Here is a 56,064-nt window from a genome sequence, read left to right on the forward strand (position 1 = left end):
CTTTATTTCTCCCCATAGCCACAATTTCTGCGCTGCCTGTAATCGTGTTCGGGTGACGGCTGAAGGGCGACTACTCCTTTGCTTGGGCAATGAGCACTCGGTAGATTTACGCGCCGTAATGCGACGTTATCCGGGTGATACCCAGCGGCTTAAATCGAGCATTGTGGCGGCAATGAAGAAAAAACCTGAGCGTCATCACTTCACGACGGATGGTGAAGTTCAAATAGTGAGGTTTATGAATGCAACAGGCGGGTAATACGATTCGGTCAGCGTTCAAAGCTAACAGGGGCTAGTGGTGAATAGCGCTTTCCGTTAAGCTCCTCGACAATTTTTTATTTTTGGTTGCGTTGAGGTGATTGTATGTGGAGCCTGCTAAGGCTGTCTGCAATATCACTATCAGTACTCATGATAGCTGGTTGCTCAGATCCCAAAATTGATACTAGCTCCATGCCTGCGTCGGTTGTCTCGGTTGAGAAAGTGCGTAACTCCTTGCCCACCTACAAACGCGATGAGTTTGATCAAGGCTTGATCATTATCGCCACGTCGACGTCGTTTAGTGGTATCGATATTCTCAACCCCCACCGCATGAATGCCGCCGAGATTGCCGAAACTGCCAATGTGCAAATGCATGGGTTAACGGGGGATCAGGTGATTCAGCGTGCCGATCAAATTCTGCGCGAGCGTCGGGCACGCGAACGCGAACAGGCTATTCGCACCTTAAAGCGGCTGGAAGAGAAGCGTGCAAAAGCCACCAGTGATCAGCAGCAGTTAGCGCGGTTTACCATTGACAGTGCTCGCTATTACATTGGCTCAAGCCCTTATGGCGCTCCGGAACCTGTGATTGATCTTACAGTGACCAATGACACGGATCAGGCCATTTCTGAGCTTCTGTTGAGGGGCGTGGTGACGAGCTCTGATCACTCAGCAGCTTGGGTAGACGAAACGTTTTACTACGTTGTTCCTGGTGGCATTGAGCCTGGTGAAACACTTGAGTGGAGCCTTGCGCCTAACCGCTTTGGCCCATGGGGGAATGCTCAAATACCCAGCGATGCAGAGCTGACGGTCACCTTGCAAGGGTTGAAAGGGCTTGATGAGCAGCCATTATGGGACTCCCCTGAGCTAACGGAACACGAACTGGCCAGACTTGAGCAACTGCAGAAGGAGTATGGTGGCATTGCTTTCTCCCGTTTGGAGTGAGTCTCGTGTGGACTAAGCTCTTTGTGAGGTAAGCGATGCAAAAACCACAGCGCCCTAGCGGTTATCCGATAGGGCGCAAACATTTCTACCAATTATCTTTTCGCCAAACGGGGTTACTTACTCTTTGGCTTCATGGTCGGCGAGGGCGGCAACAATTGCCTCTTCCCACTGCCCTTCGGTTAAACCCCAATGTTCCATCTCTGACTGATCGGGGCTGCCTTCCGACGCCTCGCGCAGTTTATCGACGCTGCTGCTTTCATAGCAGTGCTTGGCGAAATCTTTGGTTTTTACATCTTTTAGCTGGTTAATCATCGACATATTGAGTTCCTTTCAAGGTCAATTGAGGTAATGCTCCCTCAGTGTAGCTATTCTGGCCACTTTTACCTGACTTGGTTCCCCAGTTCCGTTTAGCTGACGTGAAAAAAGAGCAGGGTGCGCTTTTCGTAAAGCTAGCCAGCCATCAGCGTATCGATAAAAATCTTACCGGCGATACTTGCCAGCAGCAGCATAACCAAATTATCAAACCAGCGGTGGGGCAGCCGTTTGCCCAGTCGGGCGCCTAGCGGCATGGCGGCGAGTATCACCACAAGGGCAAGGATACTAAACAGAAAGCGTTCCAGAGTTAAAATGCCCGCGTTTAAAAGCGCCGGTATTTGAACACTGGTAATAGCGACGAAGAAGACCGAGATGGAGCCAATAAATACGCTTCGTTTCAACTGCATCGCATTGAGAAACGTAACCGAGGCTGGCGCCGACATGCCTGCAGCGCCTTGAAGCACGCCAGCGAGTAGGCCAATAGGGATCACTAGTCGCGCAGCGATATTAAAAGGCAGGGCGATGCGTCGTTTCATCACTTTGATGATCAGGTAAAGCACGATCACACCCGCCACACCCAGTGACAGTATTTCGGGAGATAAAACGACTAATCCCCAAGTGCCCAGAACGATGCCTAGCCCGCCAGCAATGGAGAAAGCTGCCAAGAAGCGCAAGGGTAGTAGGTGGCGTCGATATTGCCATACCTGTAAAGCATTACTAAATAGGTTAGGCGCGACTAATAGAGCGATAGCGAGTTGAACGTCGTACAGCATGGTGAGAATGGGTACGACAATAACCGGGACACCTGAACCGATGGCGCCTTTGACGATACCTGCAACGAGTAGCGCTATAAACGCAATTAACAGCATAAGGTTACCGGCCCTTTTTAGCGCACAGCCGCCACGCAACCGGCAGCTGTGCGTATTGATTTCCTTCAGGATTAGGTTTAGTCTGAAAAGTCGGCGAGCGAAGGCCAGACAAGGCAAAAATCGGCGAAAAGACGGAGTTTACGTTGTGTAAATGAGTACTTTGAGCCGATTTTTAACGCCGTATGGTCGAGCGCAGCCAGTTTTCAGGCAGAGCCTAAACGCTGTTATTTCAGCACATAGCAGGGCACATAGTGCTGGCCGTCGAGTTTCATGCGCCCTTGGGCTACAAACGAGGTGAGTAGCTCGTCAAGGCGTTGCATTAGTTCGGGCTCTGCGGTCAGTACAAAGGGGCCATGAGCTTCAATGGCTCGAATGCCAGCCTCTTTGACGTTGCCTGCGACGATCCCCGAGAAAGCGCGGCGCAGATTAGCAGCAAGCTCATGGGTAGGCTGCTGGCGGTGCAGCGCTAAGCCACGCATGGCGTCGTGTGTCGGTTCAAAGGTTGCCTGGAAGTCGCGCGCAATGGTCAATCGCCAGTTGTAGTAGAAAGCATCCTGATGGGTGCGCCGGAATTCAGCGATCTCATCGATGCCGTGGCGCATGGTGCGTGCAACCGAGACCGGATCGCCGGTAATGATGGTGTAGTAACGGCGGATATCCTCACCGAGGGTATAGACCAGAAATTCATCAATTTTCTGAAAGTAGGCCGCAGAATCAGCAGGGCCAGTGAAAATTAACGGAAAAGGAATATCCTGGTTGCTGGGGTGCAGCAGAATGCCCAGCAGATAGAGAATCTCTTCTGCGGTGCCCACCCCGCCAGGAAACACAATAATGCCATGGCCCAGGCGCACAAAGGCTTCCAAGCGTTTTTCAATGTCTGGCATGACAACCAGTTCATTGACGATGGGGTTAGGCGCTTCGGCAGCGATAATGCCGGGCTCTGAAACACCCAAATAGCGGCCTTCTTTACGCCGCTGCTTGGCATGGGCAACGTTCGCGCCTTTCATGGGGCCTTTCATTGCGCCAGGGCCACAGCCGGTACAAATATCTAAATCGCGCAGACCCAAGTGATAGCCCACATCTTTGGTATATTCGTACTCTTCCCGGGAGATAGAGTGACCGCCCCAGCACACCACCAGGCTAGGGTCGCGGCCGGGTTTGAGCGTGCCCGCTTTGCGCAGAATATGGAAGACCGCATTGGTGGTGCCTTCTCCCGTACTCAGGTCAAAACGATTGTGGTGCTGAATCTCATTGTAGACGTAAACGATGTCGCGAATGATCGAGGATAGATGCTCGCGGATACCGCGAATCATGCGGCCATCTACAAAGGCTTCGGCGGGGGCGTTAGTGAGCTTTAGGCGAATGCCGCGGTCTTGCTGCAGCACTTCAATATCGAAATCTTTATAGGCTTCTAAAATCGCCAGGCTATCGTCGCTGGGATTACCGCAATTGAGTACTGCCAACGCACAGCGCCGAAGAAGGTCGTGCAGACCGCTTTGAGAAGTTTTATGCAGTCGATTAACTTCATGCTGAGAGAGTACTTCGAGGCTCCCCTCGGGGGAAATGATGCTGGAAAGAGTGGCGCGAGGTTGAACGTTTTCGGTCATTAGCGGGGCTGTCCCTAATCGTTTGATGTCTCTTGGCATATTACCACGCCCAAGCGGTGGGTACAGCGCAGCGGCTGGCTCGCCGGGGTGTGCTATTATGAGGTCTATTTTATAGGGCGGCGGCAATAGCGTTTTTTGTTAGTTACTAAACTGTTGCCTAAAGCGGGTTCTCAAAGAGAGCTGCTAAAGACCGTTATCAAAGACCATGGCGCTTCACTATGTTCAATGCCCACTATTTTCGTACCTTTATTACGCTTGTTGAAACAGGCAGTTTTACCCGTACGGCGCAACGTTTAGAAATGACCCAGCCGGGCGTAAGCCAGCATGTACGCAAGTTAGAAGACTATTTAAATAAAGAGCTGCTAGAGCGCAAGGGGCGTAGCTTTACATTAACCGAATCGGGGCGGCGTGCTTACGATTACGCTTTAAAGTTATTTGCTGAGCATGAACAGTTCCGTCACGGGCTAGACGATGACTCTTTGGATAGCGGTGACTGCCGCATTGCCTCGCCGGGTAGCGTTGGCCTGATGTTCTATCCGTATATATTGGGGCAGCAGCAAATGCACCCCAATTTAACGGTCAACTATAGCTTTGCGTTCAACCACGAAATCGTCAATGACCTGCTTGAAGGGCGTTATGACATCGGGATAGTCACCGAGGCAATGCGGCACCCTGAGCTTAGCTGCAGCATTTGGCATGAAGAACCGCTCTGCTTGGTGGTGCCTGCAGATTTTGCGGGCAGCACGTTATCAGATTTAATGGGCATCGGCTTTCTCAATTATTACGACGGCATTAACCATGCCAATGCACTGCTGCGAGCCAATTACCCCGACGAGTTTCGCTCAATGACCCATTTCCGCCATCAAGGTTTTACCAATGAAGTCAGCATGGTGCTGGATGCAGTGGCCAGGGGATTGGGCTTTAGCGTGGTATCGCGATTGGTATTGGAAACTTCGCCTTGGCAGCGCCAGGTAAAAGCGTTGAACCTGCCCAATGCGGTCAATGAAGTGCTCTATTTGCTGCGCCGCCGCGACTCGGTGCTGCCTAAGCGCTACGCGAAGCTGTTAGACGGTTTTCACGCTCAGCGTCTGCAAGAAAAAACGCCCTTGATGCCGTCTAATTGATTAGGCACCAAGGGCGTTTTCGTTACTTAGAGCGCTATCGCTTCACATCTTGCCAGCTTTGCCGCTAGTTGCGATATTCGTCGATGCTAGGGCAGGAGCAGATTAACTGACGGTCACCGAAAACGTTATCGACGCGGTTAACGGCGGGCCAGTATTTAGCGGCTTGAACAGCCGCGGTCGGGAAGGCGGCCAACTGGCGGTCATAAGGCCGCTGCCAGTCGCTATCCATTAGATCCGCCTGGGTATGTGGCGCATTGACCAGCGGATTATTATCCAACGGCCATTCGCCGCTCTCCACTCGGGCGATCTCGTCACGAATGGCAATCATCGCATCGCAGAAACGGTCGATTTCATACAGCGACTCAGACTCAGTCGGCTCGATCATCAGCGTGCCCGGCACTGGGAACGACATGGTTGGTGCGTGAAAACCGTAATCCATCAAACGCTTGGCGATATCCTCCTCGCTAATCCCAGAGGCCGCTTTGAGCGGACGAATATCGATTATGCATTCGTGGGCAACGGTACCGTTCTGACCGCGGTATAGAATCGGGAATGCCGCTTCCAATCGTTTGGCAATGTAATTGGCGTTTAGGATGGCAAGCTCGGTAGCTTCCCGCAGCCCGCGGGCACCCATCATCTTAATGTAGGCCCAGGAAATGGGCAGAATGGAAGCACTGCCGAAGGCAGCCGCGGAGACTGCACCGCTATCAGTGTTGACGCCGTTGATAGGTGTTACCACATGGTTTGAAACGTAGGGCACCAAGTGGGCTTTCACGCCGATAGGGCCCATGCCCGGGCCGCCGCCACCGTGGGGAATACAGAACGTTTTGTGCAGGTTAAGGTGAGACACATCGCCGCCAAAATCGCCAGGACGGGTTAACCCTACCTGGGCGTTCATATTGGCGCCATCGATATACACCTGACCACCGTTGTCGTGAACGATCTTGCACGCTTCGCGTACGCTGGTTTCAAACACCCCGTGTGTGGATGGGTAGGTCAGCATAATGGCGGAGAGCTTATCGCTATGCTGTTCAGCTTTAGCGCGTAAATCCGCTATGTCGATATTGCCGTTTTGATCGCACTCGACCACCACCACCTTCATTTGCACCATGGCTGCCGAGGCAGGGTTGGTGCCGTGGGCAGAGCTTGGAATCAAGCAGACATCGCGATGACCTTCGCCTTGGGCCGCTTGGTAACGACGAATTGCCACAAGGCCAGCATATTCACCCTGAGCGCCGGAGTTAGGCTGCATCGAGAGGTGATCGTAACCGGTGACTTCGACCAGGAAGGCCGAGAGCTCGTCGATCATTTGATGATAGCCAGCCACCTGGTCGCGAGGTGCAAAGGGGTGAAGGTGCGCAAACGAGGGCCAGGAGACGGGGATCATTTCGCTGGTGGCGTTGAGCTTCATGGTGCAGGAGCCGAGCGGGATCATTGCATGGGCAAGCGACAGATCCTTGTTCTCAAGACGCTTCAAGTAGCGCAGCATTTCGGTCTCGCTGCGGTAGCGGTTAAATGTGGGATGGCTCAAGAAGTCGCTTTCGCGCTGGCATGCCGTGGGAATGCCGGAAGCGCCGCTAGCTACCACTTGCTCGTCCAATACTGCAACGGCAAGGCCGTGCTCATCGCCCAGCAGCACATCAAACAATGTGGCTACATCGTGGGCGGTGGTGGTTTCATCCAGGCTAATACCGACATCGCCATTGCCGAAGTAGTGCAGATTAATATCATGGGTCATGGCTCGGCCATGGATCTTACCTGCATCAACACCTGTCAGACGTAGCGTATCAAACCAGCTGTCATGAGCGAGCGATACGCCTGCCTGCTTAAGGCCTTCGGCAAGCAGGGTGGCTAGGCGATGAACGCGGCCGGCAATTTTGCGCAACCCTTCTGCACCGTGATAGGTGGCATAAAAGCCTGCGATGTTGGCCAGAAGCGCCTGGGCGGTACAGATATTGGACGTCGCTTTCTCGCGGCGGATATGCTGCTCGCGGGTCTGCATTGCCATGCGCAGGGCGGTGTTACCACGGCTATCTTTTGATACGCCGATGATACGCCCAGGAATCGAGCGCTTGAGCTTGTCGGATGTAGCAAAGAACGCCGCGTGAGGGCCACCAAAGCCCATGGGTACGCCAAAGCGTTGGGAGTTGCCCACCACAATATCCGCGCCCAGCTGGCCGGGTTCTTTAAGCAGCACCAGACTCAAAAGATCGCTGGCCACGCAGGTCATTATATTGCGCTCAGCCGCGGCGCTTAATAGCGGTGCCAGATCGCGCACTTCACCACTGGCAGAGGGGTACTGAACCAGGGCTCCAAATACATCGTGGCTGGCCAATTCTTCTGCAGGGCCGGTGATCAGCTCAAAGCCAAAGAACTCGGCACGGGTTTTAACGACATCCAGCGTTTGCGGGAAAACATCGTCGGCGACGAAAAAAGCGTTGGATTTGCTTTTCTTATTACCACGCTTACACAGCGCCATGGCTTCGGCGGCAGCGGTGGCTTCGTCGAGCAGCGACGCATTAGCCAGCTCCATGCCGGTTAAATCCATGACCACCTGCTGGAAGTTAAGCAAGCCTTCCAGGCGTCCTTGAGAAATCTCCGGCTGGTAGGGGGTGTAGGCCGTGTACCAGCCTGGGTTTTCCAATACGTTGCGCTGAATCACCGCGGGCATATGGGTGCCGTAATAGCCCTGGCCAATATAGCTCTTAGCCACGCGGTTCTGCCGCGCGAGCTGCGCTAGGTACTCTAGCGCCTCTGATTCGCTGCGCGGTTCATCAAGCGCTAGCTCACGGCCAAGACGGATATCGCTCGGCACGGTCTGTTCAATCAGATCTTCCATGTGCTGCATGTTGAGCGCTTTTAACATGGTGGCCACGTCATCTTGACTTGGACCATTATGACGTTTGATAAAAGCATCGTGATCGGCCAGCTCGGCCAGACGGCGTGTTTCAAGAGACATGAAGAAGATTCCGGACGTTAAGAGAGAACCGTGCAGGGCGTTAAGCGAAGAGCCTGCCATAAAGGATAAAGGCAGGCCCTAATATATGATTCAGCTACCGCCTTTAGTCGTCGGCGCTTAGCGTTGCTTGATAGGCATCTGCGTCGAGCAGGCCATCAAGTGAGTCGCTGTCTAAACGCACTTTCATAATCCAGCCGCCTTCGTAAGGCGCTTCATTGACTGTTTCTGGGGCGTCTTCAAGAGCGTCATTGACCTCAATGACTTCGCCAACAACCGGTGAGTAGAGATCAGAAGCAGCTTTTACCGATTCGATAACGCCAAACTCTTGCCCTTTGTTCAGCGCTGTTCCCACTTCAGGCAGTTCAACAAACACGACATCGCCGAGCGCCTGCTGGGCGTGATCAGTTATACCCACGGTCACGGTGCCGTCCTTATTATCCAGCACCCACTCGTGGCTTTCTGCGTAACGAAGATTGGTAGGAAGATTGCTCATGGTGTTTTCCTATATGAAACAGTTTTCTGGGCCCGAGCATACTAGCGGTTGTCGTTCGCCTTGGCGACTAGTGACTGGGGTAGATCGAGCGAATAAGCAAGCATGTTAACGTGTTTCCAATCGGAAACAAATTTCTTCGTTGCTTCAAAGCTTGCTTGGTAGCGTTATCGGTTCAGCTACTTTTCGCCGGGTTTGTGCAGAAGATCGGGTTATGAAAAAAGCGGTATCCTCTATGCACAAGCGACATCACCCTAGATGCTAGCTAAGTTTATGGTGTAAAACATTCAAATCGTGCGCTAACCAACAATAGCGTCGTTAGGACTAGCCCGTAATCGCAACAAGCCAATAATACACACCAATATTGCATACCAACAAAGCGAGGAGATGAACATGGAAGCATTAACTAGCCTCTTAGGGGCGATCAACGGCGTGGTCTGGGGGCCCGTCATGTTGATTCTGCTACTCGGTGTGGGGATCTACCTGCAGCTTGGCTTGAAACTAATGCCGATTAGAAAGCTCGGCATGGGCTTCAAGCTAATGTGGGCGGGGCGTGATGCGAAACCTGGGGTGGGTAAAGCGGCAGCTGCCAAAGAGGGAGACGAAGGGGAAATATCTCCTTTTAATGCCTTGATGACCGCACTCTCTGCGACCATCGGTACCGGTAATATTGCCGGTGTCGCCACAGCCATTGCGTTAGGTGGCCCTGGCGCTGTGTTTTGGATGTGGATTACCGCACTGGTGGGTATGGCCACTAAATTTGCTGAAGCGGTGCTGGCCGTGCGCTATCGTGAAACCGATAGCACTGGCTACCACGTGGGCGGGCCGATGTTTTACATCAAGAATGGCCTGGGTAAAAAGTGGCTATGGTTGGGCGGCCTGTTCTCATTTTTTGGCGCTGTCGCAGCCTTCGGGATTGGCAATACCGTTCAGTCCAACTCCGTTGCTGACGCCATGGACGCCACCTTCGGCGTGCCGCACTGGCTCACGGGGGTGGTCATTATGGTGCTGGCTGGCGCGGTGATTCTGGGCGGTATCAAGCGTATTGCTAAAGTGGCGGGCAAGTTGGTGCCGATTATGGGCATTGCCTACGTAGTGGCTGGCTTGTTGGTATTGATCGTCAATGCCGGGCAGATCGGTGAAGCTTTTGGTTTGATCTTCTACTATGCCTTCAACCCCATGGCGGCCGCAGGTGGTTTCGCGGGCGCCGCCGTCATGGCGGCGATTCGTTTTGGTGTGGCACGCGGGATCTTTTCCAACGAAGCGGGTTTGGGTAGTGCGCCGATCGCGCACGCGGCGGCCAAAACCAAAAATCCAGTGCGCCAAGGCTTAATCGCGATGTTGGGCACTTTTATCGATACCATTCTTGTGTGCACGATTACCGCGTTGGTGATTTTGACCTCAACGGTTTGGCAAGAGGGTGAAGCGGGGGCGTCGCTGACCGCGCTTTCGTTTGACGCTGCACTGCCTGGCTTTGGCAATCAGATTGTCGCCATTGCGTTGGCGATTTTTGCCTTTACCACCATCCTAGGCTGGTCATTTTACGGTGAGAAGTGCTGCCAGTTCCTGTTTGGCACTCGCTCTATTATGATCTATCGGGTGCTGTTCGTACTGGCCATCCCGCTGGGCGCCATCGCTCAACTGGGCTTTATCTGGCTCATGGCGGATACCTTCAACGCCATGATGGCGATCCCGAACCTGATTGCCTTGGCACTGCTTTCGCCGGTAGTCTTTAAGCTAACCAAGGACTATTTCGACGGCAAAGACGTATTGCCGGGTGAAGCACTGGATCACGACCAATAATACCCGCAGCGCGTTCATCGGCGCTGTAGGTGAACGTGAATAACAGGAGAGTCGGGAAGGCACTTAATCAGTGGCTTCCCGTTCTCTTTTTTGAGCGAACACTTTTAAGTGAGGAAAGCCCCTATGTCTGAATTAAAGCAAACGCCACTGCATGCGCTGCACCTCAAGCTAGGCGCCAAGATGGTACCTTTTGCTGGCTACGATATGCCGGTGCAGTATCCGCTGGGGGTCAAAAAAGAACATGAACACACCCGTCAAAAGTGCGGGCTGTTCGATGTCTCCCATATGGGGCAAATCAGCGTTTCCGGTGACGGCGTGGCCGAAGCCCTGGAAACCTTGATTCCTGCCGATTTGATGAGCCTTGAGAAAGGTGCCCAACGTTACGGGCTGTTCACCAACACAGAAGGCGGCATTATTGACGACCTGATGGTGGTCAATGCGGGTGATCACTTCTATCTGGTAGTGAATGCCGCCTGTAAAGATCAGGACTTGACTCACCTGCGCCTCAATTTGGCGTCAACCCATACAATTGAACCTTTGGATCGTGGCTTACTAGCGCTCCAAGGGCCTCAGGCGCGGGATGTCATGCAGCGGCTTTGCCCTGAAGCCTGTGAGCTTGTGTTTATGCAGCATGGCCGCTTCACTATTGCTGGGCAGGAGGTTTGGGTGAGCCGCAGCGGCTATACCGGTGAAGATGGTTTTGAAATTTCCGTCGCCGCCGATGCTTGCGAAGCCTTCGCTGAGCAACTGCTAGCTGAGCCTGAAGTCGAAGCGATTGGCCTGGGAGCGCGGGACTCGCTGCGTTTGGAAGCGGGTTTATGCCTGTATGGCCACGATATGGATGAGCAAACCACCCCGATAGAAGCAGGTCTAATTTGGGCGATTGGCAAGCCCCGTCGTCGTGGCGGTGATCGGCCGGGAGGTTTTCCAGGCGCCGATGTGATTCTTCATCAGGTCGATGCCAAAGATCACACCCGCAAGCGTGTTGGGCTGTTAGCTGAAGGTCGCGCGCCGGTGCGTGAGGGTGCGCCGCTTGTGGATGAGGCAGGCAATGAGATTGGAATCGTTACCTCCGGCAGCTTTGGTCCCAGCGTCGGTAAGCCTGTGGCGATGGGTTATGTCACTCGCGAGCAGGAAGCACCGCAAAGCACTGTATTCGCGGTGGTACGCGGTAAACAGTTACCTATGGTGGTAACTCCCACGCCGTTTGTAAAGCCGGGCTACTATCGCGGCTAGAAGCGTGTCCATCTACCCGCGGCCCCTGCTTAAGCTAGGGGCCGTTGCTTTATAAAGGACAGTATTACGAGGGATGGTTTCAAGCGAGTGTTTTAGCGCAGAACCTGCTTGGGATCGATGGGTTTGCCGCCTTGGCGCAGATCAAAGAGTAGATCATAGCGTTGGGTGGCACTGCTTTGACCTACCTCACAAAGTGGGTCTCCCGCGCTAACCTGTTTGCCTACCTCGACCAAAATGCGCTCGCAAAGGGCGTATACGGTTTGGAGGTTATTGGCATGGTGCACAATCACCACTTCACCCAACTGACGCATACCGTCGGCAAAGCGTACTTCGCCAGGGGCGACGGCTTTAGCCTGAGCGCCAGCTTGAGTAGCCAGCAGCATGGGCTGCAGGGTGCCTCGGCTGTCTGGCCCGAAGCGGCGAACCACTCGATAATCCTCCAGCGGCCAGGGCCAGCGCCTGGCTGATGAGGGTAGCGCCTGACTGGGAGCGCTGCTGGTAGGTGCAGCGGCAGGCTTGTTAGCGCTTGAAGAGCTGCTACTGTTTGCTGAGCTTCTAGATGAACTTCGCGCCGCTGAACCGCTAAGGGGGAGGCTGACTATTTGGCCAATTCTCAAATTAGTGGGAGAGGCACTAGGGTTGGCACTCTGAATGCGGCCACTGGTAGTGCCAAAATGTCGGGCGATGCTCGAGAACGTATCACCAGGACGGATTTGATAGCGGTAGGGGCCACCTGAAGGTGCCCGCTCCTGCTGGGTAGGAATTAATAGACGTTGCCCAATTTCCAGGCGCCGCGTATCGGCACCTGGGTTAAAGCGCTCCAAGCGTTCCAGTGGCACGTTAGCCCGGGCCGCCAGCTTACCCAGCGTGTCGCCACGCTGTACTTGCACCCAGTTGCCACTGATCTGGCTGGCGCTAGGAGCGGCTGCTCGCTGGGATGACGATGGAGGAGCGCTGGAACAGCCGGTCAGTAGTCCCGCTAACAGCCAAACAGTGAGCCAGCCGGCTAGGCGTGATCGGTTCGGCTGTCCAGCATGCCATCTTTTTCCAACCAGAGTGCATTGATCCATGTGTGGAAGCGTTCCTTATGCTGCTTTTCTTCGTGGTTTTCTGATGCGTACATCCACTCAGGAATGCTGAGTTGCCGTGCCTGTAATGTTATGGGCGCTTCCCTGCCGCATAAAAAGCCCCAAAACGTCGGCGAGGGGTTAGCGTAGCTGATCGTCACATCCAGGATACCATCCAATTGGTTGCCTAGCAGACTAAGTACTTGGGCAATGCCGCCCGCTTTAGGGCGTAATAAGTGGCGGTAGGGGCTCTGCTGGGCATCGCGTTTGGTAACCGAAAAGCGGGTGCCCTCGACAAAATTAAAAATCGCAATGGGCGAGTGCCTTGCCTGCTGACACATCCGTTCGGTAGCTGCTCGATCAATGGTGGCCAGTTTAGGGTTTTTAGCGACTTGTTCGCGGCTAAAGCGGCGCATAAAAGGAAATTCTAGTGCCCAAAAAGCCAACCCTACGATGGGGATCCAGATTAATTGACGTTTTAAGAAAAAACGTGGCATGGGGATACGCCGATGCAACGCCATCAACAGCATAAAGATATCCGTCCAACTGCGGTGGTTGGATATCACCAGCCACCACTGCTGTGGGCTCAAATTATCAGGTACGCTGGCGTGTAGCACGGGTTTGAGCCAGTGCCGCATCCACCAAAGATTAACGCCTATCCAGTTAAGCGCAACGCCATTCAGCCCCTGCAACACTAACTGTTTAAGCCGCTGCCCTGGGGCAATGACTTTAAGTAGCGTCAGCAGAATGAGAGGTACGCCCCAGAACAGCGTGTTGAGCGTTAGCAGCAGAGCGCTAATCAGCCCCTTTAAAATAGGCATACCACGTTTCCTTACCGTCAGACCAATAACGTAATACTGAATGCTAAATGATCCTAGCCACGCTGCCCAGCAGAAACCTACAGCAATTCATTAGCTTGATGATGTTTTAGGCGAGCGGCAGTGAAGGGGCTTGGACGGTGTTCAAGAGAACGGTGCGCAGTGCATGGGTGGCTACGGAGAGCTCTTGGTGAGTCAAAATGCCGACCCGGCAGGAGATAGCGGGCGCTGTCAGCGGTATGCAGCGAGCGCCCAGTTCATGCATTTGACGAATGCACATGGAAGGCACAGCGCTGACGCCCAGACCGTCGGCAACCATCCGCCCCACGGTGGAGAGCTGGTGGCTTTCAAAGGCCACAGTGAGCTCCATATCCTGTTTGCTCAGCTCCTGTTCCAATAAACGACGTACCATGGAGGGGCGCTGAAGAGTAATGAAATCGTAGCTTAGCAGCGTCGACCAGGCGAGCTGGGTGTTCTGGGTTAACGGAGAGCCAGTCGGCACGACCGCCACAAAATGGTCTTCAAACAGCGGCGTAAAGAGCAGGCTGCCGGTACCCTCCGGAGAAAAAGCGATCCCCATCTCTACCTGTCGGGAGCGCACCATGGCGGTAACCTCCTCGTTGATGACATCGTGCACGGTTATGTTGATTTTGGGGTACTGTTGGCGAAATTTAACCAGCGCCGCAGGGAGTAAGTTACCGGCAAAGGCGGGCATCGCCGCCACGCTAAGGCGCCCCAGCTGGAGGGTGAAGCGCTGGCGCAAACGCTCCTCGGTATTGTCCCACTGGGCCAGCAGATGTTTGGCTAGCGGTAGTAGCGACTCGCCTTCTGGGGTTAATCTGACGCTGCGGGTGCTACGAATCAGCAGTTTGCCACCCAGGGACTCTTCCAGGCCTTTAATTGCCAGGCTTAGCGCTGGTTGGGATAAATGCAGGCGCTCGCAGGCTTGAGTAAAGCTGAGGGTTTGGGCGACCGCCAGAAAGGCGCGCAGCTGTTTGACGGTCATAAAGCACCTTTTATAAGTTTAAAAAATAAATTGATAAGAAAAACAAACTTAACAAATATATCATCTCGCACAACACTGGCACTATCGTAAGCTTCAGTTCGCGAATTTTTGACAGCACTCATCTACGATAACACTGATCATCAACAACAATGTGAGGCACAACAATGGCAGGATTCGATAAGCGTGTAGCTTCCTACGAAGAGGCTATGGAAGGCATCGAAAGCGGTATGACCGTCATCGCCGGTGGCTTCGGGCTCTGCGGTATTCCCGAAAACCTGATTGCCGAGATCAAGCGACGCGGCGTCACTGACCTTACCGTGGTATCCAATAATTGCGGTGTCGATGGTTTTGGCTTGGGAATACTGCTTGAAGACCGCCAAATCAGTAAGATTCTGGCCTCTTACGTAGGTGAGAATGCCCTGTTTGAGAAGCAAATGCTCAACGATGAGATTGAAGTGGTGTTAACGCCTCAAGGCACATTGGCGGAAAAAATGCGCGCAGGCGGCGCTGGTATTCCCGCCTTTTACACCGCTACCGGTTACGGCACGCCGATTGGTGAGGGGAAAGAGGTTCGCGAGTTTAATGGCCGACACTGTATTTTAGAAGAAGCCATTGTAGGTGATTTTGCCATAGTGAAAGGCTGGAAGGCGGATCGCTATGGCAATGTAATGTATCGCCATACGGCGCAGAATTTTAACCCCATGGCCGCCACGGCGGGGAAAATTACCGTGGTGGAAGTTGAAGAGATCGTTGAACCGGGTGAGCTTGAGCCTAGCCAGATCCATACCCCAGGAATTTATGTGGATCGGATTATTCAAGGCACGTTTGAAAAGCGGATAGAGAAACGCACGGTGCGCAGCTAATACGCCGCGCCTTCAAACGCAACACTAGCTTCTCATTTAACGATTCAACAAGAGGAAGTCACCATGGCTTTAACACGAGAACAGATGGCTCAGCGTGTCGCCCGCGAACTTCAAGATGGTTTTTACGTCAACCTGGGCATTGGTATTCCCACCCTGGTTGCCAACTATATTCCGGATGGCATCGATGTCATGCTGCAATCCGAGAACGGTCTGCTGGGGATGGGCCGCTACCCCACCGAAGACGAACTTGATCCAGATATGATTAATGCGGGTAAAGAGACGGTGACGGCGCGCCCAGGCGCAGCGATTTTTTCTTCCGCAGAATCATTTGCGATGATTCGTGGTGGCCACGTGGATCTCACCGTGCTGGGGGCTTTCGAGGTGGATCAGCAGGGCAATATCGCGTCCTGGATGATTCCAGGGAAGTTGATCAAAGGCATGGGCGGTGCCATGGATCTCGTTGCCGGTGCCGACAATATCATTTGCACTATGACCCATGCCTCTAAGCACGGCGAATCCAAGCTATTGGAAAAATGCGAACTACCGCTGACCGGCGCAGGCTGCATTAACCGCGTGTTGACAGATTTAGCTTATCTTGAAATCAAAGACGGTGCCTTTATTCTCAAGGAGCGCGCTCCGGGCGTAAGCGTTGAGGAAATCGTCGAGAAGACGGCGGGCAAACTGATTGTGCCTGACCATGTTCCCGAAATGACGTTTGATGCCGAGTAAGTACGCTCCCATTAGCCCGAATGATAAACAGCCGAAGGTTAGAGGGTTAAATAAACTGCACAGTGAGACGCTAGCGCCATTACTGCTAGCGTCTCAGGCCATTTCACAGCGCGTATGGTGGGGTAGCAGTAAATCGGCAATATGCTCGTGATTATCTTCAACGTGCTTTTGGGCTAACGCCAGGCCGCCTAGGCAGAGGCGATGTTCATCGCCATTGGCGAAGACTGTTTTCTGTGGTGTGGTGGGGTAGAAGCGGTGATCAAGCAGTGATGATACCGTGAAGACACCGTTTTGCTGGCCCTCAAGGCTTGGCATGCCCACTTCACTTAGGCGTTGATCCAGCGTTTTCAAGGGCTCCCCCAACTGCCCACAATCAAAGCCAGCGTGATGCAATCGAGGGCCCATCACCGCTATCCAGGCAGCCAAGGGGTGAGCTTGCTGTAGCTGTTGATAAAGCGCCCAGCTAGGCATCGGCCAGGGGCGACCGCGGCAGAGCAAATTATGCCCCTTGCAATCCTGAGGGTGAGATTGTTGCACCAGCCCTTCAATGGCTTCCCGGGGCGCCTTGGACAATGTGCCTATTTGCAGTTCTGCCAGCACCAGCCAACTACTGCCGTCGCTTGGCGCGAGTAGTTGCACTAATAGGCCTTTATCGGCCATGGCGTAATGGCCCATGACGCGATAGCCCATATGAGCTAAATTGCCGGTAAGCGCGGCAGCGGCAAAGGGCCCGTAATTGAGCGTTACCAGCGTTAAATATTCAGCCGCCGTTGATAGTGGCCAAAGTCTAAGGGCGCCGATGTCGGGATGGGTATGTACATAGTCAAGCCACAGCTGCTGAACGAACTCCTGACGCTGCATGGTGAACTCCTTGCCTAAAGTGGCACACCTAGCGTGAGCCATTAAATAACTGCTCAGTATAGGCAAGCGGGGTAAGCAAGGGTTCAACGGCTATTAACGAGCGGTTAAACGGCAAGTAGCTGTTGATCGCGGACAAACTGATCAAATTCAGTAAAGCCGCCTACATGGGTTTGATCGACAAATACCTGCGGGACAGTGTGAATGGGTTTACCCGCTGTTTTGGCGATATCTTCTTTAGTGACGCCTTCAGAGGGCATATCCACATAGCGATAGCCTTCAATTTTTCCGACTTTTTCCAAATGCTCGGCCAGCTGTTTTGCGCGTACGCAGAAAGGACATGACATCCGACCAAAAATAACCACGAACATAGGTGGTGCTCCTTTACGATAAACTGAGTAAGTTATCAGGTAGACAGTAACTGAAGGGTAAATAGCCGTTTGGCTAAGCGATAAATTCGCGCCCATTGTGGCTGAGCAGAGCTCGTTTCGCCAATAGTAGCTCGCTACACGAACCATTAATGTCCGTTATCACCTGGGAAAACCAACAAGCCTATGCAAACGCTCACCGCTGACGAATACACCTTTCTTACTGATCTGTCGAAAGCGTACCGAGATAGGCACTTGCCATCCATTAAACGAAAAAGTGACTGGAACCCGCGTTTAGGGGTTGATGCGCTATGCTTCCAGCATCATGGCGCTAAGCACATGGTGGGGGCGTTGATTACGCCCTGCGAGCTGTGGCTGGTTGCAGTGCCTGACCACTCCCTGCTGACCGAGACTCTGGCGGATACGCTTACGCTTTCTCTGCCTTCAGGCACATACCCACTATCTCTTGAGCGCTTGCCAGGCGGCTACGGACTCTATAAGCGCGCCATTTTGCGAGATTTAAGCGAGCTGGAGAGTATGCAGGAGGCCGCGAGGCTGGCGCAGCAAATGATGGCGCGTTTAATGCAACCCGATGAAGGGCTCAACGCCTAAGTGCAGCCAGCTATACTGTCAGGATTTCTACAAACAGTATCTTCCATCCACGCAGTGAAAAAGGAAATTACCCATGACTTCCCAAGCCGTTACAACACCGCGAGTTGCGCTGGTAACCGGTACTAGCAGCGGGATCGGTGCCGCTGTGGTTAAGCACTTTTGCGAATTAGGTCATCAAGTGCTTGCCGTCGATTTTAATCCGGCTGGTAAGGCGGTCGCTGAAAAATCCGGCGCGGCGTTCTTTGAGGCGGATCTAACCGATCCCGACGCCTGCCGTGCGGCGGTGGCGGATGCGGTCAAGCGCTTTGGCGGTGTTGATATATTGGTCAATAACGCTGGGATTCAGCACGTTGCCCCGATTGAGACCTTCCCCGAGGAAAAGTGGCGTCAGATTATGGACTTGATGCTAACGGCGCCTTTCTTACTAACACAGGCGGCTTGGCCGCATATGCGTGAAAAGGGTTGGGGACGCATCGTTAACGTGGCCTCGATACACGCTCAGGTGGCTTCACCAGGGAAGGCGGCGTACATCAGTGCCAAACACGGCATGATTGGTTTGACCAAAACGGCGGCGCTAGAGGGCGGTGAACAAGGCATCACCGCGAATGCGGTATGTCCTGCCTATGTGAAAACCCCGTTAGTGGACAACCAAATCGCCGACCAGGCTAAATTGCACGGTATGGATGAGCAGGAGGTCATCGAGAAAGTCATGCTCAAACAGGCGGCCATCAAGCGCTTGATCGAACCTGAAGAGGTGGCGCAATTAGTCGCTTATCTGGCATCCGACGCAGCCGGTGCTGTGACTGGCTCAAGCTTTAATATCGATTTAGGCTGGACGGCGCATTAATTAATCAGTTTGGCCCCGCCAGTGACCTTGATGTGGTTGGCGGGGTGTTTTGTTGCAGGCTTTAACGACGTACGGGGCGTTTTTGTAGTTTGCGCTGCAGGGTGCGGCGGTGCATGCCCAGCGCTCGTGCGGTGGCGGATATATTGCCGTCGTGCTCCTGCAGCACTTTCTGAATATGCTCCCAGGTGATGCGGTTAATTGATGGCGGATTGTCTGCAAGCTCAATATCCGGGTCACCGCTTTGGCGCTCGAATGCGGTTAATACATCGTCGGCATCCACCGGCTTACACAGGTAGTTAACCGCGCCGAGCTTAATCGCCTCCACTGCGGTGGCAATGCTGGAGTAGCCGGTCAGCACCACAATGCGACACTGGGGCACGGTGGCAAGCAGCTCCGGAAGCAGTTTTAAACCTGAGCTGTTTTCCAGTTTTAAATCAAGGGTCGCCATGGTGGGTGAATGCTGCGCGGCCATGGTCAGGGCCTGCTCGGCATCGTGGGCAACTATAACGTCGTAACCGCGGCGCGTAAGGGCACGGTTCAGCACATGACAAAACATTTCATCGTCATCTATGATTATCAGGCGTTGCTCTCGCGTTTGCATGTTGTCCTCAATCCATAACTGGCGGTGCTTGGGGCGGGCGCGATTAAGTTGGCGCTGCGCAGCGGGGCAGCGTGACTTCCGTTAGCGTACCCCCTTCCGGGTGATTATACAGGCTTACACCACCACCAAAGCGATTGATGGTGGCATGGGTTAAAAACAAGCCGATGCCCATGCCTTTGCTTTTAGTCGAAATAAACGTCTCACCCAACTGGTCGGCGATCGACATGGCGACACCTGGGCCATGGTCACGAATATCGATCACCACGCTCTCACTCTGCCAGTCTAAGCGTATGGCAATGTGCTCAGGATTGGCGTCAGCGGCGTTATTGAGCAAATTGGTCAATGCTTGGTCGAGCGTGGCATCGACGGCCAGCCAAGGTCTTCCGCGTTTCTCTGCCACATCGAACTGATGGCTCACATCAGGACGGAGCACCAACCAGCGCTGAACAACCCCCGCTAACCACACTTCTGCATCGAGCACTTCGGGTTCTGCCATACGCCGCCGGTCAGCATTGGAGACCAAATTTTGTAGACGTGATTTGCATACGTCGACCTGCTGGCGCAATAAGTTAATGTCCTGATCAAGCGTCGAATCGGCGGGGGCATCGGCCTGCATCTCTTTGAGGAGGACTGCCATGGTAGAGAGTGGTGTGCCCAGTTCGTGGGCAGTGCCCGCGGCCTGGGTTGCGACCGCCAACACCTGCTCATTGCGCAGGGCCGCTTCCCGAGTGCGGGAGAGCGCCTGATCACGGCTACGCAGCGCGTGAGCCATTTTGTAGATAAAAAAGGTTACCAGCCCCGCAGAGAGGCCAAAGTTAAGCCACATGCCTAGTATATGCAGGCTCAAGGGGCTATCACTGTTGATATGGCCCAGTTGCGGGATGGGGTGGTAGGAGAACATTAAAAAGGTATAGCCCGCCATGGAGCATGCCGCGATGATCCAGGCATGGCGCCAGGGCAGTGTGGCGGCGGCGATGGTAACCGGCACCAGGTAGTAGGTAATAAAAGGGTTGGTGGAACCGCCCGAGAAATAGAACAGTAGTGTTAAGCCGGTGATATCGGCAAGTAAATGCAGCAAATACTCAAGGTGCGTCACCGCGCGGGGACGGCCCAGGCGCCACCAGGTGGCAATATTGAGTACGCCCATTGAAATGACCACGCTCACCACGGCGGTCACCGGTAAATCGAAGGCGAGCAGTTCAACGCCCACCACAATCGCCAGTAAAAAACCCGTCCAGGTGATGCCGCGCACAATAGTCAGTCGCACCAAGTTACGGTTGGGTGTAGAAAGCGGGAGGGGTAGGGCAGTCGGCATGATGGGCTTACTTGGTTTTGGCTTTAAAGCCATGAATGACAGATTTAATCAACAGGGTCATCACGTAGGTTGTCCAGCCAGCCGACGCCAATATATTGAACAGCAGCATTTTAGGCGGCAACCAGGCGCTACCCAATAACGCTTCAAGCATGATGTGGAGGAACATCGCCAGCAGCAACGGCAGAGCCAGGGTATGGATCCACATATCGGTGCGTCGCTTGCGAATATGGTAGCGGCGCAACAGGTAACGCAGTGGCCGATGAGCCCAGCAGAAAACCACTAGAGCACCAATCACCAATAAGCTAGCAAGAGTGGGTTCTGTGCTGCCGATATGAACGGAGAGCGAAATCGACCAAGCGAGGCTTAGCCACATCAATCCTTCCAGGCTGGCAATAATATCCGCATAGCGGCGCACGTTCTGCATAAACAACCGAATCCTTAGCGTCAAAAACTAACTTTTATAAACGACTGCAAAAACTAACCGTTAGATCTGGATCTTGAAAGAGCTGTGTCTCTAAAACAGCGCCGCCATAATACGATACTTGGGCTGGGGTGTGGGCACTTGAGGAGCGGATTTATCCCATCGCGCAATTGCGTATACTGTACATGGCGTATTTTACCCGACTTAACACCACTACAGGACATGCCGTGGACACTGTAACACTGACCCGCCCCGATGACTGGCACCTTCACTTGCGCGACGATGAGGCGCTCAACGCGGTGGTAGGCCATACCGCAGCGCAGATGGGGCGGGCGATCATTATGCCCAATCTCACCCCGCCGGTTACCACTACGGCCCAGGCGCTTGAGTATCGTCAGCGTATTCTTGCTGCCTTGCCAGCGGGCAGTACCTTCGAGCCCTTAATGGTGCTCTATCTCACCGATACAACTCCACCGGAAGAGATCGAGCGCGCGGCACAAAGTGGCATTGTCAAAGCGGTGAAGCTTTACCCGGCGGGTGCCACGACTAACTCCGATTCAGGGGTGACCGATTTGGCCCACTGTGACGCCACTATCGAAATGATGGCTAAGGTTGGCATGCCACTTTTGGTGCACGGTGAAGTCACCCATGCTGAGATCGATATTTTTGATCGCGAAGCGGTGTTTATTGAAACAGTGCTAAAACCGCTGCTGGAACGCCATCCGGCGCTGAGAGTAGTGTGTGAGCATATCACCACCCAGCAAGCCGCAGAGTTTGTTGCCCAGGCACCGGATAATGTGGCCGCCACCATTACTGCGCATCACCTGCTGTTTAACCGCAATAAGATGCTGGTGGGTGGGATTCGTCCTCACTACTACTGCCTGCCCATTCTAAAGCGTGAGCAGCATCGCCAGGCGCTGCTTAAAGCAGCCACCAGCGGTAGCCATAAGTTCTTTTTGGGCACCGATAGCGCGCCCCACTCCCAGGGGGCTAAAGAGTCAAGCTGCGGCTGTGCCGGTGCCTATACTGCCCCCGTGGCCATTGAGCTTTACGCCACCGCCTTCGATGAAATGGGTGCCCTGGATAAGTTGGAAGCCTTCGCCAGCCTGAATGGGCCGCGTTTTTATGGGTTATCGGCTAACGCAGACACCATTACGCTAGAGCGACGGGGTTGGACACTGCCGGAGAGTTATCCTTACGCTCAGGGAGAGAACATTATTCCATTGCTGGCGGGGGAGACGCTTAACTGGGCGGTTAGGTCTTAACAAGCCAGGTCTTAACAAGAACCGTCGACGCTTTAACAGTCGACGGCTCCAAGCGCTTAGTAAGCCCTGTTAGACGTTGCCAAGTTGCTTAAGCATTTGGTCAACCATGCGCGATGAGTGGTCGGCGGCCACTTCCAGAAATTCATCGAAGGAGAGGTGGTTGTCGCCACTGCCAGGAATGTCAGAGAGCGCGCGGATCACCACGAAGGGGCACTGGTAGAGGTGGCACGTTTGAGCAATGGCTGCGCCCTCCATCTCTACCGCAAGCATGCTAGGGAACTGGGCACGGGTAGCGTCTACCCTTGCAGGGTCAGCCATAAAGGCGTCACCGGTAGCGATCAAGCCTTCGCGTACCTGGACTTCACCTAACGAGACGATGGCATTACGCGCCACTTCTCGCAGCGATTTGTCGGCCAAGTAGGCGGCGGGCATCCCTGGCACTTGGCCTATCTCGTAGCCAAATACCACGGCGTCGACGTCGTGATGGCGTACTTCGTCTGAAATGATTACATCGCCAATGGCTAAATCGGCGGCAAAGCCACCGGCGGAACCGGTATTGATAATGGCATCGGGCTGATGGCGCTCTAATAAAATAGCCGTGCCTACTGCGGCATTGACCTTACCAATCCCTGACTGCAGCACAATGACCTCAAGGCCGTAACGCGTGCCGGTATGGAAGACAAAACCCGCGTGCTCGTAGCGTTGGGGATTGTCCAACTGACTCACCAAGGTGCTCACTTCCTGCGCCATTGCGCCAATAATACCAATACGCTTCACTGCGCCATGCTCCTACATTAAAAGTGGTGTTGTTTAACTCAGGCGTGCTCTAGGGGAGCTAAATCGTGCTTCTCGGCGGCTTCAAGGGTATTTTCCAGCAGAGTAGCTACGGTCATCGGCCCCACGCCGCCAGGTACGGGGGTGATAAAGCTGGCGCGTTCGGCGGCGGTGGCAAAATCAAGATCGCCTTTTAACGTGCCATCCTCCTGACGATTGATGCCTACGTCGATCACGATAGCGCCCGGCTTAATCCATTCGCCTTTCACGATACCCGGCTTGCCGACGGCCACGACCAGGATGTCGGCTCGGCTTACGTGATCTTCAAGGTTGCGGGTAAAACGGTGACATACGGTGGTGGTACAGCCTGCCAGCATCAGCTCCAGCGCCATAGGGCGGCCTACAATGTTAGAGGCGCCCACAACGGTGGCATCTAAGCCGCGTAGCGCAATATCGCTCTGTGCCAGTAGGGTCATGATTCCTTTCGGCGTGCAGGGGCGTAGGGCGGGCATACGCTGCGCTAAGCGGCCAATGTTGTAGGGGTGAAACCCATCGACGTCTTTGCCAGGCAGAATACGCTCTAAAATGGGCTCGGCATCGAGATGCTTGGGCAGTGGCAGTTGAACCAAGATGCCATCAACGGTCGGGTCGCTGTTGAGCTGATCAACCAGGGCTTCCAGTTCATGCTGTGAGGTTGTAGCGGGTAGGGCATGCTGAAAGGAGAGAATGCCAGCTTGTTCGCAGGCGCGGTGCTTATTGCTGACATACACATGAGAGGCGGGATCGTCCCCGACCACAACCACGGCTAGTCCCGGTGCCCGTCCGCCGGTTTGACGGCGTGCAGCGATCTTTTCGGCAACCTGTTGGCGGACAGTAGCAGCGATGGCTTTGCCATCGATTAGTTGGGCGGTCATGTAATGGAGTCCCTGTGAATGTTAAAAATAGCCTAGGCATTAAAGCGCTCAAGCCACAGCGCTTTAAAGGCGGTAATTTTCGCACGCTGGAGCATCCAGGCAAAGCGCCTTCACGAACAATCACTTTAATGGTTGACTTTAAAATTAAAAATAGTAATATATGCCTCGCTTGAGACGGGCAGCACGGTAGCGTCTAAGGTGATAAAAATCGGGATGTAGCGCAGTCTGGTAGCGCGCCTGCTTTGGGAGCAGGATGTCGGGGGTTCGAATCCCTCCATCCCGACCAATCACTTAGCATGAAAGGTAGTAGTTTGCTTTTCCAAGCTGCAGTTGTGGTCTAGTGCTCATCGGTATTCGTATTATATGAATACTATATGTGCGCCCATAGCTCAACCGGATAGAGCAACGGCCTTCTAAGCCGTAGGTTGCGGGTTCGATTCCTGCTGGGCGTGCCACCTAATTCAGTGGTAACAACCTGTCAGAATCATATCTTCAAGCGCATGCTATTTGTTCTACGTAAGATTGTCTTTGGTGGGTGTAGCTCAGGGGTAGAGCCCCGGATTGTGACTCCGGTGGTCGTGGGTTCAAATCCCATCATCCACCCCAGTGACAATATTTGCGTTTCCAGTTTTAGGTTGTGGTGGGTGTAGCTCAGTGGTAGAGCCCCGGATTGTGACTCCGGTGGTCGTGGGTTCAAGTCCCATCATCCACCCCATTACCCCAGCATATATCGCTTCTGCTATTTTTAATTTCCTTTTAGTTTACCCCTTCTTTTAGAGAGTATGCCCTTAACTGGGGTTTTTGTGTTTCTGGCTTTTAGACTCCCCCTTTATTGTAGCTAGCGGGGCATCACCTTAATGCGGTTACCCGCCATATGGGTGAGCGGCTCAGGCCTGCCCAGCAAATACCCCTGCGCGTAGTTGATTCCCATGTGGTGCAAAATATCCAGCGTTGCCTGGGTTTCCACAAATTCAGCAATGGTTTCAATTCCTAACGCCTTGCCGACGGCATGAATCGCCTCAACCATCGCCCGATCAATCGGATCCTGATGCACATTGCGGATAAAATTACCGTCAATTTTCAAATAATCGACGGGCAACTGCTTCAAATAACTAAAAGAGGAGAGGCCGGTACCAAAGTCATCCAGTGCAAAGCGACAGCCGTACTCTTTAAGGGTGACAATTATTTCACTCACGCTTGAGAGTTGGGCAATGGCGGTGCTTTCGGTAATTTCAAAGCAGAGCGTGCCGTGGGGCAGGCCTGCCATGGCGACCTGAGTAATAAGGTCGTGACAAAAATCCGCATCGGAAAGCGACGCACCTGAAAGATTGATCCCCCATAAGCTGTGAGGTGGCAGCGTCGCATGGCGGTTTTGATCCCCTAGCCAGGCTAGGGTGTTACGAATCACCCAGCGGTCAATGCGCTCCATAAAGTGATAACGCTCGGCAGCGGGTAGAAAGCTACCTGGCGCGATGATCTCTCCATGCTCTTCAAGTCGCAGCAGAATTTCCCGGTAGCCAGGGCCAGTGGCGCAAATGGCTGCAATGGGTTGGGCGAAAAGACGGAAGGTGTCGTTATCCAAGCCATTTTGCAAGCGTTGTACCCACTGCAGTTCGCCGTGTTTCTCCAGTAAAGCATGATCGTCAGGCTGATAGCAGTGGATGCGATTGCGGCCTGCCTCTTTCGCGGCGTAGCACGCAGCGTCAGAGGCGTGGAGAGCCTGGCTCAACTGCATGGGCTGAGCGGCGTTGAGTTCAACCAAGCCAATGCTTACGCCGATACCAAAGGTATGGCCCTGCCAAGAAAAACGATACTGCTCGATATCACAGCGTAACGCTTCCGTAATCGTCAATGCTCGCTCTATACCGCAATCAGGTAGCAACAAAGCGAATTCATCGCCACCCAGACGGGCGGCGATATCGCTGCTGCGCACATGGTCTTTAAATTTTAACGCCAATTGACGCAGCAACTCATCTCCAGCGAGATGGCCGCAGGTGTCATTGACGATTTTGAACTGATCGAGATCCAGGTAACACAGCACATGGTGGCCATCGTCGCGATTAAGTAGTGCAGTCAGTGCTGATTCGAAGGCGCGGCGGTTGAGCAGGTCGGTTAGGTTGTCATGGCTGACCTGATAGCTCAGCTGTTCGGTCAGCTGGCGAGTGAGGCTAACATCTTGAAAAACGACCACTGCACCTAAGGTAATGCCGCTGCGCGAACGTATTGGTGAAGCGCTGTGTTGGATGGGGGTATGCGAGTGATCACGATTGACCAGTAGGCAGTGCTCGGTGGAGTGAACCGGAGTTAGTTGGGTGAGAACTTGCCGGGCTGGGTTGTTTAGCGGTTGGCCACTGGCTTCATCGAGTAATTGATACACCACGTAAATGGGTTTATCCATGGCCTCTTCGAGTGTCCATCCGGTCAAGCGCTTAGCTTCCGCATTGATAAACGTTACGTTGCCACTAGCGTCACAGGTAATGACGCCATCACCGATCGATGCCAGGGTAGTGCGGGCAAGGTCGCGTTCGCGGTTTAACTGCTCCTGCAGCTGTTTGCGCTCGGTAATATCGCGCACCATCCCTGAGCGCTCTGACGCGGAACCGCTGGCTCCTTCGCTGACTTGTATTTCAAGGTAGCGTACCTGCATATCTGCGCAGCGGCGTTTAATTTCATGGCGTGCTCCGGGGCTAAGGGAGCGGGTTGGCAATAGCTGCGAGACAGGTTGGCCAATAATCTGTTTGGCGTCGACCTCGAAGAGTTGCTCCGCCCCAGGGTTAAGGCTGGTCAGGGTGCCGTCTGCCTGCCAGGTAATCACGCCATCGCGGAGATTGCGAAGCATCACGCGGGTATGTCCAACGGCGCTTTCAAGGGCAGCAGTTACGCGATTATAGCTCGCCGCTATTTCGCCCACTTCGGTAAACGGGTCGGCGTCAATTCGCTGGCGCATATCACCTTGTTGTTCATGTTGGCGCATATGCTCAATCAACTGGTTCAACTCATTTTTGGCGCCATGCTCGGCGAGATTGAGGCCCATCTTTTCTGCTTCAGGTGAGACGCGTATGGGCAGGAAGCGCCGGGTAATGCGGAACAGTAGCCATGCGCTGCCAAAGCTCCAAACGCCGCACACCACAACGCCGATCAACTGAACGCCAAACTGAGCGGATCGAGACAAGCCACTATCCATCAGTGTTAAGTCAGCGACCCAGGGCAGTGCTAGCGTACCCCATACGCCCGCGACGAGGTGCGAGGGTATGGCGCTGACTGCATCATCAATATGTTTGCTTATCAGCCATTCGCTGGTCAGTACCATCAGTACGCCACTAACCGCACCCAGCCCAAATGCCGCCGATAAGGAGATCACATGAGCGCTGGCGGTGACGGCGACCAAGCCCGCAATGGCGCCATTAATCGCATACATAACGTCGGCGTAGCGCCGAGTGCGTAGCCCCATCAGCATGCCCGAAAGGATGCCGCCGACGGCGCCCAAAACAGTATTGGCTATTATGCTGGGTATTTGCTCGGTAACGGCCAGGGTGCTACCGCCGTTAAAGCCAAACCAGCCTAAGATCATAAACAGTGCGCCTAACATGGCGAGGGGTAAGTTGCCTGAAGGGAAGGCAGTAGGTGGTTTACCGTGGCTGAAGCGTCCGCTGCGTGGCCCAATACACAGTACCGCTGCCAGGGCGACCCAACCGCCTACGCTATGTACGACCGTGGAGCCCGCAAAGTCGACAAACCCTAGCGCCCCTAACCAGCCTTCCGCGCCATCCAAAAGCCCGCCCCATGCCCAATGCCCAAAAACCGGATAGATAACCAAGGCTATCCAGAGGGCCGTCCAGGTATAGGCTAAAAAGGGCATACGTTCTGCCACTGCGCCCGACACAATGGTAGCGGCGGTGGCGCAGAACATTGCTTGGAAAATAAAAACGGTAATCACCCAGTGGCTGGAGGCTTCTAATTGCCAACCAAACAGCGTTGTGCCGATTAAGCCGTGGTGAGAGTCGCCAAACATGAGACCAAAACCGACTAACCAAAAAATACTGACGGCAATGGCAAAGTCCGCTACGTTTTTCATAGCGACGTTGATAGCATTCTTGGTGCGCGTAGTGCCCGCTTCCAGGCAGAGAAAGCCAGCTTGCATCACAAATACCAGAGCAGCGGCCCAGAGCACCCAGAGCATATCGAGCAACGAGCTGTCCAAATTTAGCGTGGTAGGCATGGTGTTTTCCTTAGTATCTTTTGGTGCAAGTGCGCTTCTTTTTGGTGCTTTGTTTGTTTTAAGCGGAAGGAGGGGGAACCGTTGCACCGGTGCTAGCTGACTGCTATTCAGGTTTCCTAATAGAAACTAAGCAATTGTTATGCCGCTAATAGTGAAGTCATCCTTTTTAACGCTAATGGCAGCATTAATTACTGATTTTTAGAAATAAAATAGCGTTTTCTACTGTGTTAATGCGCATTGATTGGTGATATTTTTCAATTAGTTATAGATCTTCAATTGTGGTTCATAAACGCTGAAAAGGGAGTGCATCAAGATGGCGCGTCAAACGGTAGTTTTGGGAGCAGGCATGGTCGGTGTCAGCATTGCCTGGCATCTGCGCCAGCGTGGGCATGAGGTGACCCTAGTAGATCGCCTTCAGCCTGGCCGCGAAACCTCGTTTGGCAATGCGGGTATCATTCAGCGGGAAGCGGTAAGGCCTTACCCTTTTCCCCGCGACGTTAAAACGCTCCTCAGCGTTTTACCTAACCGTCGGGTAGATATTCGTTACCGCCCCACGGGTATGGTCAACGCCGCCTCCCCGCTATTGCGCTACTGGATGAACTCAGCGCCGAAGACTTACCAGAAAATCGTGCCGGAATACGCCTCACTGATTCAGCTTTCGCTAAAAACCCACGGCCCGATGATTGAAGCCGCAGGCGCTGAGCACTTGGTGCGCAGGCAGGGATGGCTTGAGCTATATCGCACGCCTGAAAAACTTGCTGCGCGGATAACCGAGGCCGAAGAAGCACGGCGCCTTTATGGCGTGCAGTTTGAGCAACTGGATAAGGCGGCTCTTGCGCAGAAAGAGCCCTCTTTGAGTGACACCATTATCGGCGCAATTCACTGGCTTGATCCCTGGACGGTTGCTGATCCAGGTGGGTTAGTCGCGGCTTACGCCCAAGCGTTTAGTAATGATGGCGGGCGTATTTTGCAGTCGGATATCAAGTCGGTTCAGCAAATGGGTGATCGCTGGCAGGTCAATACCGCTGCTGAAGCGTTAGAAGTAGATGACGTCGTCGTGGCGCTAGGGCCCTGGGCGGGAAGCTGGCTAAAAGAATTGGGCTACCACTTTCCTACCTTTGTAAAACGTGGCTACCACATGCACTACGCGCCTCAAGCGCCAGCCAAGCTAAATTTCTGGGTTATGGATGCCGAGGTGGGCTACCTGCTGGCGCCGATGAACGCAGGGGTTCGCTTGACTACCGGCGCTGAGCTGGATCGCTTGGATGCGCCTGCTGATGTCAATCAACTGGGCGCCGCCGAGAAAGTGGCACGCAGCGTGTTCCCCTTGGGCGAGCGACGCGATGACGCCCCTTGGAAAGGCGCGCGCCCCTGTTTGCCCGATATGAAGCCAGTGATTGGGCCTGCGCCAAGGCATCCAGGGTTGTGGCTTGCCTTTGGCCATGGCCATCAGGGGTTCACTCTGGGGCCCGCCACTGGTCATCTAATGGCGGATATGATGGAGGGGCAGCCCACGGCCATCGATATGGCACCATTTCGTGCTGATAGGTTCTAACTAGCGCTTTATTTATTAATGATCAGGCGAGTTAGGCCGATAGTAATAGACGCTAGCACCAGTAATAGAGACGGTATCTTTGCGCGTGATCTAATGCTTTGCTAGTTTATAAGTACATTTGCACACCATGAGGTGGATATATGGATGTAGGCATCAGCAGTTCAGTCAGTGCATCGCTGTATATGAATCAGGCGCAAACCGCCGAACAGGCTCAAATGCAGGTTTTCAAAGAAGCTTTGGATACGCAAGCTGATCAAGTAACTGAAATAATGGCCTCTGCCGATACTGGCGCGCAGCCAGATTTAGCTAAAGAGGGCACCCTAGGTACGCAGGTAAATACCTTCGCCTAGCCCCCGGCTTTGGTGGTGGTTAACATCGGCCTTGTGCCACTTTGTAAGATTAAAACGCTGACTTGTTCAGCGTTTTTTTTTGGCCTTTTTCAAGAGCGTCACATTTGACGCCACCCGCGACAAAAGCCGCCTCCAAGCGTTACAATTGTCGCAATGGACATGGCTCAACGCGCGGTGGCCAGTTAGCGAAAGCTGCTGAGTGAGTGCTGCGAATGAGACCCTATATTTGAAGAGGCACAATGAAAGAGACTCAATTAGCCCGTGAAGCCGAGCTTCGCAGGACATTCGCTATTATTTCGCACCCCGACGCCGGTAAAACCACCATTACCGAAAAAATGCTGCTATTTGGGAATGCCATCCAGTTAGCCGGCTCGGTGAAGAGCAAGCGTAACGATCGCCATGCAACGTCAGACTGGATGAAGATGGAGCAGGAGCGGGGGATCTCGGTAACGACCTCGGTGATGCAGTTCCCCTACGGCGGCCGCATCGTCAATCTGCTGGATACACCGGGTCACGAAGACTTCTCTGAAGATACCTACCGTACGCTTACGGCGGTTGACTCTGCCTTGATGGTGATCGACGGCGCCAAAGGTGTTGAGGATCGCACCATTAAATTGATGGAAGTGTGTCGTCTGCGCACCACGCCGATCCTCACTTTCATCAACAAAATGGATCGCGATATCCGTGATCCCATTGAGGTGATGGATGAAGTTGAAACGGTACTGAATATCCAGTGTGCGCCGATGACCTGGCCGATTGGCATGGGTCGCCACTTTAAGGGCGTTTATCACCTTTATAACGACGTGATTCATCTTTATACCCAGGGGCAGGGTAGCCGCATTCCCGAGGATAAGCGCATTGAGGGTTTGGATAATCCCGAAGTGGATGCTGTGCTTGGAGAAGAGCAGGCCGAAGAGCTGCGCATGGAAGTCGAGCTGGTGCGCGGTGCCTCCCATGAGTTTGATCTGGATGCTTACCGGAGGGGGGAGCTTTCACCGGTCTATTTCGGTACCGCCATGGGTAACTTTGGTGTGCGTGAAATGCTTGACGGTTTTGTCGAGTACGCGCCGCCGCCCCAGGCCCACGAAACCGATACGCGGGTAGTCACATCTGATGATGAGCGCTTCACCGGCTTCGTGTTTAAAATCCAGGCCAATATGGATCCCAATCACCGCGACCGCATCGCTTTTTTGCGCGTCTGCTCGGGTAAGTACGAAAAGAACATGAAGATGCGCCATGTGCGTATCGGCAAGGACGTTAAGATTGCCGACGCCTTGACCTTTATGGCCTCCGACCGCTCCCAGGTAGAAGAGGCTTGGCCCGGCGATATTATTGGCCTGCATAATCACGGCACGATTCAGATCGGCGATACCTTTACCGTGGGCGAAGATATGCGCTTTACCGGCATACCCCACTTTGCGCCTGAACTCTTTAAGCGTGTGCGGCTGAAAGACCCGCTGAAAATGAAGGCGCTACAAAAAGGCTTGCAGCAGCTCTCCGAAGAGGGCGCTACCCAGGTCTTTATGCCCATGGACAACAACGACCTGATTCTCGGCGCCGTAGGTACCCTGCAGTTCGATGTGGTCGCCCACCGTCTCAAGGAGGAGTACAAGGTCGACTGCCTCTATGAAGGTGTCAATGTCCAGACAGCTCGCTGGGTCTACTGTGAAGATGCCAAAAAGCTGGAAGAGTTCAAGCGCAAGGCCAGTGCCAACCTGGCGATCGATGGTGGTGGTTATCTCACCTACATTGCGCCTACCCGGGTGAACCTGCAGATGACTCAGGAGCGTTGGCCGGATATTCGCTTCCAGCCGACCCGTGAGCACTAACATGTATAGGTAGTCCCATGCTGGTTGATGCCCACTGTCATCTCGATTTTACCCAGTTTGATAAGGATCGAGCGGAGGTGTTTGAGAGTGCCAAGGCAGTGGGTGTGGCGCACTTTGTGGTGCCGGGCACTACCCGTACCCGCTGGCAGCAGGTGCTGGCGCTTGGCGCACGATCGGATACCGCGGTATGCCTGGGGTTACACCCTTACTTTGTCGATGAGCATCAAACCGAGGATATTAACGCGCTTGATTCTCTGCTTGGCGAGCATCCTGAAGTGGTTGCCGTGGGTGAGTGCGGTATTGATGGTCGTTTTACCGATACCCTTGAAGCTCAGTGGTACTACTTTGATGTCCAGCTAAGATTGGCCAAACAGCATGCACTCCCAGTGGTGATTCACTGCGTCCACGCCAATGACAAGGTCGCGAAGCGCCTTCGCCAGCTTGCGCTTCCCAAAGCGGGGTTGATTCACGCCTTCTCAGGTTCCATTGAGCAAGCTAACAAGTTTCTCGACTTGGGTTTCAAGCTGGGATTGGGTGGCGTAGTCACCTACGAGCGCGCCAAGCGCTTACGTCGAACCGTTGCGGCGCTACCTGATGGTGCCTTTGTGCTGGAAACCGACAGCCCCGATATGCCGCTTAGCGGCTATCAGGGCATGCGTAATGAGCCATGTCGAGTGGCTGAGGTATGCAGCGTTGTTGCCGCACTGCGCGGGCAAACAGAGGAGCAGGTCGCAGCTCAGAGCAGTAATACCGCCGCGACGCTGTTTGGCTTGCCTTCAACCTAAATAACCTAGCAAGAAACGCCTAGCCCTAGAGAAAGCCTAGCCGTTAAGGCTAACCGCTAGCTGTTCCGGGTCAACGCGCTCAATTGCATAGGGCAATGGGAGAAGGGTAGCTGGCACCCCATCTAAATAAAGTTGCATAGTTTCTTCGGCGACTTTGGTGCTCATGACTGCCAGTAATTCGACGCCGCCTTGATGATTAAACGCACTGACCACCACTTCACCTACCGCTTTATCGTCACTATTAACCACGCTAGCACCTGCTGCGGGCAGTGAGTCGGCTTCTAAGCTAATACGCATCAAGCGCTTTTTCACCTGACCACGGAAGTGTGCTCGGGCGACGACTTCCTGGCCGGTGTAACAGCCTTTTTTAAAGCTAATGCCGCCCAGCGCTTCCCAGTTCAGCATTTGGGGCAGGAAGTGATCCTGTTGGGTATCGGTTAGCCACGCCAAACCGCTACGAATATCCTCAAGCTGCCAAGCGTTACGGCCCGCTTGGTCATCCTGAGCCGACGCTAAATCGACCTTGCTGTCGTTTGCGAAACACAATAGCCAGCGCGGTGTCTCACCAGGGTAGCGGATTGCGCAGGCCTGATCGTTGCTGGTATGGGTGCCTACTTGATCAGCTAGCGTCAGGCCCAGCTGATTCGCAAGCGATTGGGCCTCATCGCTGGCACCAATGAATACTAGGTCGCGTTGGCTGGTTAGTTCAGCACGGTAAAAAGCGGCGAATTTTTTAAGATGACTCTCTAGGCTATCCAATAGGGTATTACTGAGCAGTAGCCGATAATGCTCTTCGCCCAAGCGCATTAGCTGGGCGTTGGCCAGCATGCGGCCCTTAGGCGTGCAGAAACAGGTGAGCGGCGCAAAGTGCCCGTCGGCCAAGCTGACTTGGGCGCTGGTCTGGCCCTGTAGGAACTTTTCTGCATCCGCCCCCTTCACATCCAGCGCGGCTAAGTGGTTAAGGCGGACGCTGCCAAGGGCGGGGGTGCTAGCGGTAACGGTCGCCATAAAAACTCCTGCAAAAGTGGGAAAGCGTTCGATAGTGATGCATTCAGTACGTAAAAGTAAAAGTGCCTTGAATGCTATTAGGTGTGGGCAGTCGTCACTGATTGCAAGGCACCATTAGCGTGCTAGACTCTTTCTCTTGTATCAGTTTTGCACAGGGCAACAGGTAGGGAAACGCTATGGCACAGCAGTCGTTGACATTCCAGGGTGTTAAATCGGTCGATCAGGTGAACAAAATCACCACGGCGCTCATGATGCTTGATGGCGTTGATAGTGCCGAAGTGGGGCGCCATGGTGCCGATGTGGACGGTCGGGCAAAACGCGAGACGCTGATTAATGCCATTGAAAAACTCAAGCTAGGCGTAAAGGTATCCTAATGCACCCTCCCATTACCGTGATCAGTGAACGCAACCATGTCTTTAGGCAGCGAGTTGAAGTCAATGGCTTGGAAGATCTATATGCCGATGTGCCACCGATAGTAGGTGGCGAGGGCAGTGCCCCTGATCCCCACGACTATTTCGATATTGCTCTGGGTACCTGCAAGGCGGTTACCGTGCAGATGTACGCCAAGCGTAAAGAGTGGCCGCTTGAGGGTATTACCGTCACCGTGCAGCGGGACGATAGTCAGGAAAAAAAGGGCATCTACAAGCTAGACGTGGCATTAACACTGCACGGTATTGAAGACCCCGAACAGCGCGCCCGGCTGGAAGATATTAGCCACCGCTGCCCGATTCAACGCCTGATGACCCAGTCTACGGTCGAGATCGCCACCCGGTTAGTTTAAATTATATCTTTTATAGGAGCACCGATGAGCAAAGCCTTTCGATTGCAGTCAAAATTTCAGCCCGCTGGCGACCAGCCTGCTGCTATTAAAGGGCTGATTAGTGGCCTGGAATCTGGGCTTGCTCACCAAACGCTGCTTGGCGTGACCGGGTCGGGCAAAACCTTCACCATGGCCAATGTGGTGGAACAACAGCAGCGCCCGACCATCGTGATGGCGCCGAACAAGACCCTGGCTGCCCAGTTGTATGGCGAATTCAAGGCGTTTTTCCCGGATAACGCCGTAGAGTATTTCGTCTCCTACTACGACTACTACCAGCCGGAAGCCTATGTGCCTTCCTCGGATACCTTTATCGAGAAAGATGCCTCGATAAACGACCATATCGAGCAGATGCGGCTTTCGGCCACCAAGGCACTGCTAGAAAGGCGCGATGCGCTGATTGTGGTATCAGTGTCAGCGATTTACGGCTTGGGTGACCCCGACCAATACTTAAAGATGCGTCTGCACTTCACTCGCGGCGAGTTGATTGACCAGCGCGCTTTCCTGCGGCGCTTGGCAGAGCTTCAGTACACTCGTAATGATATGGATTTCCGCCGCGGTACTTACCGGGTGCGCGGCGATGTGATCGATATCTTTCCTGCCGACTCTGACGAGGAGGCGGTGCGGGTAGAGCTGTTTGACAGCGAAATCGACACTATCCGACTGTTTGATCCGCTCACTGGCGCTGTCCGCGGAGAGGTGCCAAGGATGACTATCTATCCAAAATCGCACTACGTCACCCCCCGGGAAACGATTCTGGGCGCCATTGATGCCATTAAAGAGGAGCTCAAAGAGCGACTGGAGTGGATGCGTAAGCATGAACGGCTGGTAGAAGCACAGCGTCTTGAGCAGCGCACACTTTACGATATTGAGATGATGCTGGAGCTGGGTTACTGCAACGGTATCGAAAACTACTCCCGCTACCTCTCTGGGCGTGCCCCCGGCGAGCCACCGCCTACTTTCTTTGATTACCTGCCCGATGACGCACTGCTATTTATCGACGAGTCCCACGTCAGCGTGCCCCAGGTAGGTGGTATGTACAAAGGCGACCGTTCGCGTAAAGAGACCCTAGTCGAGTATGGTTTCCGATTGCCTTCGGCGTTGGATAACCGGCCCATGAAGTTTGAAGAGTGGGAGGCCATTTCACCACAAACCATCTTTGTTTCCGCCACTCCAGGCCGCTATGAGGGCGAACACGCTAGCCAGACCGTTGAGCAGGTGGTGCGTCCCACCGGGCTGCTGGATCCTGAAATTGAAGTGCGTCCGGCCAGTACCCAAGTAGACGATCTGCTATCGGAAATTGGACTGCGCACTGCAGTAGGTGAGCGGGTGCTGGTGACCACGCTAACCAAGCGTATGGCGGAAGACCTGACCGAGTATTTTGACGAGCACGGCATTCGAGTGCGCTATTTACATTCGGATATCGACACCGTCGAGCGGGTTGAGATTATTCGTGACTTACGCCTGGGCAAGTTTGATGTGTTAGTGGGCATCAACCTGCTACGTGAAGGCCTGGATATTCCCGAAGTATCGTTGGTGGCAATTCTCGACGCCGATAAAGAGGGCTTTCTGCGTGCCGAGCGCTCGCTGATACAGACCATTGGCCGTGCTGCCCGTAACGCCCACGGCAAGGCGATTCTTTACGGTGATCGGATTACTGACTCGATGCGCAAGGCGATTGATGAAACCGAGCGTCGTCGCGCCAAGCAGACTGCTCATAATGAAGAACACGGTATTACGCCAACAACGGTTACCCGCTCAGTGGCCGATATCCTTGAAGCCGCCCAGGCACCAGGCAAAAAGAGCAGTCGCCGCCGTGGCAATGAGCGCAAGGTGGCGGAAAGCGCCGCCGAGTATGATGTCACCACGATGAGCAAGCAAGATCTGCTGGGCGCTATCAGTAAGCTCGAAGACGCCATGTTTGAGGCAGCACAAAATCTGGAGTTCGAAGAGGCGGCCCGGCTTCGCGACCAGCTCCATCAAATGAAAGACAAACAGCTGGCGCTGGGCTAGCGGTATGCCAGAAGGCCCAGAAATTCGCCGCGCGGCGGATCGTATTGAGCAGCAGATAGGTGGACGGGTGATCGACGATGCCTGGTTCGCTTTTCCAGAACTTGCCGAGCAGGCAGCCTCATTTATTGGTGTTCGGGTTGCCCGAGTAGATACCTGGGGTAAAGCAATGCTGGTCCGGTTTGCCGATCAGCGCGTGCTTTATTCCCACAACCAACTTTATGGTGTTTGGAAGCTGCATAGCGAGGATAAGCCGCCTAATACCAAGCGAGCGCTGCGGGTTCGATTGAGCGCAGAAGGGCACTGCGCCAGCCTCTATAGCGCCTCCGATATTTCCCTCTGGCACGCAGAAACTCTCACCGAGCATCCTTTCTTAGCCCGCCTGGGCCCTGATTTGTTGAGTCAAGACGTGGCTCCCTCCGATGTGCAGCAGCGGCTGAATTTAAAGCAGTTTCATAAACGCAGCCTGGGGGCACTGCTGCTTGATCAGGGGTTGGTCGCCGGGCTGGGCAACTATTTGCGCTCTGAAATCCTTTTTTTCTCCCAGCTTCCGCCAAGCGCTCGACCGGTGGATTTAACCCCAGAACAGCAGCAAACTCTGGCTGACTGCATCATTGATGTTACCCGGCAAGCCTACCAAGCCGCAGGTGTTACTAATCGTGAGGCCTGGATTGCTCAGGCCAAAGCAGCGGGTGAGCCGCGCAGGCAGTGGCGTTTTGCGGTTTTCGAGCGGGCAGGGCTTGAATGCCACCGCTGTGGAACGGTGATTGAGCGTACAATGGTTGGGTCGCGAAGGCTCTATTTATGCCCATATTGTCAGTCGGCGTGAGTAGGGTTATACCGTTATCTTGCTTAAGAGATACCATCAACTAAAGCCCTAACCATAGTAGTCAGATAGGTGCCAGGGATTGCTGCTGCGTAAGTGCCAATACGGTATACTGGTAGCACGCTAAGACGGCACCTCCGCGGGCGCGGAGGGGAAGCCGCTGACTAGACGATAACCTAGGAGCTATTAGTCCATGACCGTGATTCGCCAGGACGACGTTATTCAAAGCGTTGCCGATGCTCTGCAGTACATCTCTTACTACCATCCCAAAGATTTCATCGATGCCATGGCAGCCGCCTACGAGCGCGAAGAGAACCCTGCCGCCAAAGACGCCATCGCACAGATTTTGATTAACTCACGCATGTGCGCCACCGGGCATCGCCCAATCTGTCAGGATACCGGTATCGTCACCGTATTCGTTCACGTGGGTATGAACGTTACCTGGGAAGCGGACATGAGCTTGGACGACATGATCAATGAAGGTGTTCGTCGTGCTTACCTGCTGCCAGATAATATCCTGCGCGCCTCGGTGCTTGCAGATCCTGACGGCAAGCGAGCCAACACCAAAGACAACACCCCGGCGATTATTCACCACTCGATTGTGCCCGGTGATAGTGTCGATATTCACGTGGCTGCGAAGGGCGGCGGTAGCGAAGCAAAATCCAAGTTTGCCATGCTGAATCCCTCTGACAGCGTGGTTGATTGGGTGATGGAGCAACTGCCAAAGATGGGCGCTGGCTGGTGCCCACCCGGCATGCTGGGGATTGGTATCGGCGGCACCGCCGAAAAGGCCATGATGATTGCCAAAGAGGCGCTACTCGATCCTATCGATATTCAGGATCTACAGGCCCGTGGCCCCAGCAATCGTGCCGAAGAGCTGCGTTTAGAGCTGTTTGATAAAGTCAACAAGAGCGGTATCGGTGCCCAGGGGTTAGGCGGCTTAACCACCGTGCTGGATATTAAAGTCAAAGACTATCCAACCCATGCGGCCAACAAGCCCGTCGCGATTATTCCCAATTGTGCGGCGACCCGTCATGCCCACTTTACCCTGGACGGTTCTGGCTCCGCGGTACTTGAAGCGCCGAAGCTTGAGGATTGGCCGGAAATTACTCGCGAGGCGGGAGAAAACGTCAAACGTGTCAACCTTGATACGGTGACACCTGAAGAGGTTAAAACCTGGCAGCCTGGTGATACGCTACTATTGAACGGTAAGCTGCTCACTGGCCGCGACGCTGCTCATAAGCGCATGGTCGATATGCTGGCCAAAGGCGAGCCACTGCCGGTGGATATGAAAGGTCGCTTTATCTACTACGTGGGCCCGGTTGACCCCATTGGTGACGAAGTCGTTGGCCCCGCTGGTCCAACCACTGCCACACGGATGGATAAATTCACCCGCACCATGCTGGAAGAGACTGGCCTGTTAGGTATGGTCGGCAAAGCAGAGCGTGGTCAAGCCGCCATTGATGCTATCCGTGACAATGAAGCAGTGTACTTAATGGCGGTCGGTGGGTCGGCTTATCTGGTCGCTCAAGCGATTAAAAAATCGCGGGTAGTGGGCTTCGAAGACTTAGGCATGGAAGCAATCTACGAATTTGAGGTTGAAGATATGCCGGTGACCGTCGCCGTTGATAGCCTGGGCACATCGGTACATCAAACCGGGCCTGCGAAGTGGAAAGAGATTATTGCCCAATCGGCGTAATGGAGTGGTAAGGTTGATTAGGCTTTAGACGCATAAGGGCCTCGCTGACGGCGAGGCCTTGTTCTATGTGAGGGCTTTATAAGGACGTGACTATGACCTCCTGGTTGCTAGGGACCAGCATCTTACTGATACACCTGCTTGGCATCGTTTCAGCCATTATGGCGCTGATGTCTAGTCGCACCTCTCAGGGGGCCGTGGCATGGATCATCTCGCTGCTGACGTTCCCTTATGTCGCGCTTCCAGCGTACTGGTTTTTCGGGCGTCCAAGGTTTTATGGCTATGTGTCTGCCCGCGGCCAGCGGGACACCGTGCTACGCCGGGTTCTAGTGCACTACCGGGCTAACGTTCAACCCTACGTTGCGCCCTCTACCAACGCCGATATTCAGGCGGTCGAGCAGCTTGCCATGATGCCGTTAACCCATGGCAATCAAGCGACACTGCTCATTGACGGGCCAGCAACGTTTGAAAGCCTGTTCGATGGTATTGACCGGGCGGAAAAATATGTTTTGGTGCAGTTCTTCATTGTTCGCGACGACGCTCTCGGGCAACGTTTGAAGCACCATTTACAGTGTGCTGCCCGGCGCGGCGTGCGGGTCTATTTTCTTTATGATGAAGTGGGTAGCCGCAAGTTAGCCGATAGCTACCTCAATGATTTAATCAGCGATGGGGTGGCCGTGAGTGCCTTTCGCTCATCGCGAGGCTTTAAGCACCGCTTTCAGCTTAACTTTCGCAACCATCGCAAAATAACGGTAATAGACGGCAAGGAGGGCTGGATAGGGGGCTTTAATATTGGGGTCGAATATCTCGGCGAGAACCCACGGCACGGGCCTTGGCGTGATACCCATCTCAAGCTTGCAGGACCCAGCGTACTGGGCTTGCAGGAGGCATTTTGGGAGGATTGGCACTGGGCGACGGATGAAGTGATTAGCCTGAACTGGATGGCCGACACGTCATCCTCTGCCACCGACCATCATGTGGTGATCGTGCCTTCTGGGCCCGCCGACCGTCAGGACACCGCCAGCCTGCTCGTCCAGCAGGTCATTCATAGTGCCAAGCAGCGCCTGTGGGTGACCAGCCCCTATTTCGTCCCTGACCAGGGAGTTCAGGATGCGCTCCGGCTTGCAGCGATGCGCGGCGTCGACGTTCGGGTAATGATTCCAGAGCGCCCCGATCACTTGCTGGTTTTTCTCTCTGCATTCTCATTTCTACCCGATATGTTAAGGGCAGGTGTTAAAATATACCGTTATCTCCCTGGTTTTTTACATCAAAAAGTCATGCTGGTAGACAACGAAGCAGCCACGGTAGGGACAGTCAATTTGGATAATCGCTCGTTTAGGTTAAATTTTGAGATTACCGCGTTTATTCCAAGTCGTGATTTTGCTACCTGCGTCGAGGCGATGCTGGAAAAAGACTTTGCTCACTGTCGGCGTGTCACCATCGATGAAATTAACCAGCGCCCGGTATGGATGAAAGTCGTTTCGCGGGCGGCCTATTTAATGGCCCCGGTTCAATAGATACGTCAGCCTAAAAGGAAAATCGAGATGCTCAAACGCAGGGTGAGACAAGGAGTCATGGGGTGAATCTTGAAACAAAATGGCTGGAAGATTTTGTAGCGCTAGCCAATACGCGCAGCTTCTCTGCGTCAGCACGCCAGCGACACGTGACCCAGCCGGCCTTTAGTCGCCGTATTCGCGCGTTGGAGCAGGCCGTTGATGTCACCTTGGTAGATCGTTCAACTACCCCCGTGGGGTTAACGCCCGAAGGGCAGCTGTTTTTGGTTACTGCGCGCAATCTGGTCGAACAGTTAAACGAATCGCTTAGCCATTTGCGCGGTCTCTCTATCGCCAATGAGGCGCTGGATATTGTCGCGGCGCACTCCCTGGCGTTGAGTTTTTATCCGCCTTGGATCTCTCGCCTGCAGCAGGGTTTGGGCGAGTTGCCGACCCGCTTGGTGGCCATGAATGTGGGCGAGGCAATACATGTGCTGCGAGAGGGCAACTGTGATCTGATGCTCGCCTACTATGACCCTTTTGCGACGATGCAACTGGACGCTGAAGTATTCCCCTCTTTCTCAATTGGTAAGGTCAATATGCTGCCCGTTTCGTTACCCGACGAGCATGGGAAAGCAAAGTTTTCACTCCAGCACGACACCTCCATTCCCTATCTTTCGTACACCCAGGGGGCCTTTTTAGGGCGCAGTGTGCGCATGCTGCTGAAAAATGACCCGCTGCGTATGAAGCTGCGTACGGTATATGAAACGGCCATGGCTGAAGGCCTGAAGGGAATGGTATTACAAGGCGTTGGCGTCGCATGGATCCCCGACTTTTGTATTCGTGAAGAGCTGAAAAGTGGCCGTTTGGTGAGGGCAGGCGACCCTAGCTGGGATATCCCCCTGGAAATCCGCTTATATCGCTGCTCGATGGTGCATAAGCCCGGCGTAGAGCGTTTATGGCGGCAGATGATGAAGCTGCCGCGGGATTTCCTACAAGCCTAGGGCCTGTTGACGTTTAGCTACTGCCAAAATCTGCGGGTAGCCCTAAAAAGTTCTGAATGATGAAGAAGTGATCTTCAAACAGGCTGTCGGGCTCGAGATCTGCAAGTGCTACCCAGCGCGCATGATCACCGCCTTTAACGGGCTTTAGGCGTGGCAGCTGCTGATCGGGGCGTAGCGCAAAATAGAAAGCTTCCGCCAAGGTGCGCCCGCGCCAGCTGCGGTGGGGTTCATCAAACAGGCGTTGCCCACGCAGCGAGCCTTTGAGTACAGGCTCAGGAACCTTTAAGCGAATGCGTTCGCGAAGTTCACGCAAGCAAGCATCCAGCAGCCGTTCATGGGGGTTAATAAACCCTCCCGGCAGGGCATAAAGGCCTTTGCCCGGTGCCGCCGTGCGTCGTACCAGCAGCACATGGCCTGACTGCACGACCACTGCGTTGACCGTGACAAAAATAGGCGGGTAGGGCGCGTGAGCCCAGGCCTGACGGTACTGATCCAACAACTGCTGCTCTTCGATCAGGCGCTGATAGGCGCCCTCATTGCAAAAGTGTTTGACGCTCTCCACCACCCCTGGCGGTAAATCGTGGTAAGCGCCGGTACTCAGGTAGTCATTCGTTGAGCTCGGCGAGCGAAACAGTCGCTCACGTATTTGGCTGGCTGAAATCCCCTCCACCGACGGCACGCTGACAGACTCCCACTGAGGAAACAGTGAAAGGTAGTAGCTTGACTGGCCGCGGCTGGCTCCGATCAAGCCAATACGTGGTAGGCGAGCATTGGCAGGTGCAGCTAAATCGCGCACTTTGCGCTGCACATCGCGCACCCAAACATCGTCGTTATAGAGGGCGTCGAGTAGCGGGGTGATCTCCAAGCGTTGATTATCGGCGTCGTCAAATCCCGCGCGAAGCATGGCTTGTCGTTCGTCGAATCGCCAGGGGTTACGCAGTGAGCGAGCCTGCCAAGAAGAGCCTACCAACACAATGACCTGCCGTGCGCGTTTGAGCGCTTCACGAATGACCGCGAGATGCCCCAGATGTGGCGGCTGAAAACGGCCAATAAACACCAAACAGTCGAAATCGCAGGCAGTCGCAGAGCGCGAAGTATCAGTGGCCATCCAAGCTTCCTTTTTCGTTTGGTGAACTCAGAGATGCAACCTACCAGAAAACTGCGCTAAACGCTGTGGTTAGGTATGCTAGAAAAATAGGATGTTGATAACGCTTATAAAAAGCCCCGTTACCCAGAGCACAGGGAGTGAATATGATTAAACGCGCCGCTATCTTTTGGTGGAAAGTAGTCCAAGACGCCACGTCACTATGGTTGGAGCGTAATGCCTTTAGCTACGCAGGTTCGCTAGCGTTCTATACACTTTTCTCATTGGCGCCTACCATTATTATCGCTGTCACAGTTATCGGTGTCGTGATGGGAGAAGAGGCGGCTCAGGGACAAATTGTAGCGCAACTGCAAGGTACCTTAGGGGTTGACGCAGCTGTCGCTATTCAAGACGCCGTCGCTCAATCCAGGATTGAGGAGTCGGGTATCCTGCCAACGCTATTGGGCGTAGGAGCCCTGGTGATCGGTGCAACAACCGTTTTCGCCCAGATGCAATTTTCGCTCAATACCATTTGGGGCGTAACGGCAAAGCCCACTTCTAATAGCGCTTTACGTTTTATTAAAAGCCGGTTGCTATCGTTAACGGTGGTGCTCTCCATCGGATTTATACTGATGGTATCGCTGGTATTAGGCGTCGTTTTGCGCGGTATGCTCCAGGCCGCCGATAATCTGGTGCCTTATGCCAGCTTACTGACAACGTCAGTTGAGTCGCTGGTCTCGCTGGCTGTGGTCACCTTACTATTTGCCACCATTTTTAAAGTACTTCCCGACGTTGTGTTGCGCTGGCAAGATGTGTTGATTGGCGCAGTCGTCACTGCCGTACTGTTTACTATTGGGCGCAGTGTAATCGCGATTTACCTGGCGTATACGGCTACAGCATCTACCTATGGCGCCGCCGGGTCGGTAGTCATGATTTTGCTATGGGTCTACTACAGTTCACTAATATTGCTGTTTGGGGCGGCGTTCACCCGCTCATTGCTACTACGCCGTGGCCGCCCGCTGATTCCGCGTAACAGTGCAGTGATTGTCAAACGTGAGTATGTTTAACACTCCGTTCAGAAGCGCCAAGGTAAGGAGGTAAGTATGAGTGATTGCTGTGTACGTGCCCTTGTGACCGGTAAGGTGCAGGGGGTCTGGTATCGCCGGGCTACCCAAGAGAAAGCCCTTCAGCACGGTATCACCGGCTATGCCAAAAACTTGCCCGATGGCCGGGTTGAAGTGTTGATGTGTGGTCACTCCGACGCAGTCAAGCTGCTAAGCGAATGGCTATGGCAGGGCTCAGAAGGTGCACAAGTTACCCATGTAGAGCTCGAGGTGCTGGATAACTGCCGCGCCCCGAGCCACTTTGCCACCCAGTAAAGCCTATTGGGAGCCTCTAATGAGACGGCAGGTCTCTATTGGGCACCTTTCCATTCAAGGATATTGTTAGCTGTCAGGCTAACAATATTCTGGCGCGCTTCTGGTGTAATCCAGGCGTTGTGAGGCGTGACAATTAAGTTTAGCGGCTCGCTGAGTGCATCCAGCAGTGGGTGCCCATCTCTGGGTGGTTCAGCGGGCAGTACATCAACGCCTAATCCACCCAGCTTGCCGCTACGCAGCGCCTCTAACGCTGCCACTTCATCGATAACCCCGCCGCGGGCGCAGTTGACCAGTAGCAGTGAGTTCTTGGCGCGCGTTAAGCGCTCCCGATTGATCAAGTGCTTGGTGGCCTCGCTCAACGGGCAGTGCAGGCTGATAACATCGGCATCGGGAAGCAGGTCGTCCAGGGCAGGGCGCTTATCATTAGCTTCTTTGCCGGGGCGGGCGGCGAAGGTGACTTGCATGCCAAAGGCTTCCGCCAAGCGTGCTACTTCGGTACCTAACTCGCCTTGTCCGACCATCACTAGCTGTTTACCTGCCAGTTGGAGCGTTGGGTAATCCTGCAAACAGAAGAAGGCGCTACGCTGCCACTCGCCTGCGGCGACATCGCGCTGATATTGGGGAAGACGATTGGCTAACGCGAGCATGAGCATCAAAGTGTGTTGGGAAACGCTGGCAGTGCCGTAAGCCGCGACGTTTTTAACTTCAATGTTGTGTTCTTTTGCGCTTTCAAGATCGATATTATTGAGACCTGTCGCCAATACGCATATTAGCCGCAGTTTTGGCAGTTGCTGCAGCGTTTCGGCGTCCAGCACTACCTTGTTCACGATCGCTACATCGGCGTTAGCAAGGCGTTCCCGCGCTTGTTGCGTGGTACTCTGCTCAAACACCTCAAGGTTTGAAACCGTCTCTTTAATGGCGGCCAAATTGATCTCGGGGCCGAGACTTTGCGCATCCAGTATCACCGCATGGGGCATTTTCTTCTCTCCATTAACCGCAGGGGGCTGTATAACCTTGCTCGTCAGGGGGCACAAAAGGGTATAATGGCGGCGCTTTATCAACCGCAGCCTTGGAATTTACCCCGACTGGCCACATATTGCAGCCTGGCAGCGTTTGTGTTCGCCATTGTTCTTTCTTTTCAGAACGAGTCTTTTAGATAGAACTGGATTTGTCAGAGCTGGGTCTTTAGAACTGAGCCTTTAGAGCTGGGTCTTTAGAATCAGGCCTGTCAGAACTAAGCTTGTCAGGGTTGAGCTTATTAGGAGTCATTAAGATGCCCATCTATGAATATGAGTGCAAGGCCTGCGGCCATCGCATGGAAAAATTGCAGAAGATTAGCGCCGATCCTCTCAAGGATTGCCCTGCATGCCAAAGTGATGGCTTGGAACGGCTTGTCTCGGCAGCGGGATTCCGTTTGGCCGGCGGCGGTTGGTACGAAACTGATTTCAAAACGGGTAGCAAAAAGAACCTGGCCGCTGATGGCAAAACTGCCTCTGCAGATGCCGGTAAATCAAGCGATTCCAGCGCTACCGCTAAGAGCGACACTCCCAAAGACAAGGGCGCCGCGGCATAGCCGCGGCAGTCAGGGTCGGGACGCCCGCGACACACTCATTGCCACGTAACAGAACAGGATTTGACATGCGCAGCCATTATTGCGGCCAGCTAAACGAAACTTTGGTGGATCAAACGGTTACGGTATGCGGATGGGTTCATCGCCGCCGTGACCACGGTGGGGTAATTTTCCTCGATATGCGCGATCGCGACGGCATCGCACAGTTCGTGGTCGACCCTGATACCGCCGAGGCATTCGCTAATGCCGACCGTGCCCGCAGTGAATTTGTCCTGCGTATCACTGGTCGCGTTCGGCTGCGCCCAGAAGGCACCCAAAACGCCAACATGCCGACGGGTATGATTGAAGTGTTGGCAAAAGACGTTGAAGTGCTCAACACCGCCGTTACCCCGCCATTCCAGCTGGATGAGCATGGCAAGGTCGGCGAAGAAGTGCGCTTAAAGCATCGCTATATCGATCTGCGTCGCCCGGATATGATCGAGAAGCTGCGTCTGCGCTCGCGTATTTCTCATAACGTGCGCGCGTACCTCGAAAACCAAGGCTTCCTGGATATCGAAACGCCGGTACTCACCCGCGCTACGCCAGAGGGTGCTCGTGATTACCTGGTGCCTAGCCGTACCCACGCGGGTAGTTTCTTTGCACTGCCTCAGTCGCCGCAACTGTTTAAGCAGCTGTTGATGGTGGCGGGCTTTGACCGCTACTACCAAATTGCCAAGTGCTTCCGCGATGAAGATTTGCGCGCCGACCGTCAGCCTGAGTTCACTCAGATTGATATCGAGGCGTCGTTTGTGGAAGAGAACGACATCATGGGCATTACCGAAGCCATGATTCGTCAGCTTTTCCAGGACGTGCTAAAAGCCGAACTCCCTGAGTTCCCGCGCATGACCTGGCAGGAAGCGATGGACCGCTTCGGTTCCGATAAGCCGGATCTGCGTATCCCGCTGGAACTGACCGATGTCGACGACCTGATGCAGCAAGTCGATTTCAAAGTCTTCTCTGGCCCCGCCAGCGCGGATGATGGCCGCGTAGCGGCGCTGAAAGTACCCGGCGGCGCCAAGCTATCGCGCAAAGAGATCGACGAATATACCAAGTTTGTCGGCATCTACGGCGCCAAAGGCTTGGCGTGGATCAAGGTCAACGAGCGCGCCAAAGGGCTTGAAGGTCTGCAGTCTCCGATCGTCAAGTTTATGGAAAACATCGTTGAAGAGCTGCTCGACCGCGTGGGCGCAGAAGATGGTGACATCATCTTCTTCGGTGCCGATAAAGCCCGTATCGTTAACGAAGCCATTGGCGCGCTGCGCGTCAAGCTCGGTGCTGATCTGGAACTCTATACTCAAGAGTGGGCGCCACTGTGGGTAGTCGACTTCCCAATGTTTGAAGCCGACGACAGTGGTCGCCTGAGCCCGCTGCACCACCCCTTTACCGCGCCTTCCTGCACACCGGAAGAGCTCAAGGCAGACCCCGCCAATGCGCTTTCACGCGCTTACGATATGGTGCTCAACGGTACCGAATTGGGCGGCGGCTCTATTCGTATCCACGATCAGACCATGCAGAGCACGGTGTTTGAGATTCTAGGCATCGGTGAAGAAGAAGCCCAAGAGAAATTTGGCTTCCTGCTGGATGCACTTCAGTATGGTGCACCGCCTCATGGTGGCTTAGCCTTTGGCTTGGATCGCTTGGTCATGCTGATGGTCGGTGCCAAAACTATTCGTGAAGTCATCGCCTTCCCGAAAACCCAAAGCGCTGCCTGTTTGATGACCAATGCACCGGGCGAAGTCAGCCCCGAGCAGTTGAAAGATTTGAACATCCGCCTACGTCAGAAAGTCAAAGCGGAACCCGCCGCCGAATAAATCGGTTTGGATGGCTGCTCAACACCGACGCCACGGCGTCGGTGTTTTTGTATGTTCTAGTCACACGAGTATCGACGCCATGGTAGAGCAAAAGCCCGTCGTACCCATTCGCATTTTGGGCATAGACCCTGGCTCCCGGGTAACCGGTTACGGGGTGATCGATATTATTGGCGTTAAACCCTGCTACGTAGCGAGTGGCTGTATCCGCACGGCAGAAGGGGCCTTGGAGCAGCGCTTGGCGCAAATTTACGCCGGTCTTAGCGAAGTCGTCGGCCTGCATCGACCCTCCCAGGTGGCCATTGAACGGGTATTTATGGCCAAAAATCCCGATTCAGCGCTGAAGCTTGGCCAGGCTCGGGGGGCGGCAATGGTGTGTATGGCCAATCATGGCTTGAGCCTTGCCGAGTACGCCGCGCGGCAGATCAAGCAGGCGGTGACCGGCCAGGGCGGCGCGGACAAAGAGCAGGTGCAGCATATGGTGACCGCCATTCTGCAGCTCTCCGCTACTCCCCAGGCCGATGCCGCCGACGCGTTAGCCATTGCGTTAACCCATGCTTATAACGGCTCTGTGTTTAGCAGCCATGGCTTGCCCGCTGCGCCATCTCGGGGCCGCCGTCGCTCGACTGGACGCTGGCGGCTTTAATTCCCGCTGTACCGCTGGCTGAACTACTGGTCACCTGTACAGAGTCGCTTTATAGTAATCACCTGTTTTTCACTCTATTTTTTTCATTCCGGTGCGAGCGTATTTATGATTGGACGTCTGAGTGGTCAGCTAGTGGCAAAGCAACCTCCCTGGATTGTAATCGACGTTCATGGCGTAGGTTACGAACTAGAAACCTCAATGAATACGCTGGTCGCACTTCCTGCGATTAACGAGAGCGTCTCATTATTCACCCATTTAACCATTCGTGATGATGCCCACTTACTCTATGGCTTCGGCCGTGAGCATGAACGTGCTCTGTTCCGCGCCTTGATCAAGGTCAATGGCGTAGGGCCCAAGCTTGCACTCGCCATCCTGTCGGGTATGGACGAAGACGCCTTTATGCGCTGCGTCCGTGATGACGACAGCAAAGCGCTGACAACCCTGCCAGGAGTGGGTAAGAAAACCGCAGAGCGGCTGATTATTGAAATGCGCGACCGTTTTCCCGAGTGGGAAGATGGCAGCGACGCGCTACTGCCCCTTGAAGCCACCAATGGCCGTGCTTCTACCCGCGATAGTCTTGCCGATGCGGAAGCCGCGTTAGTTAGCTTGGGGTATAAACTGACTGAGGCGTCGAAAATGCTCGCCGATATCGACCCCAATCAGTCTACCGAAGCGCTGATTAAAGCCGCGCTCACCCAGCGCATGGGTGGCTAAGCAGGCAGCGGTGTGAGTACGAAATTGTGGGTAGTGGATAGACCTTTGTGAATAGACCTTTTGAATCGCCATAAAGAAGAGCACCTATGTTAGAACACGATCGGCTGATCGCCGCTGAGCCTGAACAGGGGGAGGGGCGCATTGATTACGCGATTCGCCCCAAGCGGCTGGATGACTATATTGGCCAGCCGCGTGTGCGTGAACAACTGGAAATCTTTATCGGCGCCGCGCGGCTGCGTGAAGAGAGCCTGGATCACACTCTGGTATTTGGCCCCCCAGGGTTAGGTAAAACGACCCTTGCGCATATTATTGCCACCGAGATGGGCGTCGGTATGAAGTCGACTTCCGGGCCGGTACTCGAGCGGGCAGGCGATCTAGCCGCCATGCTGACTAATTTAGAGCCTGGCGATGTACTTTTTATCGATGAAATTCATCGCCTGTCACCGGTGGTCGAAGAAGTGCTCTACCCGGCCATGGAAGATTTTCAGCTCGATATTATGATTGGCGAAGGGCCTGCGGCACGTTCGATTAAACTGGATCTTCCCCGCTTCACCCTGGTGGGCGCCACGACCCGGGCAGGATTATTGACCTCCCCGCTGCGTGACCGATTTGGTATCGTGCAGCGGCTTGAGTTTTATAACCTGGAAGAGCTAACAGAAATTGTCTCGCGTTCAGCGCGCTTGTTAGGAGTTGAAACCAGCCATGATGGCGCCATTGAAGTGGCCAGGCGTTCAAGGGGCACGCCGCGAATTGCCAACCGACTGCTACGCCGGGTGCGAGATTACGCCGAAATGAAAGGTAACGGCGTCGTCGATGTCGCCATGGCTGATGCGGCTCTCAATATGCTTAATGTGGATCACCACGGCTTGGATCATATGGATCGGCGGCTACTGCTGGCCATGATCGATAAATTTGACGGTGGGCCGGTGGGTATTGACTCACTCGCCGCGGCGATCAGTGAAGAACGTGACACGATCGAAGACGTTATTGAGCCCTATCTTATTCAGCAGGGCTTGATGATGCGCACTCCCCGCGGCCGGGTGGCCACCCGCCAGGCGTGGCTGCACTTTGAGCGCGTGCCCCACGAACAGGCAACCGATATGGAGGGAGAGCGCCGTCCGTGAGTAGCTGCACAAGAGAAGGTTATCGACTGCCGCTGCGCGTTTATATGGAAGATACTGACGCAGGCGGCATTGTCTACTACGTTAACTACTTGAAGTTTATGGAGCGTGCGCGTAGTGAATGGCTCCGCCAGTTGGGCCTGAATCAGCAAACGCTGCTAGACGAAGGTACACAGCTAGTGGTATACCGCTTGGCCTGTCACTACGCGAAACCGGCTTACTTGGATGACGCGTTGGAAATTAGTGCTCACGTTACCAACGTTGGGCGCTGTCGGATGACATTTGAACAGCAGGTTTGGCGTAATGAGGAACTCCTATGCTCTGCCACAGTCGAGATAGCCTGCTTGAGCACCGAACGTTTACGGCCAAAAGCATGGCCAGCATCGCTTAAAGTTTTGACCCAGGCCTCTTAACCAAGAGGTCACTCACTGCGTCGGCAATCCCGACCCTAATAGATTGATGAGGGCACCTGTGAACGATAACACCATGTCCATTCCCCATTTGATAATGAATGCCAGTACTGTAGTGCAACTGGTAATGCTGCTGCTACTGGTGGGGTCGATCCTCTCTTGGGTAGTGATTTTTCAGCGCAGTATTGCGCTGGGCCGCGCCAAGAAAGAGTACAACCAATTTGAGGAGTCTTTTTGGTCAGGTGTCGACTTAAACGAACTCTATCGTGAGATTCCTGCCGATGACCCGCGCCACGGCGCCGAGCATATTTTTCAAGCTGGTTTTCGTGAATTTAACCGTTTGATGCCTAAAACCCGTGACCCGGATACCGTGCTGGAAGGCGTTCAGCGTAGCATGCGCGTAGCGTGGTCTCGGGAAGAGGATCGCTTAACCCAGCATTTAGTGTTTCTTGCCACGGTAGCCTCAGCTAGCCCCTATATCGGCTTGTTCGGCACTGTATGGGGCATCATGGGGTCGTTTCAGGCACTATCACTGACTCAGCAAGCGACCCTTGCTACGGTGGCTCCCTGGATTGCTGAAGCGCTCATTGCCACAGCCATGGGTCTATTTGCGGCGATTCCAGCGGTGATTTTCTATAACCGCCTATCCAACTCGTCTTCTCGCCTGCTGGGCAAATATGAAGACTTTGCCGAAGAGTTTCACGCTATCCTGCACCGCAATTTGCAAGGTCGTGACGGCAAACCGAGCGCCAGCTAAGGGAGAGAGCCATGCAAGGACCATTCAATCGTAGCGGCAAAAGCAAGCCAATGGCGGAGATTAACGTCGTCCCTTTCATTGACATCATGCTGGTACTGCTGGTGGTCTTTATGATCACCGCGCCCATGTTGACCCAGGGCGTACAAGTTGAGTTGCCGCAAGTCACCTCTCAGCCCATTGATATCCAGGAGGATAATGATCCGATCATTATCTCGGTTGATAGCGACGGTGGGTACTTCATCACGCTTGGGGAAGACTCCACGTCGGTGTCGCTGGATGAGATGTCCTCACGAGTGACAACGATTATAGAGCGTCGCCCAGGCACACCGGTAATGGTACGCGGCGACCGTAATGTGGCCTACGGTCAGATTGTCGTCTTGATGAGCACTCTGCAAGGCGCTGGCGTGGCTAATGTGGGGCTGCTATCTGAGCCGTCAAAAGATGGGTAAGGGCAAGGCGCAGCACATGGCACTGAAATCCCCGCGCGATCCTCAAGACGTCGGCTATAAGTGGCCGACTGTTCTGGCGATAGGTGTGCACGTAGCGATTGTAGCGTTTAGCTTGATCAGCCTGCCTAATCGAGACGCAGAACCTGACAGCTCCTCGATCGTACAGGCAACGCTGGTAAGCACCGAAACCTTTACTGACCAGGCGCAGCAAGCAACGGAAGAGCAGGCGGCGATGAATGCGCCTGCTGAAGCCCCCACCGAGCCTGATGCACCGGAAGAGCCTTCAGCTAGTGAACAGCAGGCCGCAGCCGAGCAGCAAGCCGCAGAAGAAGCCGCTCAACAGGCGGCGGAAGCCGAGGCGCAGGCGCTAGAAGAAGCACGTGCGGCTGCGGAAGCTGAGGCCCAACGTAGAGCTGAAGAAGCGGCTGAGCAGGCCGAACGGCAGGCTGCTGAAGCGGCTGAACGTGAAGCCGAAGCGGAAGCTGCCGCAAAGCGCCAGCGTGAAGTGGAAGAGGCACAACGCCAGCAGGAAGCCGCCGAGCAGCAGCAACGCGAAGAGGCAGAAGCAGAACGCCAGCGCGAAGCCGAAGAACAGCAGCGCCGTGAAGCGGAAGAAGCCGAGCGTCAGCGCGAAGCTGAAGAGCAGCAGCGCCGTGAAGCGGAGGAGGCTGAACGCCAACGCGAAGCTGAAGAACAGCGATTGCGTGAGCAAGAGGAGGCTCAGCGAGAGCGAGAGGCCGAAGCACAGCGTCAGCGTGAAGCCGAAGAGCAGCAGCGTCGTGAAGCAGAAGCTGAGCGCCAACGCCAAGCCGCAGAAGCTGCCGAGGCGGCTATGCAGCGCCAACTGGACGGTGAGGCCGAAGCAGCTGCCAATGCCCAGCAGGCTGAGCAGGCTGCAAATAATTTCAGCAACATAATGAAACGAGCTATTGAACAAGCCTGGATAATTCCTGGTGGATCAAGTGATAGTATGCGGGCTTCTGTCAATGTGCGTCTGGGGCCTTCGGGGGAGGTATTATTAGTAAACGTAACATCATCGAGTGGCGATAGTGCCTTTGATCAATCCATTATTCAGGCGGTTGAGCAAGCGGCACCGTTTTCTGAGCTACTACAATTATCAGAAGATCAACAGCGTGAAATCCGACGCAATATCACTTTGAACTTTTCCCCAGGGGGAGTCCGTTGATGCAAACTCAAGTGTTAAAGAAATTTTGGTTATTGTGCTTGCTGTTCACTTTTAGCAGTGTGGCAAGTGCTAACTTAACCATTGAGATCACGCGGGGCAGCGATCAAGCGCTGCCGATTGGTGTCGTGCCATTCGCCGGTTCAGACGGCCTTCCCGAAGATGTAGCACAGATTGTTCAAGATGACCTTGAACGCAGTGGCTATTTTGCCCCCTTGGCGCGCAGCGCTATGTTTGAGCAGCCTAGCCAATCTGACGATGTGCAGTTCGGTACCTGGCGTTCGCTGGACGTGCGCTATCTGGTCGTCGGCCAGGCAGAACAAACTGACGGTGGCTTTGAACTACAGTTTGAACTGATGGATATCAGTGGTCAGCGTCGAATGATCGGTGAAACCGTGACAGTGAGGGGAAATGACCTGCGCGGTGCTGCACACTATATCAGCGATCAAATTTTTGAAGAGATTACTGATATCCGCGGCGCGTTCTCCACCAAAATTGCTTATGTCACGGCCCAAGGTATCGGTGACGATATGCAGTTTGGTCTGTACGTTGCAGACGCCGATGGTCGCCGTAGTGAGCAGGTGTTGACCTCTGATGAACCGATCATGTCACCGGCGTGGTCGCCCGACGGCACCAAGCTCGCCTATGTCTCCTTTGAGACTGAGCGTCCGGCGATCTATATCCAGGATGTGGCGACGGGCCAGCGCGTGCAGGCGACCTCCTTCGATGGCATTAACGGCGCGCCAGCATGGTCACCGGATGGGCGGCGTATCGCCATGTCACTGTCTAAAGATGGCCAGCCTGAAATTTACATTATGGATGTTGCCAACCGTTCAGTAGAGCGCATTACCAATAACAACAGTATTGATACGGAGCCCGCTTGGGCGCCGGATGGACGCAGCCTGTTGTTTACCTCTGATCGTAGCGGCGGCCCCCAGCTCTATCAATATACACTGGGTGGCGGAGAGTCCCAGCGCCTGACATTTACCGGTAATTATAATGCGCGTGGCCGCTTCTCGCCGGATGGCGAGCAAATATTCTTGATCCATCGCTCTAGCCGTGGTTATCAAGTAGCAAGGCAAGACCTAAGCGGTGACCGCTTAGTGGTATTGAGTGAATCAACAAGAGATGAATCTCCTAGTGTTGCGCCGAACGGGACCATGGTAATCTTCGCTACCCAGCAGGGTAACAGTGGGGTACTAAGTGCTGTTTCTGCCGATGGTCGCTCTTCATTCAGGCTGCCGTCAGCACAAGGCGATGTTCGTGATCCAGCTTGGTCACCCTTCTTAAATTGATTAACATCAAAATTTCAGTTTTCAGGCAAGGAGTCTGATTATGCAACTTAAACCGTTGGCTCGCTCATTAGCAGCAGCGCTATCTATCGTGGTAATCGCTGGCTGTTCCAGCACCGGCGGAACCCAAGACGGTGACTCGTACGGTAGCCAGGATGGCAGCACGACTGGGTCTAGCACCTCGGGTACAGGCACGGGTAGTCAGTATGGTTCCACCTCTGGTTCAGGCGCTGGTCAGCAGGCTGATTCACGCATCCCAGAAGTACGCACCATCTATTTCGATTACGACCGCGATACAATTAAGAGCGAGTACGAATCCGTGGTAATGGCTCATGCGCGCTATCTGCGTGCTAACCCGAACGCTCAAGTGGTACTCCACGGGCATACTGATGAACGCGGTACCCGTGAATACAACATGGCGCTAGGGGAGCGTCGTGCGAATGCGGTAGAACGCTTCTTGAATATTCAGGGCGTCTCTCCTTCACAAATGAGCGTGGTTAGCTATGGTGAAGAGCGTCCGGCTGTCAATGGCCAAGACGAGAGCGCTTACGCTCAGAACCGCCGTGTTGTATTTAACTACTGAGCATTTAACGATTGAATGCTTAACCACTGATGAATTCGGCGTGCGGCTTATCGCACGCCGTTTACGTCTACGGAGTCATCATGAATCACAGTCTCAAGCGTTACGTTGAGAGGCTGTGCGGTGCGGGAGCCATAGTGCTCCCGCTGTCCGTATTGCCCCTAACGGCCACCGCTCAACAGCCGCTCGTTCAAGATCTTTCCAACTCTTCCAACAGCAGCTTTTACCAGCAAACGCAGCGCCAGGAAGCGTCCAGCGGTAACCTGGTATTGTTTAACCAGGTGCAGGAGCACCAGCAGGAGATCCAGCAGCTGCGTGGTCAAATTGAAGAGTTACGCCACCAGTTGGAACAGCTGCGCCGTCAATCCCAGCAGCAGTATCTCGATATTGAAGACCGCCTGATGAGCAGCGGTCCAACTCAGATTGAGCAGTCAACACCACCAGTCGAGCCTGAGGCCGCTGAAGAAGTTGTTAACGCGCCTTCGAGCCGCAATGTCAGTGAGGACGCCCAGGCCGATTACCAAGCGGCTTTTGCGCATGTTCAAGCGCGCCGTTTTGATGAGGCGATTGCGGCCTTTGAGGCTTTTGTTAGCGACCATCCTGATACTAGTCTAACGGCTAATGGTCACTACTGGCTGGGCGAGCTATATGCTGCAGAAGGCGAGCTGGATGCCGCCGACCAGGCATTTAGCCGTGTGATCGAGGAGTACAGCGGCAGCAGTAAAGTGCCGGATGCGATCTATAAGCTAGGCTTAGTGAAAGCACGTAAAGGCGAAGCAGAGCGCAGCCGTGAGCTACTCGAGCAAGTGCGCGATGACTACCCGCAAAGCAGTGCCGCGGGCCTTGCCAATGACTTTTTACGCCAATCAGCAAGTTAATATCTTTTGCTTCAAGGAATCAGCATGAGCTGCAAGATCGACTATCAACCAGCGCCCAACCTATTGGAAAATCGCATCGTGTTGGTAACCGGCGCAGGGGACGGGATTGGCCGTGCGGCAGCGTTGAGCTATGCCCAACACGGAGCCACCGTGATTCTATTGGGGCGCACTATTGCCAAGTTAGAGCGCGTTTACGATGAAATCGAAGCGGCCGGTGGCCCCCAGCCAGCGATTTTTCCGCTCAACTTTGAAGGCGCTACGCTAAAAGATTTTCATGATATGGCGGAAACGCTGGATAAAGAGTTTGGCCGTTTGGACGGGGTGTTGCATAACGCTGGGTTGTTGGGTCGCATCACGCCTTTCGAGCAGTATAACCCTGAGCTCTGGCAGCAGGTGATGCAGGTGAATATCAATGGGCCCATCTGGATGACCCAGGCACTATTGCCGCTACTGCAGGCGTCTGACGATGCATCGGTGATATTCACCTCCTCCAGCGTTGGCCGT

Annotated in this window: 56 protein-coding genes and 4 tRNA genes (2 of these 60 only partly in view); 41 read left to right on the forward strand and 19 right to left on the reverse strand. The window is 54.2% G+C overall.

All coding sequences use genetic code 11. The features are described 5' to 3' along the window. Both moaA and E0L35_RS17855 read left to right on the forward strand, forming a co-directional pair. On the forward strand, positions 1-256 hold the 3' portion of the coding sequence (gene moaA / locus E0L35_RS17850; RefSeq protein WP_009286658.1) for a GTP 3',8-cyclase MoaA. It extends 734 nt beyond the left edge of the window; 256 of the gene's 990 nt are visible here — the last part of the coding sequence; the start codon falls outside the window, past its left edge; it ends in the stop codon at positions 254-256. Positions 257-360: 104 nt separating this feature from the next. After that, entirely contained in the window at positions 361-1,197 is an 837-nt protein-coding gene (locus E0L35_RS17855) for a DUF6694 family lipoprotein (protein WP_022523525.1), read from the forward strand. A gap of 117 nt (positions 1,198-1,314) precedes the next feature. On the opposite strand, the gene E0L35_RS17860 is transcribed toward E0L35_RS17855, so the two are convergent. From E0L35_RS17860 to ppnN, 3 genes are all read right to left on the reverse strand, one after another. After that, positions 1,315-1,515: a hypothetical protein gene (locus E0L35_RS17860; RefSeq protein ID WP_138801026.1), complete on the reverse strand. Its 201-nt coding sequence runs from the start codon at positions 1,513-1,515 to the stop codon at positions 1,315-1,317. A gap of 131 nt (positions 1,516-1,646) precedes the next feature. Beyond that, on the reverse strand, positions 1,647-2,378 hold the full coding sequence (locus tag E0L35_RS17865; protein ID WP_138801058.1) for a sulfite exporter TauE/SafE family protein: 732 nt from the start codon (positions 2,376-2,378) through the stop codon (positions 1,647-1,649). A 227-nt stretch (positions 2,379-2,605) separates the two neighbouring features. Further along, on the reverse strand, positions 2,606-3,988 hold the full coding sequence (ppnN, locus tag E0L35_RS17870) for a nucleotide 5'-monophosphate nucleosidase PpnN (RefSeq protein WP_022523522.1): 1,383 nt from the start codon (positions 3,986-3,988) through the stop codon (positions 2,606-2,608). A 218-nt stretch (positions 3,989-4,206) separates the two neighbouring features. Here ppnN and E0L35_RS17875 point away from each other — a divergent pair, with 218 nt between their 5' ends. Next, positions 4,207-5,112, forward strand: coding sequence for a LysR family transcriptional regulator (locus tag E0L35_RS17875; RefSeq protein ID WP_009286662.1), 906 nt, complete (start codon positions 4,207-4,209; stop codon positions 5,110-5,112). A gap of 64 nt (positions 5,113-5,176) precedes the next feature. On the opposite strand, the gene gcvP is transcribed toward E0L35_RS17875, so the two are convergent. Further along, entirely contained in the window at positions 5,177-8,071 is a 2,895-nt protein-coding gene (gene gcvP / locus E0L35_RS17880; protein ID WP_027959395.1) for an aminomethyl-transferring glycine dehydrogenase, read from the reverse strand. 103 nt (positions 8,072-8,174) lie between these two features. Beyond that, positions 8,175-8,564: a glycine cleavage system protein GcvH gene (gcvH, locus tag E0L35_RS17885; RefSeq protein ID WP_022523520.1), complete on the reverse strand. Its 390-nt coding sequence runs from the start codon at positions 8,562-8,564 to the stop codon at positions 8,175-8,177. Between the two features lie 390 nt (positions 8,565-8,954). On the opposite strand from gcvH, the gene E0L35_RS17890 reads away from it, so the two are divergent. Next, on the forward strand, positions 8,955-10,364 hold the full coding sequence (locus tag E0L35_RS17890) for a sodium:alanine symporter family protein (RefSeq protein WP_022523519.1): 1,410 nt from the start codon (positions 8,955-8,957) through the stop codon (positions 10,362-10,364). Positions 10,365-10,487: 123 nt separating this feature from the next. After that, positions 10,488-11,600 (forward strand): glycine cleavage system aminomethyltransferase GcvT, encoded by a 1,113-nt coding sequence (gcvT, locus tag E0L35_RS17895; protein WP_022523518.1) that lies wholly within the window; start codon positions 10,488-10,490, stop codon positions 11,598-11,600. Positions 11,601-11,692: 92 nt separating this feature from the next. Here gcvT and E0L35_RS17900 read toward each other — a convergent pair whose 3' ends face one another. From E0L35_RS17900 to E0L35_RS17910, 3 genes are all read right to left on the reverse strand, one after another. Further along, positions 11,693-12,490: a LysM peptidoglycan-binding domain-containing protein gene (locus E0L35_RS17900; protein ID WP_027959398.1), complete on the reverse strand. Its 798-nt coding sequence runs from the start codon at positions 12,488-12,490 to the stop codon at positions 11,693-11,695. Positions 12,491-12,606: 116 nt separating this feature from the next. Continuing rightward, entirely contained in the window at positions 12,607-13,488 is an 882-nt protein-coding gene (locus E0L35_RS17905) for an acyltransferase (RefSeq protein WP_022523516.1), read from the reverse strand. 106 nt (positions 13,489-13,594) lie between these two features. Next, positions 13,595-14,491, reverse strand: coding sequence for a LysR family transcriptional regulator (locus E0L35_RS17910; protein WP_022523515.1), 897 nt, complete (start codon positions 14,489-14,491; stop codon positions 13,595-13,597). A 164-nt stretch (positions 14,492-14,655) separates the two neighbouring features. Here E0L35_RS17910 and E0L35_RS17915 point away from each other — a divergent pair, with 164 nt between their 5' ends. Both E0L35_RS17915 and E0L35_RS17920 read left to right on the forward strand, forming a co-directional pair. Continuing rightward, complete coding sequence (locus tag E0L35_RS17915) at positions 14,656-15,354, forward strand: CoA transferase subunit A (protein ID WP_009286666.1); 699 nt, start codon at positions 14,656-14,658, stop codon at positions 15,352-15,354. 63 nt (positions 15,355-15,417) lie between these two features. Further along, on the forward strand, positions 15,418-16,083 hold the full coding sequence (locus E0L35_RS17920; protein WP_022523514.1) for a CoA transferase subunit B: 666 nt from the start codon (positions 15,418-15,420) through the stop codon (positions 16,081-16,083). Between the two features lie 93 nt (positions 16,084-16,176). On the opposite strand, the gene E0L35_RS17925 is transcribed toward E0L35_RS17920, so the two are convergent. Both E0L35_RS17925 and E0L35_RS17930 read right to left on the reverse strand, forming a co-directional pair. Beyond that, positions 16,177-16,944 (reverse strand): DUF1338 family protein, encoded by a 768-nt coding sequence (locus E0L35_RS17925; RefSeq protein ID WP_022523513.1) that lies wholly within the window; start codon positions 16,942-16,944, stop codon positions 16,177-16,179. A gap of 104 nt (positions 16,945-17,048) precedes the next feature. After that, a complete protein-coding gene (locus tag E0L35_RS17930) occupies positions 17,049-17,312 on the reverse strand; it encodes a GrxA family glutaredoxin (protein ID WP_022523512.1) in 264 nt (87 codons plus the stop codon). Positions 17,313-17,495: 183 nt separating this feature from the next. On the opposite strand from E0L35_RS17930, the gene hybE reads away from it, so the two are divergent. Together hybE and E0L35_RS17940 are read left to right on the forward strand one after the other, a co-directional pair. Next, positions 17,496-17,921 (forward strand): [NiFe]-hydrogenase assembly chaperone HybE, encoded by a 426-nt coding sequence (gene hybE / locus E0L35_RS17935; protein WP_022523511.1) that lies wholly within the window; start codon positions 17,496-17,498, stop codon positions 17,919-17,921. 73 nt (positions 17,922-17,994) lie between these two features. After that, the gene (locus tag E0L35_RS17940) at positions 17,995-18,768 is read left to right on the forward strand and encodes a 3-hydroxybutyrate dehydrogenase (protein ID WP_022523510.1); all 774 of its coding nucleotides are present in this window, start codon (positions 17,995-17,997) and stop codon (positions 18,766-18,768) included. 61 nt (positions 18,769-18,829) lie between these two features. On the opposite strand, the gene E0L35_RS17945 is transcribed toward E0L35_RS17940, so the two are convergent. The 3 genes from E0L35_RS17945 to E0L35_RS17955 are packed head-to-tail and all read right to left on the reverse strand — an operon-like array spanning position 18,830 to position 21,108. After that, positions 18,830-19,369, reverse strand: a complete 540-nt coding sequence (locus tag E0L35_RS17945) for a response regulator transcription factor (protein WP_138801027.1) — start codon at positions 19,367-19,369, stop codon at positions 18,830-18,832. Positions 19,370-19,412: 43 nt separating this feature from the next. After that, positions 19,413-20,684: an ATP-binding protein gene (locus E0L35_RS17950; RefSeq protein WP_027959404.1), complete on the reverse strand. Its 1,272-nt coding sequence runs from the start codon at positions 20,682-20,684 to the stop codon at positions 19,413-19,415. Positions 20,685-20,691: 7 nt separating this feature from the next. Then, the gene (locus E0L35_RS17955; protein ID WP_022523508.1) at positions 20,692-21,108 is read right to left on the reverse strand and encodes a hypothetical protein; all 417 of its coding nucleotides are present in this window, start codon (positions 21,106-21,108) and stop codon (positions 20,692-20,694) included. 224 nt (positions 21,109-21,332) lie between these two features. Here E0L35_RS17955 and pyrC point away from each other — a divergent pair, with 224 nt between their 5' ends. After that, complete coding sequence (gene pyrC / locus E0L35_RS17960) at positions 21,333-22,370, forward strand: dihydroorotase (RefSeq protein WP_022523507.1); 1,038 nt, start codon at positions 21,333-21,335, stop codon at positions 22,368-22,370. Between the two features lie 69 nt (positions 22,371-22,439). Here the strand turns inward: pyrC and mtnN are convergent, their stop codons facing one another. Both mtnN and folD read right to left on the reverse strand, forming a co-directional pair. Then, on the reverse strand, positions 22,440-23,147 hold the full coding sequence (mtnN, locus tag E0L35_RS17965) for a 5'-methylthioadenosine/S-adenosylhomocysteine nucleosidase (RefSeq protein WP_022523506.1): 708 nt from the start codon (positions 23,145-23,147) through the stop codon (positions 22,440-22,442). A gap of 38 nt (positions 23,148-23,185) precedes the next feature. Next, positions 23,186-24,058, reverse strand: a complete 873-nt coding sequence (folD, locus tag E0L35_RS17970) for a bifunctional methylenetetrahydrofolate dehydrogenase/methenyltetrahydrofolate cyclohydrolase FolD (protein WP_009286677.1) — start codon at positions 24,056-24,058, stop codon at positions 23,186-23,188. Between the two features lie 14 nt (positions 24,059-24,072). Here folD and E0L35_RS26315 point away from each other — a divergent pair, with 14 nt between their 5' ends. The 5 genes from E0L35_RS26315 (at position 24,073) to E0L35_RS17990 (ending at position 24,773) form a co-directional block, all read left to right on the forward strand. Then, positions 24,073-24,231: a hypothetical protein gene (locus E0L35_RS26315; RefSeq protein WP_022523505.1), complete on the forward strand. Its 159-nt coding sequence runs from the start codon at positions 24,073-24,075 to the stop codon at positions 24,229-24,231. A 36-nt stretch (positions 24,232-24,267) separates the two neighbouring features. Continuing rightward, a tRNA-Pro gene (locus E0L35_RS17975) sits at positions 24,268-24,344 on the forward strand. A gap of 92 nt (positions 24,345-24,436) precedes the next feature. Beyond that, positions 24,437-24,513: transfer RNA gene (locus E0L35_RS17980), tRNA-Arg, on the forward strand. Positions 24,514-24,589: 76 nt separating this feature from the next. After that, positions 24,590-24,664 (forward strand) — tRNA-His (locus E0L35_RS17985). Positions 24,665-24,698: 34 nt separating this feature from the next. Next, positions 24,699-24,773 (forward strand) — tRNA-His (locus E0L35_RS17990). 123 nt (positions 24,774-24,896) lie between these two features. Here E0L35_RS17990 and amt read toward each other — a convergent pair. Continuing rightward, the gene (amt, locus tag E0L35_RS17995) at positions 24,897-28,277 is read right to left on the reverse strand and encodes an ammonium transporter (protein WP_138801028.1); all 3,381 of its coding nucleotides are present in this window, start codon (positions 28,275-28,277) and stop codon (positions 24,897-24,899) included. Positions 28,278-28,590: 313 nt separating this feature from the next. On the opposite strand from amt, the gene E0L35_RS18000 reads away from it, so the two are divergent. The 4 genes from E0L35_RS18000 (at position 28,591) to E0L35_RS18015 (ending at position 32,796) form a co-directional block, all read left to right on the forward strand. Further along, positions 28,591-29,832 (forward strand): FAD-dependent oxidoreductase, encoded by a 1,242-nt coding sequence (locus tag E0L35_RS18000; RefSeq protein WP_138801029.1) that lies wholly within the window; start codon positions 28,591-28,593, stop codon positions 29,830-29,832. 140 nt (positions 29,833-29,972) lie between these two features. After that, complete coding sequence (locus E0L35_RS18005; RefSeq protein ID WP_022523503.1) at positions 29,973-30,182, forward strand: putative motility protein; 210 nt, start codon at positions 29,973-29,975, stop codon at positions 30,180-30,182. A 239-nt stretch (positions 30,183-30,421) separates the two neighbouring features. Beyond that, positions 30,422-32,011 (forward strand): peptide chain release factor 3, encoded by a 1,590-nt coding sequence (locus tag E0L35_RS18010; RefSeq protein WP_138801030.1) that lies wholly within the window; start codon positions 30,422-30,424, stop codon positions 32,009-32,011. Between the two features lie 17 nt (positions 32,012-32,028). Then, complete coding sequence (locus E0L35_RS18015) at positions 32,029-32,796, forward strand: TatD family hydrolase (RefSeq protein ID WP_138801031.1); 768 nt, start codon at positions 32,029-32,031, stop codon at positions 32,794-32,796. 36 nt (positions 32,797-32,832) lie between these two features. On the opposite strand, the gene E0L35_RS18020 is transcribed toward E0L35_RS18015, so the two are convergent. Next, positions 32,833-33,804, reverse strand: a complete 972-nt coding sequence (locus E0L35_RS18020; RefSeq protein WP_138801032.1) for a folate-binding protein YgfZ — start codon at positions 33,802-33,804, stop codon at positions 32,833-32,835. A gap of 176 nt (positions 33,805-33,980) precedes the next feature. On the opposite strand from E0L35_RS18020, the gene E0L35_RS18025 reads away from it, so the two are divergent. The 7 genes from E0L35_RS18025 to E0L35_RS18055 all read left to right on the forward strand — a co-directional run bounded on the left by E0L35_RS18025 (position 33,981) and on the right by E0L35_RS18055 (position 41,650). Further along, complete coding sequence (locus E0L35_RS18025) at positions 33,981-34,178, forward strand: hypothetical protein (protein ID WP_007114205.1); 198 nt, start codon at positions 33,981-33,983, stop codon at positions 34,176-34,178. Then, entirely contained in the window at positions 34,178-34,585 is a 408-nt protein-coding gene (locus tag E0L35_RS18030; RefSeq protein WP_022523500.1) for an OsmC family protein, read from the forward strand. Before E0L35_RS18025 ends, E0L35_RS18030 begins: the two co-directional genes overlap by 1 nt. Positions 34,586-34,609: 24 nt before the next feature. Further along, positions 34,610-36,634 (forward strand): excinuclease ABC subunit UvrB, encoded by a 2,025-nt coding sequence (gene uvrB / locus E0L35_RS18035; RefSeq protein WP_138801033.1) that lies wholly within the window; start codon positions 34,610-34,612, stop codon positions 36,632-36,634. A gap of 4 nt (positions 36,635-36,638) precedes the next feature. Then, entirely contained in the window at positions 36,639-37,460 is an 822-nt protein-coding gene (nei, locus tag E0L35_RS18040) for an endonuclease VIII (protein ID WP_138801034.1), read from the forward strand. A gap of 190 nt (positions 37,461-37,650) precedes the next feature. Beyond that, positions 37,651-39,156: a fumarate hydratase gene (locus E0L35_RS18045; protein WP_138801035.1), complete on the forward strand. Its 1,506-nt coding sequence runs from the start codon at positions 37,651-37,653 to the stop codon at positions 39,154-39,156. 92 nt (positions 39,157-39,248) lie between these two features. Next, positions 39,249-40,670: a cardiolipin synthase gene (gene cls, locus E0L35_RS18050; RefSeq protein ID WP_138801036.1), complete on the forward strand. Its 1,422-nt coding sequence runs from the start codon at positions 39,249-39,251 to the stop codon at positions 40,668-40,670. A 62-nt stretch (positions 40,671-40,732) separates the two neighbouring features. Further along, positions 40,733-41,650: a LysR substrate-binding domain-containing protein gene (locus tag E0L35_RS18055; RefSeq protein ID WP_009286686.1), complete on the forward strand. Its 918-nt coding sequence runs from the start codon at positions 40,733-40,735 to the stop codon at positions 41,648-41,650. Positions 41,651-41,663: 13 nt separating this feature from the next. Here E0L35_RS18055 and E0L35_RS18060 read toward each other — a convergent pair whose 3' ends face one another. After that, the gene (locus E0L35_RS18060) at positions 41,664-42,758 is read right to left on the reverse strand and encodes a bifunctional nicotinamide-nucleotide adenylyltransferase/Nudix hydroxylase (RefSeq protein ID WP_022523496.1); all 1,095 of its coding nucleotides are present in this window, start codon (positions 42,756-42,758) and stop codon (positions 41,664-41,666) included. Between the two features lie 143 nt (positions 42,759-42,901). On the opposite strand from E0L35_RS18060, the gene E0L35_RS18065 reads away from it, so the two are divergent. After that, positions 42,902-43,801, forward strand: coding sequence for a YihY/virulence factor BrkB family protein (locus E0L35_RS18065; protein WP_022523495.1), 900 nt, complete (start codon positions 42,902-42,904; stop codon positions 43,799-43,801). Positions 43,802-43,837: 36 nt separating this feature from the next. Then, on the forward strand, positions 43,838-44,113 hold the full coding sequence (locus E0L35_RS18070; RefSeq protein WP_022523494.1) for an acylphosphatase: 276 nt from the start codon (positions 43,838-43,840) through the stop codon (positions 44,111-44,113). 35 nt (positions 44,114-44,148) lie between these two features. Here E0L35_RS18070 and E0L35_RS18075 read toward each other — a convergent pair whose 3' ends face one another. After that, on the reverse strand, positions 44,149-45,090 hold the full coding sequence (locus E0L35_RS18075; RefSeq protein WP_022523493.1) for a D-2-hydroxyacid dehydrogenase: 942 nt from the start codon (positions 45,088-45,090) through the stop codon (positions 44,149-44,151). 296 nt (positions 45,091-45,386) lie between these two features. Between E0L35_RS18075 and E0L35_RS18080 the strand changes: the two genes are divergently transcribed. The 13 genes from E0L35_RS18080 to E0L35_RS18140 all read left to right on the forward strand — a co-directional run. Then, on the forward strand, positions 45,387-45,686 hold the full coding sequence (locus tag E0L35_RS18080; RefSeq protein ID WP_133732523.1) for a zinc ribbon domain-containing protein: 300 nt from the start codon (positions 45,387-45,389) through the stop codon (positions 45,684-45,686). A 65-nt stretch (positions 45,687-45,751) separates the two neighbouring features. Beyond that, a complete protein-coding gene (gene aspS, locus E0L35_RS18085) occupies positions 45,752-47,533 on the forward strand; it encodes an aspartate--tRNA ligase (RefSeq protein WP_022523491.1) in 1,782 nt (593 codons plus the stop codon). 79 nt (positions 47,534-47,612) lie between these two features. Beyond that, positions 47,613-48,176: a crossover junction endodeoxyribonuclease RuvC gene (gene ruvC / locus E0L35_RS18090; RefSeq protein ID WP_171051189.1), complete on the forward strand. Its 564-nt coding sequence runs from the start codon at positions 47,613-47,615 to the stop codon at positions 48,174-48,176. Positions 48,177-48,281: 105 nt separating this feature from the next. Further along, positions 48,282-48,890, forward strand: a complete 609-nt coding sequence (gene ruvA / locus E0L35_RS18095) for a Holliday junction branch migration protein RuvA (RefSeq protein WP_009286690.1) — start codon at positions 48,282-48,284, stop codon at positions 48,888-48,890. A gap of 86 nt (positions 48,891-48,976) precedes the next feature. Continuing rightward, positions 48,977-50,014, forward strand: a complete 1,038-nt coding sequence (gene ruvB, locus E0L35_RS18100; protein ID WP_022523489.1) for a Holliday junction branch migration DNA helicase RuvB — start codon at positions 48,977-48,979, stop codon at positions 50,012-50,014. After that, the gene (ybgC, locus tag E0L35_RS18105; protein WP_009286692.1) at positions 50,011-50,424 is read left to right on the forward strand and encodes a tol-pal system-associated acyl-CoA thioesterase; all 414 of its coding nucleotides are present in this window, start codon (positions 50,011-50,013) and stop codon (positions 50,422-50,424) included. The genes ruvB and ybgC overlap by 4 nt, the downstream gene beginning before the upstream one ends. 58 nt (positions 50,425-50,482) lie before the next feature. Continuing rightward, positions 50,483-51,178 carry a protein TolQ gene (gene tolQ, locus E0L35_RS18110; protein WP_007114222.1) on the forward strand — a complete coding sequence of 232 codons (696 nt, stop codon included), beginning with the start codon at positions 50,483-50,485 and terminating at the stop codon, positions 51,176-51,178. An 11-nt stretch (positions 51,179-51,189) separates the two neighbouring features. Next, positions 51,190-51,627: a protein TolR gene (tolR, locus tag E0L35_RS18115; protein ID WP_022523488.1), complete on the forward strand. Its 438-nt coding sequence runs from the start codon at positions 51,190-51,192 to the stop codon at positions 51,625-51,627. A 16-nt stretch (positions 51,628-51,643) separates the two neighbouring features. Beyond that, positions 51,644-52,813 (forward strand): cell envelope integrity protein TolA, encoded by a 1,170-nt coding sequence (tolA, locus tag E0L35_RS18120; RefSeq protein WP_230805427.1) that lies wholly within the window; start codon positions 51,644-51,646, stop codon positions 52,811-52,813. Beyond that, positions 52,813-54,105, forward strand: a complete 1,293-nt coding sequence (tolB, locus tag E0L35_RS18125) for a Tol-Pal system beta propeller repeat protein TolB (RefSeq protein WP_022523486.1) — start codon at positions 52,813-52,815, stop codon at positions 54,103-54,105. Before tolA ends, tolB begins: the two co-directional genes overlap by 1 nt. Before the next feature lie 40 nt (positions 54,106-54,145). Beyond that, the gene (gene pal, locus E0L35_RS18130; RefSeq protein ID WP_009286695.1) at positions 54,146-54,685 is read left to right on the forward strand and encodes a peptidoglycan-associated lipoprotein Pal; all 540 of its coding nucleotides are present in this window, start codon (positions 54,146-54,148) and stop codon (positions 54,683-54,685) included. Between the two features lie 80 nt (positions 54,686-54,765). Then, positions 54,766-55,560, forward strand: a complete 795-nt coding sequence (ybgF, locus tag E0L35_RS18135; protein ID WP_138801038.1) for a tol-pal system protein YbgF — start codon at positions 54,766-54,768, stop codon at positions 55,558-55,560. 24 nt (positions 55,561-55,584) lie between these two features. Further along, positions 55,585-56,064, forward strand: the 5' portion of a protein-coding gene (locus E0L35_RS18140) for a YciK family oxidoreductase (RefSeq protein WP_022523483.1). It continues 282 nt past the right edge of the window; only the first 480 of its 762 coding nucleotides appear in the window; its start codon is at positions 55,585-55,587; its stop codon lies off the right edge, out of view.

Source organism: Halomonas sp. ATBC28, assembly GCF_005937175.1.
Classification (GTDB): domain Bacteria; phylum Pseudomonadota; class Gammaproteobacteria; order Pseudomonadales; family Halomonadaceae; genus Vreelandella; species Vreelandella titanicae.

Excerpts from the sequence above, each read along its gene's own strand:
- E0L35_RS17855 (WP_022523525.1), top strand. The coding sequence starts at position 361 with ATGTGGAGCCTGCTAAGGCTGTCTGCAATATCACTATCAGTACTCATG.
- E0L35_RS17860 (WP_138801026.1), bottom strand. The coding sequence starts at position 1,515 with ATGTCGATGATTAACCAGCTAAAAGATGTAAAAACCAAAGATTTCGCC.
- ppnN (WP_022523522.1), bottom strand. The coding sequence starts at position 3,988 with ATGACCGAAAACGTTCAACCTCGCGCCACTCTTTCCAGCATCATTTCC.
- E0L35_RS17875 (WP_009286662.1), top strand. The coding sequence starts at position 4,207 with ATGTTCAATGCCCACTATTTTCGTACCTTTATTACGCTTGTTGAAACA.
- gcvP (WP_027959395.1), bottom strand. The coding sequence starts at position 8,071 with ATGTCTCTTGAAACACGCCGTCTGGCCGAGCTGGCCGATCACGATGCT.
- gcvH (WP_022523520.1), bottom strand. The coding sequence starts at position 8,564 with ATGAGCAATCTTCCTACCAATCTTCGTTACGCAGAAAGCCACGAGTGG.
- E0L35_RS17890 (WP_022523519.1), top strand. The coding sequence starts at position 8,955 with ATGGAAGCATTAACTAGCCTCTTAGGGGCGATCAACGGCGTGGTCTGG.
- gcvT (WP_022523518.1), top strand. The coding sequence starts at position 10,488 with ATGTCTGAATTAAAGCAAACGCCACTGCATGCGCTGCACCTCAAGCTA.
- E0L35_RS17905 (WP_022523516.1), bottom strand. The coding sequence starts at position 13,488 with ATGCCTATTTTAAAGGGGCTGATTAGCGCTCTGCTGCTAACGCTCAAC.
- E0L35_RS17910 (WP_022523515.1), bottom strand. The coding sequence starts at position 14,491 with ATGACCGTCAAACAGCTGCGCGCCTTTCTGGCGGTCGCCCAAACCCTC.
- E0L35_RS17915 (WP_009286666.1), top strand. The coding sequence starts at position 14,656 with ATGGCAGGATTCGATAAGCGTGTAGCTTCCTACGAAGAGGCTATGGAA.
- E0L35_RS17920 (WP_022523514.1), top strand. The coding sequence starts at position 15,418 with ATGGCTTTAACACGAGAACAGATGGCTCAGCGTGTCGCCCGCGAACTT.
- E0L35_RS17925 (WP_022523513.1), bottom strand. The coding sequence starts at position 16,944 with ATGCAGCGTCAGGAGTTCGTTCAGCAGCTGTGGCTTGACTATGTACAT.
- E0L35_RS17930 (WP_022523512.1), bottom strand. The coding sequence starts at position 17,312 with ATGTTCGTGGTTATTTTTGGTCGGATGTCATGTCCTTTCTGCGTACGC.
- hybE (WP_022523511.1), top strand. The coding sequence starts at position 17,496 with ATGCAAACGCTCACCGCTGACGAATACACCTTTCTTACTGATCTGTCG.
- E0L35_RS17940 (WP_022523510.1), top strand. The coding sequence starts at position 17,995 with ATGACTTCCCAAGCCGTTACAACACCGCGAGTTGCGCTGGTAACCGGT.
- E0L35_RS17945 (WP_138801027.1), bottom strand. The coding sequence starts at position 19,369 with ATGCAAACGCGAGAGCAACGCCTGATAATCATAGATGACGATGAAATG.
- E0L35_RS17950 (WP_027959404.1), bottom strand. The coding sequence starts at position 20,684 with ATGCCGACTGCCCTACCCCTCCCGCTTTCTACACCCAACCGTAACTTG.
- E0L35_RS17955 (WP_022523508.1), bottom strand. The coding sequence starts at position 21,108 with ATGCAGAACGTGCGCCGCTATGCGGATATTATTGCCAGCCTGGAAGGA.
- folD (WP_009286677.1), bottom strand. The coding sequence starts at position 24,058 with ATGACCGCCCAACTAATCGATGGCAAAGCCATCGCTGCTACTGTCCGC.
- amt (WP_138801028.1), bottom strand. The coding sequence starts at position 28,277 with ATGCCTACCACGCTAAATTTGGACAGCTCGTTGCTCGATATGCTCTGG.
- E0L35_RS18000 (WP_138801029.1), top strand. The coding sequence starts at position 28,591 with ATGGCGCGTCAAACGGTAGTTTTGGGAGCAGGCATGGTCGGTGTCAGC.
- E0L35_RS18005 (WP_022523503.1), top strand. The coding sequence starts at position 29,973 with ATGGATGTAGGCATCAGCAGTTCAGTCAGTGCATCGCTGTATATGAAT.
- E0L35_RS18010 (WP_138801030.1), top strand. The coding sequence starts at position 30,422 with ATGAAAGAGACTCAATTAGCCCGTGAAGCCGAGCTTCGCAGGACATTC.
- E0L35_RS18015 (WP_138801031.1), top strand. The coding sequence starts at position 32,029 with ATGCTGGTTGATGCCCACTGTCATCTCGATTTTACCCAGTTTGATAAG.
- E0L35_RS18020 (WP_138801032.1), bottom strand. The coding sequence starts at position 33,804 with ATGGCGACCGTTACCGCTAGCACCCCCGCCCTTGGCAGCGTCCGCCTT.
- E0L35_RS18025 (WP_007114205.1), top strand. The coding sequence starts at position 33,981 with ATGGCACAGCAGTCGTTGACATTCCAGGGTGTTAAATCGGTCGATCAG.
- E0L35_RS18030 (WP_022523500.1), top strand. The coding sequence starts at position 34,178 with ATGCACCCTCCCATTACCGTGATCAGTGAACGCAACCATGTCTTTAGG.
- uvrB (WP_138801033.1), top strand. The coding sequence starts at position 34,610 with ATGAGCAAAGCCTTTCGATTGCAGTCAAAATTTCAGCCCGCTGGCGAC.
- nei (WP_138801034.1), top strand. The coding sequence starts at position 36,639 with ATGCCAGAAGGCCCAGAAATTCGCCGCGCGGCGGATCGTATTGAGCAG.
- E0L35_RS18045 (WP_138801035.1), top strand. The coding sequence starts at position 37,651 with ATGACCGTGATTCGCCAGGACGACGTTATTCAAAGCGTTGCCGATGCT.
- cls (WP_138801036.1), top strand. The coding sequence starts at position 39,249 with ATGACCTCCTGGTTGCTAGGGACCAGCATCTTACTGATACACCTGCTT.
- E0L35_RS18060 (WP_022523496.1), bottom strand. The coding sequence starts at position 42,758 with ATGGCCACTGATACTTCGCGCTCTGCGACTGCCTGCGATTTCGACTGT.
- E0L35_RS18065 (WP_022523495.1), top strand. The coding sequence starts at position 42,902 with ATGATTAAACGCGCCGCTATCTTTTGGTGGAAAGTAGTCCAAGACGCC.
- E0L35_RS18070 (WP_022523494.1), top strand. The coding sequence starts at position 43,838 with ATGAGTGATTGCTGTGTACGTGCCCTTGTGACCGGTAAGGTGCAGGGG.
- E0L35_RS18075 (WP_022523493.1), bottom strand. The coding sequence starts at position 45,090 with ATGCCCCATGCGGTGATACTGGATGCGCAAAGTCTCGGCCCCGAGATC.
- E0L35_RS18080 (WP_133732523.1), top strand. The coding sequence starts at position 45,387 with ATGCCCATCTATGAATATGAGTGCAAGGCCTGCGGCCATCGCATGGAA.
- aspS (WP_022523491.1), top strand. The coding sequence starts at position 45,752 with ATGCGCAGCCATTATTGCGGCCAGCTAAACGAAACTTTGGTGGATCAA.
- ruvC (WP_171051189.1), top strand. The coding sequence starts at position 47,613 with ATGGTAGAGCAAAAGCCCGTCGTACCCATTCGCATTTTGGGCATAGAC.
- ruvA (WP_009286690.1), top strand. The coding sequence starts at position 48,282 with ATGATTGGACGTCTGAGTGGTCAGCTAGTGGCAAAGCAACCTCCCTGG.
- ruvB (WP_022523489.1), top strand. The coding sequence starts at position 48,977 with ATGTTAGAACACGATCGGCTGATCGCCGCTGAGCCTGAACAGGGGGAG.
- tolR (WP_022523488.1), top strand. The coding sequence starts at position 51,190 with ATGCAAGGACCATTCAATCGTAGCGGCAAAAGCAAGCCAATGGCGGAG.
- tolA (WP_230805427.1), top strand. The coding sequence starts at position 51,644 with ATGGCACTGAAATCCCCGCGCGATCCTCAAGACGTCGGCTATAAGTGG.
- tolB (WP_022523486.1), top strand. The coding sequence starts at position 52,813 with ATGCAAACTCAAGTGTTAAAGAAATTTTGGTTATTGTGCTTGCTGTTC.
- pal (WP_009286695.1), top strand. The coding sequence starts at position 54,146 with ATGCAACTTAAACCGTTGGCTCGCTCATTAGCAGCAGCGCTATCTATC.
- ybgF (WP_138801038.1), top strand. The coding sequence starts at position 54,766 with ATGAATCACAGTCTCAAGCGTTACGTTGAGAGGCTGTGCGGTGCGGGA.